Here is a 55691-nt window from a genome sequence, read left to right as displayed (position 1 = left end):
CTGCCGCGTGTCCTCGACCTGTTGGGCGTACTCCGAGCAAATCGAGGCGAGGCTGCTGTCGCTGCCGCCTGCATGATCGGCGAGCGACCTGAGGCTGTCCTCCAGGTCCTGGAGCGAGTCGACCAAGAGGGCCCGGTCGGGCGCAACCACGCCCGCTAGCAGGCTCGCGACCGCACCGATCTCGCGTGCCTCCACGCGGAGGTCGTCCGCGAGGGTGCCCCACGCGGAGGCGGCGGTGCGCAGACGGTCCACGTCGGCGTCGGGCCAGAACAGCGACCCAAGGAAGTCGATGACCAGCTCGAGGCCGGGCACCGGCATCGGGTTGCCCCCCGAGGACGTAGGAGGCATCGGGGGGCAAAGGGCCGGCGGGGCTCCGGGGTCCTCGAAGCCGGGCCCGGTCTCGTCCTTCCCGTACGCAGCACGGTCGGCTGCCGCGTGTAGCCCACCGATCTCCACGAGTCTCCTGGCCACGGCACGCTTCGCATCTGCCACGTCGAACAGCACCGTGAAGACCGAGGCGGCCGCAGAGTCGTATGCCTGTGCGAAGCGCTCGCCGCCGTCATCCGACCCGGCCATGTTGTACCCACCCGCAAGCCCGGAGGATGCCGACGCGATGACTCGGCGGAGCGACGCCTCACGCCTCAGCGCGGCGTCGGACGCGGCGACGTAGTCGCGCGGATCGAGATCGAGGCGTGTCATGGCGGTGGGGCGTCAGCCCGCCACCTCCTTCGCCTGATCGATGGCTGCTTCGTAGGCCTGGCGCGCCGCGTGGACCCATGCGGCGAGCGCGTCGGTGCGGTCACGAAGCGCGAGTGCACCCACCGCCCACACGCCGACCTCGTCGATGAACTCGCGCGAGGCCTGGCCGGACCAAGAGGCGAGGAGGGCGCTGCCATGGTTGGTCGCGGAGCGCTCGAAGGCCGTAAGGAAGTCGGTGAGGTCGTCGAGGGTCCGCTTGAGCGTGTGAAGGTCTGCGGTGTCGACCGTGTGGCGGGTCATGAGGCTTCCCGCCTGCCGTCCGGCTCGCCGTCCGGGCTCGCGCCGGGCTGACCCGTCGAGGTCCCTATCGCGCTCGCGGCGGTCTGGGCGACGGCGGTGCGCGCGACCTCGACCTGCTCGTACCCGCCTTCTGCGGCACGCATGCGTGCCACCAGCGACGTCAGCGCCACCTGGACCGCCGCGGCATCCGTGAGCAGTCCCTGCCACGCGGACGCGAACTCGTCGGCGGCGTCACCGGTCCACGAGGCTCCCACCACGCCGGACACCGACGCGTTGGCGACATCGAGACGTGCGCCGAGATCATGCAGCAGGCCCTGCAGCAGGTCCGCCGTCGTCGCGACCTGGCCTGTCGAGACGGAGAATCGAGACATGCGCGCTCCTCAGCACCATGGCTCCGGGAGCAGTCGCCCCCCGACGCCGATCTAGCCGCGGAACGAGTTCGCGATGTTGCCCTCGGACTCCTCGTACGCGAGCGCAGTCTTTGCGAGTTGGTCGGCGATGCCCACCAGGGACTCCTTCAGCTGCAGACCGGCCGTGTCCCACTGCTCGTAGAGGTCCATGAAGCTCTGCGAGGCCGCACCGCCCCAGTCGCCAGCAACGAGCCCGCTCACCATCGACTTGAGGTTTGCGAGGTGCGACTCGATCTGCGTCGCTCCCGACGACAGCTGGTTCGCGACGCTCGACAGCGACTCCGACGTGACCTTGATGTCAGCCATGAACATTCCCCCGGTGATGACCGCGTATTGATGCGTGCGGCCAACCTAGCGGACCGCGGCCTCCCCAGCCAACCACCGAAACTGGTGATCTACCTCACAATTCGCGCATCGGCCCGCTACTGCGCACTCGGTGCGAAGCCCAGGGCATCGGCCATCCACGGGCGTCCGGGGTTGAGCAGCTCGACCGGCCTGCCATGACGCTGCGCGGCCTCCTTCACGTGGCGCGCGATCGCCACGTACTCCTGTTCGCCACCCCGCAAGTCGCACTGGAACGCGGTCGCAGACGCCTTGACGAAGAAGGGGCGCTCCTGCGACCACTCCCCCGTCCGAGTCACCACGATGCAGTTCTCGGTGATCTTGATCGCCCGCTCGAGCGCGGCGGACTGAGCAGGCGCCGTGTTCATGCACCGGAACGTCACCTTCTCCACCTCGCCCCAAGGGATGAGGCCGGAGCCGGGGACGCGCAGACCCGCCTCGGACACGCCGATGGCGACCTTCCCCTCGGCCGTGAACTGACCGATGCCGCCGGCCAGGCCGCCGAGCGCCTTGACGAACGGGATCAGCGCGAGCCCGCAGACGATCAGCCGCACCACGAGGTTGACGTCGGTCGCCATGAGGATGACGGCCGCCGCGGCACCCGCGATGAGCAGCACCGCTCCCGACTTCAGCATGGTCGCGATCCCCGCGAGGGGCTTGTTCTCGTACAGCGTCTCCAGCGTGCCGGCTTCAGCCATCGCTCGTACCTCTCGTGTGGTTGTCCTCGGGCAGCGGTCGCACCACCCCGTACGGCGCGACGGATCCGCGGTCCCCGCTCGCAGCCCGCACGGCCGTCGCGATCACCCGTGCGAGCGCGAGCGCCGCGCCCACGGCGGCGAGCAGGAACGCATAGCTCAGCGGACGCGAGCGGTCGTCCGGGTCGTCGCGCGCGACGAGCCACAAGAGCAACGCGGCGGACGCGAGCGAGGCACCCAGCCACGCGAGGCTCGTCCTCACGACGTCACCAACCAGGCTGCCCTTCGCAGGTGCGTGCCACGGTTCCGTCGCGAGTGGTGATCTCGCGGGCTTCGCGCTTCCATCGCCACCTCTCTTGCGGGCCGTCCAACGGCCGGGCCCCTCGGCGGCGCCCGCCTCGGACGATAGCGGACTTGCCGCGGCCTTCCGACGCGCGCCTCCGCCAGGCCGGCCTAGAGAGCAGGCAAAGCTCCGCCCACGGCAGGCAACGCCACCTCGATGTCGGCGGGGTCGGGCGGGGCGATCGCATCGATGCCGGACGGCAGGCCCGAGCCCGCCGTCGGACCTGCCTGCGCAGGTGCCGCCTCCTTCACCAGAGGCGCCTCTCCCTGCGGCACGGCGACCGAGCCGCTCGCCTCGGGCATCGCGGTGGCGATATCGCCGCTCACGCGCGGCGCCTCGACATCCGCGCGGTGCGCGAGCGGTTCGATCGTCGCTGCCGCGGCGTCGGCCCCTGCCCTCGCGACGCCATCGACGTCGACTCGCGGTGTGCTCGATCCGGCACCGGCCATGGGTCCACCGGCATCAGCCGTCGCCCGCGCCGCCGTGATCGCCGAGGCGCGGCCGACGGCGCCGCCAGCCGTCCCCAGGTCGGACTCGCTCGGCACGTCGGGCTTGCCGTTCTTGTTTCGAGAGCGGCCAGCCCCAGCCGTGACACCCGCGCTGAGCGCAGAGGTGACCGTGGTCGTGGCCAAGTCCTTGGCGCTGAACTCGTGGTCCGTGAATGCGGCGTCCGCGCTGTAGATGGTCATTGCACTGATCTGCGCCGCGAAGATGTCACCCGGCAGCCGGTCGAAGAGCTCCAACGACGTCAGGCCCGCGCCGAAAGCAGCACCGGCGCCGCCGTAGAGGGCGGAGAGCGGGATGTTGGGGTCGTCGCTCGTCGAGGGCGCCGCGACCGCGCTTCCCGTCGCGCCCTTGATCGCCGCGAAGGCGACCTTGGAACGGATGTTCTTCTCGTTGCCCAGGACTCGTCGCCAAGCTGGAATCGACTGCGCCTTCACGAGCTGCTTGTCCAGAGACGCGACGGACTTCAACGCCCACGTCTTCAGCTTCAGCGCGCGCTGCCCGATCCTGTAAACGCACACCGCGGCCCGTGCCTCGGCGGCGGCAGCACCCACCGCGGCAGACCCGCCGAACGTGATAACGCCCAACGCGACGCTGACGACTCCGGTCACGACGAGTTCGGCCAGGAGGCTCTTCAGCTCGTCCTCGGTCGCCCGACGGGTCTCTTCGACCTCCTGCGCGTAGGCCCAGCAGATCCCTCCGAGGCCGTCGTCGCCGGCGCCCGTGCGGTCTGCGAGATCGTCGACGTGCGACTCGAGGGCCCGAAGCGCATCGACGAGCGCTGCGCGCTCGGGGGAGACGATCCCGGACAACCGATCGGCGACAGCACCGAGCGCCTTCGCCTCGTTCCGCATGGCACCGGCGAGGCCGTTCCACGCGACCGATGCCGCGCGAAGCCGGTCGATGTCAGCGTCCGGCCACGTCACCGAGCCCACGAAGTCGACCACGGATTGAAGCTCGGGCACCGAGATGGAGGTGCCCCCTGCAGACGAGGGCGGCATGACCGGGCATGCCGGCATCGGCGCACCGGGATCATCGAACCCTGGTCCCGGACCGGCGAGGCCCTGGTTCGCGCGCTCCGCGGACGCGTGCAGCGCACCGATGCGCACGCATACGCGCGCCGCCGTGCGCACTCCGTCTGCGACATCGAGGACTTCCTGAAACACCGCCCGCGCGACCCGGTCATAGGACTCCGAGAAGCGGTCCCCACCGCTGTCCGTGCCCGCCATCTCGTATCCGCCCGCCAAGCCGGCGGACGCCATGGCGATCGCGGCGTGGAGCGACTTCTCCCTCGCAAGGGCGATGTCCGCGGCGTCAGCGTAGTCAAGCGGCTCAAGATCGATATACGTCATGGCGCCCGGACCTCAGCCCGTCACCTCCTCGGCCTGTGCGATCGCCCACTCGTAGTTGGTTGCGGACTTGCTCACGCGCTCCGTCAGGGCTGTGGTCCACGCCTGAAGCGCACCCACATAGCTCGCCCACTCGTCCAGGACCTCGATGAACTCGCGGGACGCCTCTCCAGACCACGTCGCCAGGAGGGCATGGGAGTGGCGCTTCGTGGCGCCTTCCACCATCGCGAGGTGGTCCGCCAGCTCGTGGAGCGTTTGCGAGAGCGCGCGAAGGTCCTGGGTGTCGACGGTGTGCCTGCTCACGTTGCGCCGCCCTTCGCGGACGATCCCCGCGCGTCGCGCTCATGCACCGGAGAGGCCGGCACGACCATCGTCTCGGCCGCCGCGTCCGCGATCGCGGTCCGCACCAGCTCCACCTGTTCGTACGTGTCCTCGGCGGCACGCAGGCGGGCGATCAGGACGGTCAGAACGGCCTGACCGACAGCGGTGTCTGCAAGCAGCGCCTGCCACTCCGCCGCAAAGTCATCGGCCGCCGCACCCGTCCAGGACGCGCCGACCACGCCGGCGACCGACGCGTTGGCAACATCGATCCGCACACGAAGCTCGCTCAACAGGCCCTGAAGAAGGTCCGAGGTCGTCGCGACCTGATCCGTCGAGACGGTGAATTGAGACATGCGCGCTCCTCAGCACCATGGCCCTCGGGGACATCAGTCCCCGAAGCCGATCAGCCGCGGAACGAGTTCGCGATGTTGCCCTCGGACTCCTCGTACGCGAGCGCCGTCTTCGCCAGCTGGTCCGCAATCCCCGAGAGCGACTCCTTGAGCTGGATGCCCGCGGTGTCCCACTGCTCGTACAGGTCCATGAAGCTCTGCGAAGCGGCACCGCTCCAGTCACCCGCGACAAGGCCGCTCACCATCGACTTGAGCTGCGCCAGGTGCGACTCGATCTGCGTCGCACCGCCCGACAGCTGGTTCGCGACGCTCGACAGCGACTCCGAGGTGACCTTGATATCTGCCATGACGATTCCCCCAACGGTGATGTGCGCACTGTTGCGCGCCGCAAAGTTAGCGGACCCGGCGGCCTCCGTCCAACCCGACGTGACGAGCGACACTCCTGATAAACCGCTAAATTCCCAATCGGGACGGAGCGGACTCGATGCCCAGGATCACCTCCGGCAACCCCCGGCCGCGCATGAGCATCTCGACGTCGGCACGCGTGCCACCACGCAGGTCGCATCGAGTGGCCGTAGCCGAGACCCCGGAGAGCGGGATCGAGGCGATCGCGGCGGCGCGCAGGCGCGCCACCGAGCGGACGAAGGACGACGGGATGACGACGACGGCCGCGCCGATGATGGCGCGCACCGCTCAAGCCTTGGTGATCGTCGCGATCCCGGCGAGCGGTCTGTTCTCGAACCGCGTCGCTGTCGGGGCGACGCCGTGCTCCCGGCTCACCACCCAGGCTGTCCCTGGCAGGCCTTGCCCAGCAGGTGCAGACCGCTCCCCTGGGCGGAGAACGCAACCCACGCACGGACACCGTCGCCCGCCTGTGCGGCGTCACGGATCTCACCGAGAGTGGCACGCGCGTGGCGGTCCCACGCGAGCTGCGCGGCACCCTCGGCGCTCGGCCGGATCGCCTCGGCGCGCAGCAGCGTGTCCACGAGCTCGACCACCCGCTGCCCCTGCGATGCGTCCGTCTGGAGGTCGAACAGGGCGCCGAGCAGCTCGACGGTGGGTCCCTTGACCTCGGCGCAGTACTCCCTCACGCGTCCTCCTCAGGCTTCACTCGTGGGCGGCGTAGACTTGGGCGCGCACCTCGCCGAACCAGAGCACGTCGCCGTGCCCCACCGGCACGGGCGTGCCCTCGGGGCAGGCGAACACGGTTCCAGAACGCTCGATGCGGGTGCCGTTGGCGGACCCCAGGTCCTCGAGCACCAGGCCCTCGCGCACGGGTCGGAGCACCGCATGGGTGCGTGACAGCGTGCGCGCGCGGTCCTCGAGCACGAGCGCCACCGCGCCGGCATCCGCACCGGGCCGCCGCCCGACGAAGTGGTCACGGTCGATGCGATGCGTGCCGTCGTCCGATGCGAGGAACCACGTGTACGTGGCCTCCACGGCCACGGGTGCCGCGGCCTGAACGACAGGGGCGGCGGGCGGCACGACCGGCGGCGCCACGGGCGCATGCGGCGAGGGCCCACCCGGCTGCGTGCTCTCGCTACGGCCGCGCGATCCGGTGCGCGAGGGCTGCGGACGGCGGGACACCAACTGGCCGCAATCGAGGCAGAACATGCTGTGGGGACGCAGGTCGCTTCCGCAGTACGCGCATCCAGCCGCCACGTCGTCTCCGTCCCCCAGGATCCCTGCCGTTGGTCGCCGAGTGTAGACCTTGCCTGCTACGACGCTGAGCCATCCGCAGGGCAGCCGCGTGCCCCAGGCACACCCGCGGACCAGCCGCCGAAGGAGAGGTCCGCCGATCCCGACGGGTCCTCGACCTCGAGGCGCAGCGGGACGGGATCTCCCACGGCCGACACCGCGAGCGTGCCGACCACCGGTCCACCCGCGGCCACCAGGAAGGTCGCGACCTCGTCCTCGACCTCCACACCACCGACCTGCGCCGTTCCGAGCAGGGTCGCGAGGATCGCGTCGGGCCCGTCGAGCCACTCCCATTGCTCGCGCAGAGCGTCGCCGGGGCCCAGGCACTGCCCTTCGACCAGCGCGGGCCTCCCCACCTGGCGTGCGTACCGCGCATCAGCCTCGACCCACAGGTCGTCACCCGCGCGCGACAGCGTCACCGTCGCGCCGTCCCATGACACGCTCGCCTCGTAGTCGCGGTCGGTGCCCGTCCACGCGAGCGCGACCGCGGACCGCGCCACGGCCCCGTCCTCCCCGGTGGTGCGACGCTCGAGCTCGCCGGTCACGGTCGCCGAGGTCTGCCGCCGTACCGCGGCGAGGATCGCCTCGGGCGCATCGGCGGCGTCGACGGCCTCGATCGCGTTGCGGTCGGCCGGAAGCGGCGTCGCCGGCAGGGAGTCGAGCCCCGCCGGCACCTCCGGCGACGCTCCCGGCGACGATGCGGCGGCCGAGCAGCCCGCGAGCGACAGGAGTGCGACCCCCGTGAGCACCGTGGCCCGGGCGCGCCAGGTCACCTCACGCTCCGGCGTCGGAGACGCACACGGTCGCGGCACCGGTCGCCTCACGCTCGACGGCGGTCGCGGGAACGGAGGTCGGCACGAGCACCTCGCCCGACTCGCCGAGCGTCGCCGGCACCACCACGAAGCACGTCCGAGGCGTGTAGAGGTCCGCGCTGAGCGGGAGCCACGCCGTCGCGCCGCGCACCAGCTGGCTGAGATCAGCGGGCGCCTCGGCGCCCGGGTCGATGGAGTAGAGGAAGGCGCCGTCTGTCGCTCCGGACCATGCAAGCGTCACGCTCCCCTCGCCCTCCTCGATGGTGAGCCCTGTCACCACGGGGACCTCGTCGCCTCCCCGGGCATCGAGGACCAGCAGCACGACCATCGCCGCGAGCGCGACCATCGTGAGCCCGAGCGAGACCAGGAACGCGGGGTGGCGGTACCAGCGACGCGGGGCGATCTGGATCTCGACCACCTCGGGCAGCACGCTGCGAGGCGACTCGAGCCGAACGCGGGAGGCCTGCGCATCGGCGAGGGCCAGGTCCCGCCCGGCCAGGTCGTCATGCCCGATGCGGCGCTGCGACGGCGACACGCCGCCCCCGGTGGAGTGGGTCGACGCGGTCATCGATGCCTCATTACCTGCGGGATAGACTCGCGGCCGAGGTGGCCGTCTCACGGACATCCGCATCATAGACGGACGGGAGGGACGCCCCTGATGGAGGCTCGCGGCGTGCCGTACGCCCTCGCGCTCGGCGCCCTCGTCTGCCTCACGGTCGCCGTCCCAGGCGCACACGCGGAGACGCCGAGCGCGGACCCCGCCACGGTGACCGTCCCCTACCTCGACGCCGCGACCCTCCCCGTCAACGGCGCATGGTCGCTCGAGGACTGCCCGGCCGCGCCCGCCGGGTCCCCGCTCACGGTCGAGTGCGACGAATCCGGCATCACGATCGTCGCGAACGGCTACGCGCCCTCCGCAGGGCCCTGGGATCTGCCCGTGACGGTGTCCACCGGCTCTGGCTCGCGCACCCTCGCATACTCCGTGGCGCTCGGCGCGCCGGACCCGGCGGAGCCCGTCTCAGGACCGCTCGAGGTGCCAGGCGTGGCAGGCGGTCGCACGCTCATCCCGCTCGCCTCCCTGGTCGGCTCGTGCGTCTACTGCGGCGCGAGGATCGACGTCCGCGTCGAGGCGATCGCGCCCGAGGACGGCAGCCCCGCCGTGCGGGCGTGGGTCGCGGACCACCACGTGGTGATCGATGCCCCCGCGGATGCGACCCTCGCGACGCTCGCGCTGAGCGTCGCGGATGGCACCGGAGCCTGGTCGGCGCCCACCGAGGCGACCGTCACGCTCGGCGCGGGCGGCTCCGCCGCAGGGCTGCACGTGTTGGTGCCGCGCGACGCGACGGTGACCGTCACACCCGCGGACCTCGTCGCCGCGACCGACCCGTCGCGGTGGCGCATCCTCACGTGCGCCCCGCCCGTGCGGGGCTCCGTCGCGTGCGACCCCGATGCCCTCGTGTACTCGCCCGACGGGGACGATGCGCTCGAGGACCAGCTCGACGTGACGCTCGTGGCCCCCGACGGCGTCACGCTCGCAGCCTCGGTCACGGTGACCGCCGCAGTCGGATCGCCGATGCTCGCGCCCGCCGTCCCGACGACCGGGGGCGCGCACGCCATCGCGGTCGCCGCGCCCGATGAGGCGGCCGCTCCCGACGGCGGCGCGGACGCCGGGGTGCTCTCCGACCTCTGGGCGCTGCTCCCCTCCCTGACCTGACACCGACCAGCATCGACGCAAGCGAGGAACCTTGACACGGCTGCGACTGACCACCCCGAGCACCGAGGGCACGCGTGAGGACTGGCTCGTGGCCGTCGACGAGGGCACCACGGTCGAGGACCTCGCGGCGACCCTCGGGCTCAGTTCCGCTGCCGTCGCCCCGGGGACGGACGCGAGGGCCACGCTCGCGAGCGTGGCCCTCGCGTCGGGCACCGACCTCACGCGCGCCGTCGTGCGCGAGGTGCCGGGCACGCCCCGCCTCGAGATCATCGGCGGGCCGCTCGCGGGCCACACCGCGCCGCTCGCGCGCGACGCGGCTGTCACGGTGGGCCGGGGCACCGGGGCCGACCTCATGCTCGAGGACCCGTACCTCGAGCCCGTCCATGCGCGGCTCACGCTTCGCCTCGGCGACGGCGCGGGCGGCCCGCTGACCCTCGAGGTCGCCCCGGAGACCGGCGCCTCGATCGTGGTTAACGGCACCGTCACGCACGAGCCCACAACCGTGGTGCCCGCCGATGTGATTCAGCTGGGATCCCACATCGTCCGACTCGGCGTCGCGCCCGCCTCGGACGCGGACCTCACCGACGACGAGCCGGGGACACGCGGCTTCAACCGCCCGTCGCGCATCGTGCCGCGCGGCGAGGAGCCCGTGGTCACGCTTCCGGGCGAACGCCCCGAGGAGCAGGAGCAGAGCCCGTTGCCGTGGCTCTCCGCGATCGTGCCGGTGGTGCTCGGCATCACCATGGCGGTGATCTTCGGGAGGGCGGTGATGCTGCTCATGGCGGCCGCCTCTCCGATCATGGTGGTCGGCTCCTTCCTCACCAACCGCCGCCTCGCGCGCAAGCGTGGCGAACGCACCGAGGCCACATGGCGCGACGAGGTGCGCGCGACGGAGAGCCGCATCGACACGCTCGTCCGCGAGCAGCGCCTCCAAGGCTGGTACGACCACCCCGACCAGGTGGTGGTGCGGGACACCGCGTGCCTGCCGACCGCGCGCCTGTGGGAGCGCCGCTACGACGATGCGGACGCGCTGCGTATCCGCATCGGCGTCGCGCAGCGCGACCTCCGCGTGCGGTTCGAGGGCGGCAGCCAGCGTTTCCGCGAGCAGCCGCGCAGCGCGGGCGTCTCGCCGGAGCCCGTCGCGGTGGACGCGACGGCCGGCCCGCTCGGTATCGCGGGCACCCCTCATGCGACGCGGCTCACCGCCCGTGCGGCGTTGCTGTCGCTCGCGACCATGCGGTCGCCCCGCGACTGCCAGATCGTCACGATCTGCGACAGCGAGGACCGCGACCAGTGGGGCTGGGTCGCGTGGCTGCCCCACGCGCAGGACGATGCGCGGGTGGGCGCGACGGTGGGCAACACCGAGGACTCGCGGCGCGAACGCCTGCGTGAGCTCGCCGCGACGCTCCAGACACGTCGCCTCGCGCACGCGCAGGGCATCGACGCCGGATCTCACATCATCGTCCTGGTCGACGGCGCGCGCCGGTACCGCATGCTGCCCGGCATGGTCGACCTGCTCAAGCACGGCCACCGTCACGGCATCTTCGTGATCGCGCTCGACGACGACGTCACGCGGCTGCCCGAGGAGGTGGCGACCGTCCTCGAGATCGATCCCACGGACCCGGCGATGGCGCGCCTGCAGGCCCGCGGCGAGTTCCATGCGCGCGTGCTGCTCGACGGCGCCTCGCTCGGGCACGCCGAGACGATCGCGCGCGCGATGTGCGGCTACCGCCATATCAGCGGACTCGGCGACGACGGCGTGATGCCGCGCAGCGTCCGCTACGTGGACCTCATGGACGTCGACCTCGAGGACCCGACCCCGATCCTCGATCGTTGGGCACGGACCCCGCGGCAGACCTATGTGGTAGTCGGCGCGGACGCCGAGGGAGAGGTCGCGGTGGACCTCGCGACCGCCGGACCCCACGCGCTCGTCGCGGGCACCACCGGCTCGGGCAAGTCCGAGTTCCTCCAGACGCTCATCATCGCGCTCGCCATGGCGAACCGCCCCGACGCCCTCACGTTCGTGCTGGTCGACTACAAGGGCGGCTCGGCCTTCGCGGACTGCGAGCGCCTCCCCCACACGGTCGGCATGGTGACCAACCTCGACGCGCGCGAGACCGAGCGCGCCCTCGCCTCCCTCGAGGCCGAGCTCAAGCGGCGCGAACGCGTCCTCAAGGACGAGCTGCGCGCCAAGGACGCGGACACCGCATGGGCGAAGGACCCGGAGGCCGCGGCTGCCGCGGGCCTCGCGCGGCTCGTGCTCGTCATCGACGAGTTCGCGGAGCTCAAGACCGAGCTGCCCGACTTCATCAACGGCCTGGTGCGGATCGCGCGCGTAGGCCGCTCGCTCGGCGTGCATCTGGTGCTCGCGACCCAGCGCCCCGCCGGCGCGGTCACGCCCGAGATGCAGTCGAACATCAACCTGCGCGTCGCGCTCCGCGTGACCGACCAGGCGGACTCCTCCGACGTCCTCGGCTCGGGAGAGGCCGCTCTCATCAGCACGTCGACGCCCGGACGAGGCTTCCTCAAGGCGGGCTCGAACCAGAGCCCCGCCGCGTTCCAGGCGGCCCGTGTCGCGGGGGTGCGGCCCGGAGCCGTCGCTCAGCGCCGGCAGCCCGCGCAGGCCGCGTCGATCGACTGGGACGTGGTCGCCTACCGCCCGCAGTTCCCGCCGACGCTCATCGCGCAGCACGAGGTCGACCATGACGACACCGACCTGCGCGCGCTCGTGGACGTGGTCCTCGCAGCCGCGGACGTCGCGGGGATCCCGCGGGGCGCCTCACCCTGGCTCACGCCGTTGCCGCAGGTCCTGACCGTCGACCACTTCGTGGGAATGCGCCTGCCGGCAGGATCGGTGATCGTCGGGCTCGAGGACCTCCCCGAGGAGCAGCGCCAGGCGCCGCGCCTGTGGCACGTCACGGACGACTCCCACCTGCTCATCTCGGGCGGCGCGCGGTCCGGCCGCACCACCATGCTGCGCTCGCTGGTGCTGCAGCTGATCCAGCGCTTCTCCCCGGCCGACCTCCACCTCTACGGCATCGACTACGGCAACGGCGCGCTCCTGCCCTTCGCGGACGCGCCTCACACGGGCGCCATGGTCGCCGGACTCGACTCTCCCCGCGTCGCGCGGCTCCTGGACCGGCTGCTCCACGAGCTCACGCGGCGACAGGCGCTGCTGTCGGCAGCCGGCGTCGGCTCGATCGGCGAGCAGCGCGCCCGCGCCACGAGCCCCGAGGACCGCCCGCCGACCATCGCCGTGGTGGTCGACGGCTGGGAGCGCGCCTCCGCGACCATGTCCCCGGACGAGATGACGGCGATGCGCGACCGCATGATGCGCATCGTCCGCGAGGGTCCGGCCGCGGGCATGGCGCTGCTCATGACAGGCGACCGCACCCTTCCCGCGGACCGCGTCGCGGGCGCGATCACCACGATGTACGTGCTCCCCCTCCGCGACATCGCGGACTACCGTTCCGCGGGGGTGATGATCCGCGAGCTGCCCGCGAGCCTGCCGCCCGGCCGTGCGCTGCATGGTCCCGACGGCCGCGAGATGCAGGTGGTGGTGCCCAGCCGCGACGTCTCCGGCGAGGCGCAGCACCGCCAGGTCCAGGCCATCGTCGCGGAGGTCGCCGAGCACTGGGCGGAGCGCCCGGCCCAGCGACCCATGCGGGTCGACACCCTTCCGGCGCGCATCACCCTTGCGGACACGGCCGCGCTTCCTGCCGCGCCCGGATGCACCGACGGCGCTCCGGCCCTCGCCATCGGCGGCGACGAGCTCTCGCGGTTCACCATCGGCCTGGGACCCGGCGAGCACCTCATGGTCGTGGGGGAGCGAGGCACGGGCCGCTCGACGGCGCTCGCGGCGCTGTGCCTGCAGCTCGCGGCGTCCGGCACGCAGGCGCTCGCGGTGGCCCGGCCCGACACGCCGCTGCACCGAGCCGCGACCAGCGCAGGTGTCCCGCTCGTCTCGGACCCGCAACTCGACGCCGTGGGGCTCGGCACACCTCCCGTCGGCCACCTGGTGGTGCTCATCGACGATGCCGATGCGATCAAGGACAGCCCGCTCGAGGGCGCGCTCATGATGGACAAGGCCAACCGGACCTACGCCATCGCGGCGCGGCCCGGCTCCGTGGCCACTGCCTTCGGCGGCCCGATCGCCGAGGCGAAGAAGGCCGCACGGGGGCTCCTGCTCCAGCCGACCTCGAGCCTGATCGGCACGCAGTCGCTCGGGGTGTCGGTACCGAAGGCGCTCGTGGGTCGCGGGACGCCCGGCGAGGGGGCCCTGCTTGTCGACGGCGCCTTCGTCGGCGTGCGCGTGCCGATCCCAGGCTGACACCAGCGGCGCGCGCCTCCCCGCGGATCGTCCCCCCTGGTGGGTACGGTGAGCGTATGAGCGACGCGGGCGTCACCTGGGCGGGCACTCATGCATTCACGGCGGAGCGGCTGGTCGAGGCCACCTCCGTCGACGACGTGGTGCGCGCCGTCAGGACCGCCCCTGGTCGCATCAAGGCGCTGGGCACGCGGCACAGCTTCAACGACATCGCGGACACGGACGGCACCCTCATCACCGTCACCGGGATCGACGCCGCCCCGCTCATCGACCTCACGAGCCCGGCGTGGCCCACCGTCAACGCGCCCGCGGGGATGCGCTACGGCGTGCTGGGACGGTGGCTGCAGCAGCGCGGATGGGCGCTCCACAACACGGGTTCGCTCCCCCACATCTCGGTCGCCGGCGCCACCGCGACCGGCACGCACGGGTCGGGCGCCCGCAACGGCTGCCAGTCGACCGCCCTGTGCCGCATCGAGTACGTGGGCGCCGACGGGAACGAGCACACCGCGCGCGCGGGCCAGCCGGGCTTCGAGGGCCTCGCGGTCGGGCTCGGCGCGTACGGGATCATCACCGAGGTCACGCTCGCCATCCAGCCGACCTACGACATCCGCCAGGACGTCTACACCGGCATGCCGTGGGAGCACCTGCTCGACGAGACGCCCGCGATCCTCGCGGACGCGTACTCGGTCTCGATCTTCACCACGTGGACCGAGCCGACCGTCCAGCAGATCTGGCGCAAGAGCGGGATCGGCCTCGACGTGGCGCCTCCCGACGAGTGGCACGGCGCGACGCGCAGCCCCGAGTCCGACGCGAGGCTGGTCGACGGCGACCCCGACGCGCTCACGCCGCAGGGCGGCCGGCCGGGCCCGTGGAACGAGCGCCTGCCGCACTTCCGCCTCACGCACGTGCCGTCCAACGGCAGGGAGATCCAGACCGAGTACTTCGTACCGATGGAGGTCGCAGGCGAGGCGCTCGCGGCGGTGCGCGAGCTCGGCGACCTCATCACCCCTCACCTGATGGTCTCGGAGCTGCGAGCGGTCGCGGCCGACGACCTGTGGCTGTCGGGCGCCTACGGCCGCGACACGTTGGCGATCCACTTCACGTGGGCACGCTCCCCCGAGGAGGTGCGCGCGCTGCTTCCCGAGATCGAGCGCGCGCTGGCGCCCTTCGATGCGCGGCCCCACTGGGGCAAGTGGCACGCGTTCGACGCGGCGGCGATCGCGCGCGTGCACCCCCGGGTCGCGGACGCGCGCGAGCTGTTCGAGTCGCTCGATCCCGAGGGACGGTTCGTGAACGACTACCTGCTGCGCGTCGGCGTCCGCGAGGCCCGGTGACGCGACACGAGGTGCCGGCCGCGCATCGTCCACGGCCCGTGCGGCTCTACCCTGGCGGGGTGACCGTCCACGCCGCCTCTCCGGGCCCCCTGCACATCCGCACCGTCGCGATCGAGGACCCGGGCGACCTGATCGCCGCGCTGCCCCAGCCCGGGATCTCGTGGGTGAGGCGCGGCGAGGGCATGGTCGCGTGGGGCGAGACGGCGCGGCTCGACACGGCGGGCGCGGAACGCATCGACGACGCGCAGCACTGGTGGCGCCTCCTGTGCCGGCACGCCGTGACCCAGGACGAGGTCCGCGCGCGCGGCACCGGGCTCGTGGCCTTCGGATCGTTCGCGTTCGCGGACGCCTCGAGCGCCGGCGGCGCGCTGGTGGTGCCGCGCTACGTCATCGGCCGGCGCGACGGGCGCGCATGGTTCACGACCATCCTCACGGCGGACGATGCGCCGGTGAGCCTCGACGAGGCGCTCGCCGGGGGCGCGGAGCCGGTGCACGCCGGTGAGGTCACGCTCGCGCGCGGGGACGAGCCCGCGTGGACCGATGCCGTCGACGCGGCCGTGTCCCGCATCCGGTCCGGCGATCTCGAGAAGGTGGTGCTCGCGCGCGCCGTCGAGGCCCGCGCCGAGGAGCCGATCGACGTCCGCGCGGTGCTCGCAAGGCTCGCCGACGAGTACCCGATGTGCTGGGCCTTCCACATCGACGGGCTCGTGGGGGCGACCCCCGAGCTGCTCGCGCGGGTCGACCACGGCCTGGTGACGTCGCGCGTGCTCGCCGGCACCATCCGGATGACGGGCGACGACATGCGCGACCTCGCGCGTGCGGGCGCCCTCGCGCGCTCGTCGAAGGACCGCGAGGAGCACGAGTACGCGGCCCGGTCCGTCACGCAGGTGCTCGAGCGCCATTGCGGCTCGGTGAACGTGCCCGACGAGCCTTTCGTGCTGCACCTGCCGAACGTCATGCACCTCGCGACGGACGTGACCGGCGTGCTCTCGCACAACGTCGATGCCCTGGAGCTGGTCGCGGAGCTCCACCCGAGCGCGGCCGTGTGCGGCACGCCCACCATCGCAGCCGCTCGCGCGATCGACGAGCTCGAGGGCCTCGACCGCGGTCGCTACGCCGGCCCCGTCGGCTGGATCGACGCCGGCGGCGACGGCGAGTGGTGCATCGGCCTGCGCTCCGCCGAGATCTCCCGAGAGGACCCCGCGCGCCTGCGTCTGTTCGCCGGCTGCGGGATCGTCGCGGCGAGCGAGGCCGAGGCCGAGTGGGCCGAGTCCGAGGCGAAGCTCGAGCCGATGCGGCGGGCGCTCGACGCGGTGCTCGAGCCGGAGCCCGAGCCCGAGCCGGAGCCGGAGCCGGAGCCGGAGCCGGAGCCGGAGCCCGAAGCGGAGCCCGAGCCCGAGCCCGAACCCGGACCGGAGCCTGAGCCGGAACCGGAACCGGAACCCGAGCCGGAACCCGAGCCCGAGCCCGAACCCGAGCCCGCACCGGTCCGCTCGCGGCGCAGCAAGCTCGCCCCCGAGGTCGAGTTCGACGTGCCCGCGCCTGCGATCTCCTCGTCCGCGCGCTACGACGTGGGCGACGACCCTGCCTTCCCCACGCTCCACCTCGACGACGCCGCGCTGGGCGCGATCCCGACGCTCGCGGGCGGCAACCCCGTCCGGAGGCACCACCACGGCGAGCCCGACCTGAAGGGCTGGGACTCGGCGGCCTGGGAGGAGCGCTACTCGTCCCGCGAGGCGGTCTGGAGCGCACAGCCCAACGCGCAGCTCGTCGCGGAGGTCGCGGGCACGCCCGCGGGTCGCGCGCTGGATGTCGGATGCGGCGAGGGCGCCGATGCGGTCTACCTCGCGACGCTGGGCTGGGAGGTCACGGCGCTCGACATCTCGCCGACCGCGATCTCGCGCGGCCGCGAGCGCGCCGACCGGGCGGGCGCGGAGATCGCCGCGCGTCTCGACTGGCGCGTCGCGGACGCGAGGACGGCGGACGTGCGAGAGCAGTCGTTCGACCTGGTCGCGAGCCACTACGCGCACCCCGAGGACGGCATCGCGAGCCTGGTGGACCGCCTCGCGGAGCTGGTGGCGCCCGGCGGGATCCTGCTCGTCGTGGGCCACGATCCCTCCGATCCCCACACGCAGGACCACCCGCGCCTCAGCGAGACCGCGTTCCGCGCGGACCAGGCCGCGGCGGCCCTGGACGCCGCTGCTTGGGAGGTCGAGGTCGCGCAGGTGAGGGCACGTCCCGCGATGGATGCGGACGGTCAGCCCGCGATCCGCCGCGACGCGGTGCTGCGCGCGCGACGGATCGCCTGACCCCTAGCGCGCGACGATGTCCTCGGGGAGCAGCCGCTCCATGTAGGGCGCGAGCGTGCGCACGTAGCTCTGCGTGAGGTGCGAGCTGGTGTCGCGGTAGACGACCACCGAGCCGATGACCGCCGGGCAGCGCTTCTCGCCGCACAGCATCGGCGTGAGGTCGATCGTCCCGACGCCGGCGACGCGCTCGGCGGCGGGAGTGAGGACGTCCTTGCGGTTCGTCGCTCGCCGGCGCGGCGTGACGCACTCCTCCGCGGCCGCGTCGCTGGTCGCGACGCAGTCGAGCGTCTCCCCCCACACGTGCGGATTGTCCACGATCGCGTCGACACGGAGGCCGGCGTCCACGAGCTTCTGGAACTTGCGCGCGTACCCGTCGATCGCGATGTCCGGCGCGAGGTCGTCCCCGCCGCCGAACTTGTACGTGCTCACGGACGAGGTGAGGACCAGGTCCGGCTGCCGCGCGATCAGGTAGTCGTCGACCTTCACGTTCCAGTCCGCGCAGGCCTCCCGCTGCGAGTCCCCGGTCCACGCCTCCGCGGCCGCGTTGTAAGGGCATGACCCCTTGTAGATCACGCTGAGGTTCCAGCCATGATCCTCGGCGAGCGGCTTGAGCGCGGGGAACCACTGCGCGGCGTGCGAGTCTCCCACGAGCACGATGTCGACGTCGCCCTCGGGGTCGCCGAACGTGCACGGGCGCACGGTCGAGTCAGCACCGTCGCTGCGGCACGCATCGTCGTAGATCTCCGAGGTGTCGTCCACGGCGACTGCGGGCGGCGGCACGAGCGGGGCGCCCAGGTCCGTGGTGCAGTCGAGCTCGGGGTCCATCGCCTCGGCGCCGAAGCACACGTCGGCAGCGTGGTCGGGGACGACTGCCTCGTCAGAGATCTGGCTCGCCTGACGATCGATCACCTCGATGCCCCCCGCCGCGATCCCGACCACGACGGCCATGCCCGCGACGGATGCGGCGTAGGTGGACGCGAGGACCCGGCTACGGCTCACGTCGGCGCCACGGAAGGGGTCCTCGACGAGCACCTTCGTGAGGTGCGCAAGCCCCAGCATCGCCGCCAGCATGACGAGCTTGGCAGGCCAGCCGACCTCGTGGCCGACGATAATAGGCACGAGCACGATGAGCGGCCAGTGCCACAGGTAGACCGAGTACGAGACGTTGCCGAGCCACTGCACGGGGAGCAGGGACAGGAGCCGCGAGGTGCCCGTCGCCCCGCGGACGTCGCCGGCCGCGATCACCAGCACGGTGCCGAGCACCGGCACCGCGGCAGTCCACCCGGGGAAAGGCGTGAGGCCGTCGTACGCTACAGCAGAGAACAGGACGAGTGCCAGGCCCGCCCACGAGACTGCCAGGGCCCAGCCGCGTCGTCGCCACGCGATGGCCCCGAACAGGCCCAGCAGCCCGCCCGCCGCGAACTCCCACGCGCGGACGAAGGTCGAGAAGTAGGCGATGTCGGGGTCCGTGGGGGTCTGGACGATGCTCCACACGAGCGATGCGACAAGAACGAGCGCGAGCGCCGCGCGCATGCGGGCCGCCGCGCTGAGGCGGCGACCGAGCGGCACCGCGAGCGCCACGAGGATCAGCAGCGGCCACACGAAGTAGAACTGCTCCTCGACGGACAGGGACCAGAAGTGCCGTGCGGGCGAGGCGGCGTTGTCCGCCGCCAGGTAGTCCACCGAGTCCGCGGCCAGCGCCCAGTTCTGCATGTACAGCGCGGATGCGGCGATCTCGCGAAGGAACGTCCGCCAATAGTGCTGGGGGACGGCGATCAGGATCGTCACCGCGCTCGCGGCGAGCACCAGCAGCGATGCGGGCAGCAGCCGGCGCATACGGCGCGCCCAGAAGCGTCCCAGGCGGACCGTCCCCGATCGCGTGACCTCCCGCGCTAGGTGCGACGTGATGAGGAAGCCCGAGATGACGAAGAACACGTCGACGCCCACGTAGCCGCCCGTGAGGCGGTGCGGCCACAGGTGATAGAGGACCACCAGGGTCACCGCGAGCGCGCGCAGGCCCTGGATCTCCGGCCGCACGCCGGACCGCGGGGTCGCGCCCGCTCCGGCGGCGCGCGCCTGGTCGGCGCGCGCGCGATCCACGGCGGCATCGGTCACTGGGGTCTCCTTCGTGCGCCGCTCATCGAGGCGGGGATGGCTGGGGGCGAGCCGCGCAGGCTGATCAACATTATGAGGGACGTGCCGTGCGCGCCCCTGCGCCGCAGGACCCGGGTCATCCCTCCGCAAGGAACCGCTCCGGCACCTCTCGTGCGAGGTACGGCGTCAGCGTGCTCACGTAGGTGCTCGTGAGGTGCGACTGCGCGTCTCGGTAGGCCAGCGTGCGTCCGACCACCGCGGGGCACCAGGAGTCGTCGCAGAGGAACCCGTTGAGGTCGACCGCCTCCGCGCCGTCGACGTGCGCGGCCGCCGGGGTGAGGACGTCGGCGCGTCCGAGCGCCTGGTGACGCGGCACCCCGCACTCGGCTGCGTCCGGGTCGACTGACGCGGCGCGGGCCACGCAGTCGAGCTGATCCTGGGGCATGTGTGGGTCGTCGACGAGCGCGATGACGTGCGCTCCCGCGTCGGTCAGCCGTCGCCAGGACTCCGCGTAGCCCTCGATCGCGACCTCCGGCGCGAGCACGCCGTCGCCGAACTCGTGCGTCGCGAGCGCCGAGGTGAAGACGAGGTCCGGCGGCTCGGTCGCGAGCGTGGCCTCGGTGTCGATATTCCAGCGCGCGCAGCTCTCGCGCTGGCTGTCGCCCGTCCAGTCCTGCGCGGTCGCCGCGTACGGGCACGTGGCCTTGAAGTAGACCGTCAGGCGCCAGCCGTGGTCACGCGCGAGGGTCTCCACCGCGGGGAACCACTGTGCGGCGTGGGAGTCCCCCACGAGCACGACATCGACGGCGCCCTCCGGGTCCCCGAACTCGCACGGCTTGACGCGCACCTCGGTGATGCCGGTGCGGCACTCGCGGCCGTACAGCTCAACGGGATAGTCGTCCGCCGCGACGGCCGGCGGCGGGAACAGCGGCAGGTTCGCGACAGGCGCGCACGACCCGTCGGGGGCGACGGCGGCCGCGCCACGGCAGTCCCCCGCGGCGATGCGCGCCGAGTCTTCGAGCATCGTCGTCTGCCGCTCGACGGTCCACATGCCGGTCCAGGCCACCGCGAGGACCACCAGCATCCCGAGGGCCGCCGTCCCGAACGTCCGCGGGAGGCGGGCACGCACGCCCGCGCCGGGGCTCCGGAACGGGTCTTCGATGAGCTTCTTGGTCGACCACGCGAGCCCCAGCACCACCACGAGCATCGCGACTCTCTCGGGCCACACCAGGGTCCGGCCCAGGATGAGCGGGACCAGCACGACGAACGGCCAGTGCCACAGGTAGACGCTGTACGACACGTCGCCGAGCCACTGGATGCTCCGCCGGTCGTACAGCACGTGGGTGCCGCCCGGTCCCCGCGCGTCGCCTGCGGCCAGGATCGCCAGGGTCCCCACCACGGGCACGAGCGCCGCGGCACCGGGGAACGGCGTGGCCGAGGTGTAGACGAACGCGCTCCACACGATCGCCGCCAGCCCGAGCCACGACACGAGTCGCCGCGCAACCTCGTGGCGCCATGCGGTAGCGCCGGCCACGGCGAGCAGCCCGCCCGCCGCGAACTCCCACGCGCGGACGAACGTGGAGAAGTACGCGACGGACGGCGCGTTCGCGGTCTGCAAGATGCCCCAGATCAGCGACGAGACCACGATCGCCCCGAGCAGCAGCCGCATGCGCCAGGCCGCGCCGAGCCGACGGCCGAGCGGGATCGCAAGCACTGCCGTGATGAGGAGCGGCCACGCCAAATAGAACTGCTCCTCGACCGACAGGGACCAGAAGTGCTGAACAGGCGAGGCGACGTTCTCCGCCGTGAGGTAGTCGACCGAAGCGGAGGCGAGCGCCCAGTTCTGGACGTAGAGCGTGCCTGCGCCGATCTCGCGCATGAACTGGTTCCAGTAGGCCTGCGGGACCGCAAGGAGGACCGTGACCGCGGTCGCCAGCAGTACGGTTAACGATGCAGGCAGGAGCCGCCTCACCCGCCTCGCCCAAAAGGTCCCGAGCCGGACCCGGCCCGTCCTGGCGACCTCCCGAGCGATATGGGCCGTGATGAGATAGCCAGAGATCACGAAGAAGACGTCGACGCCGACGTATCCGCCCGTCAACCTGTCCGGCCACACGTGGTACAGCACCACGAGGCTCACCGCGAGCGCACGGAGCCCCTGGATCTCAGGGCGCATCCCGGTCGCGGTGGCCGCACGCGCGCGTCGGGATGTCACCGCCCCCGAGGCATGGCGGGGCACGGTGGCGACATGAAGGGGCATCGTGAAGGACTCTCGTGGCGTGGCTCGCGGCCGCCGACATCACGGGGCCAGAATGACCATCCATTATGGCCCTATGTGACGGTATGTGCGTTCACCCCCGGGGCCCGGAACGATGCGACGGGTCAGACGACCGCCTCGATCACCTCGAGCGACGTCACGGGCTCGGCGAGCGCCTCCGCCAGCTCGCCCGCCGAGCGGACGGCACGATGCGGGACGCGGTAGCCCTCGCAGAGCGGCCCTAGCGCGGCGCCGTGGGGCGTGGTGAACACGCGCTCGAGGTTCTCCGGAGGCGCGGCCGAGTGCTCGAGGCCCGAAAAGATGGTCCCGCCGCCGTCGTTCACCACCACGATGCGCAGGCGCGGCCGCCGCTCGCGCGGCCCCACGAGCAGCCCGCCCGCCTCGTGGAGGAACGTCACGTCCCCCATGAGCGCGTGCACCGCGCGACCGGAGCCGAAGGCGACGCCCGCGGCCGTGGAGAGGGTCCCGTCGATGCCGGCCAGCCCCCGGTTGGCGATCAGCACTGGCGAGGCGCCCGCGGGCGCGGCCGGCATGAACCGATCGAGGGCTCGTACCGGCCCGGATGAGCCCACCACGCCCCACACGTCCGGGCCGAGCGACTGCGCGAACGTGACCGCGGCGACCCGAGGGCCCCACCCCTCGGGCGCGTGGACCCGCGCACCGGCGGACCTCCACTCGGCGAGCCAGGCGGGGTCGGCATCGTCCGGCGCGACCGACCACAGCCACGACGAGGGCACGTCCCTGTCGACCCGCTGAGCATGCGGCGGCGCCTCGCGCCAGCGGGCACCGAACCGCGCCACGATGAGCGCGGGGGCACGCGCGATGAGCGCCTGCACGGGGCGGGTGAGCGTGGGCCTGCCGATCACCACCACCTGATGCACCCGTGCCGCGAGCGCGGCGCCCTGCGGCGACTCGAGCAGGCGCACGTAGTCGGGGATGCAGTGGGAGCCGGAGCGCGCGAGCGAGGTCGGCTCGGCGAGCAGCGGCCAGCCGTGGGCCTCGGCCACCTGGCGAGCGAGATCGCCCGCGCCGTCGCCCGCGATCACCACGCCGCGCGCGACCACTGGCAGCGGCGCGGGCTCGCTCCGATCGGCGACCACAGGGATGCCGCCGGTGGGCGTGGGCAGGCGCGGCGGATCGTGCCACACGCCGCCATCGGCGCCGAGCGGCTCCCGGAACGCGACGTTGAGATGCACCGGTCCCGGCGCGGCCGCCATGTCCTCGCGCGCGCGGTCGCCCAGCGCGGCGCGCACTGCCCTCTCCGCGAGCGCGGTCACCCGGTCGGGTCGCGCGCCGAGGTCGGTGGCGGGGACATCCGCCTCCCAGCGCACGAAGCCGCCGAAGATGCCCACCTGGTCCGTGGTCTGGTTCGCCCCGACCCCACGCAGCTCCGCCGGCCTGTCCGCCGTGAGCAGCAGCAGCGGCACACCCGAGTGGTGCGCCTCCATGACGGCCGGCAGCAGATTGCCCACGGCGGTCCCGGACGTGGTGACGATCGCGACGGGGCGCGGGTCACCCGCGGCGGCACGTCCGCGCGCGATACCGAGGGCGAGGAAGGCCGCGGACCGCTCGTCGATGCGGACATGGAGCTCGACGCGCGGCGCCCCGAGCGGCGGGTTCTCCGCGCCGGCCTCCGCGAGCGCATGCGCGAGCGGTCCCGAGCGCGAACCCGGGCTCAGCACATAGTCCTCGACGCCGCGCTCGACGAGCGCCGCGACCATCGCTCGCGCGAAGGCCCCGGACGGATGCTCGCTCATGCGATCACGTCCAGCGTGACCGGCCCGATGTACCCGCCGCGGGGAACGATGGTCTCGCGCACGGTGTCCTCCGCGAGCAGCTCGCCCGTGCCCAGCCCGCACGCATAGGGCAGCTCGGGTACCGCGCGCGCGAGCGCGACGCCCGCCGCGAGCCCGACCGAGGACTCCATCGCGCTCGAGACGACGATCGGCACCGCGTAGCGGTCCACCACGTCGAGGCAGTGGCGGACACCGCCCATCGGAGCGACCTTGAGGACCAGGATGTCGGCGGCGCCGGCGCGCATCACCTCGTCGGCATCGCCCGGGATCCGGACGGACTCGTCGGCGGCGACCAGCACGTCCGTGCGGCGCCGGACCTCGGCGAGCTCCGCGACCGTGCGGCACGGCTGCTCGACGTACTCGAGGCCCGGGCCTCCGCCCGCGCGTGCGGCGGCGTCCAGCTCCTTGAGCACCGTCACCGCGGTGTCGACGTCCCACGCGCCGTTCGCGTCGACGCGCACGCGTCCCCCCGGGCCCAGGGCGACGGCGACGGCCTCGACGCGCCGCACATCGTCCCGCCAGCCGCCGGTGCCCGCGACCTTGACCTTGGCGGTGGTGCAGCCGCCCGCCTTCGCGAGCTGCGCGGCACGCCCGGCCGGGAGCTCGGGGACGATGCTGTTGACCGGCACCAGGTCCCGCACCGGCGCGGCCCACTCGCCGCGGGCCGCCTCCATCGCCGCCTCCCACCAGCGGGACGCGCGCTCGGGGGTGTAGTCGTCGAACGGGGAGTACTCGCCCCAGGCGTCCCGCCCATCGGGGCCGGTGCCGCGGATCAGGACGCCGTGGCGCTCGGTGACGCCACGGAAGCGCGTCGACAGCGCGACGCGGAACGGGCGGAACTCCATGGGCTCAGCCTAGGGCGAGCGTCACGCCACCCCCGTGCCGCTCACCCGACGGGGTGGGCGTACGCGCCGTGGGCACGGCTGCCGTCGTCGAGCGGGAGGTCGACGCCGCGGTACACACCGTCCGTGCCGATCACCCCCACTGCGTCCTGATCGAGCCAGACGTGCTCCCCCAGGCCGCCGTAGCCGACGGACGCGTCCGCGTCGATCGTGATCTCCGTGTCGCCGTCGGGACGATGCCAGACGGCGGTGCTCCCGCCCGACTCGACGGCGGGGCCCTCCAAGTACCCGTCCCCGAGCGCGGCGAGACCAGACCCGCCCGAGGGCTCGGGCAGGTCGTCCGGCGCGGACACCTCGCCCGTCGGCACATCCACGCAGCCGATGCCGTCCGCCAGGTCCACCAGGTAGCAGTCGCCCGAGCGGCCGATCACGCCCCACAGTCGGTCCACGAGGTAGGCCTCATCGCGACCGTCGTCGGAGCGGGCGACCAGCAGCGAGGAGTCGCCGAGGTACGCGGTGACAAGCCCCGAGCCAGTGACGAGCCCGCCGAAGTCCCGGGTGTCCGCGGCCCACGGCACCCACGCGTGGTTCACCGTCCAGGTCAGCCCGTCGACCTGGGCGCCCAGCACCATGGCCAGAGGCGTGCCATCCGCGTAGCCCCAGACCATCCAGTCGCTGCCCCCCCGCCACGAGATCGCGCTCGCCCGCACCGAGTCGCCGAGCGTCATCACCCAAGTGGTCCCCGAGGCGAGATCCATCCACACGAGGAAGGCGCCCCCCTCTCCCTCGAGGCTGACCAGCACCTCCGGCGCGTCCGCGGACCCTGCGATGTCCGCGACGAAGAGCCCGCCGCCGATGCCCAGCCCGTCGGCTATCGCGGCGAGGTCGGCCACCGGGACCGCGGTCCCATCCGGAGCCGCGAGGAGCAGCACCGACTCCGTCGCGGCGCCCTGATCGTCGGTGAGCTCGTCCTCGACGAAGGCCCACCCCTCGCCGTAGCCCGCCAGGTCCTCGGCGGCGACCGGGTCGAGCACGGGCCGGTCCGCGTAGTCGTAGCCTTCGACCCCCAGCTGCTCGAACTGCTCGGTGCTCCACGTCGTGAGCTCGAGGACGCCGTCGCCGCCGGCGAGCGGCATGAGCACCGGGTCCCCGGTGAGACCGATGTCGCCCAGGTGCCACGTCTCGGTGCCGACCGACGCATCGGCTCTCGACGTCGCCGAGCTCGAGGGGGTCGTCGACGCCGGTGGTACGTCGCGGGAGCCGCCGGACGCGATCGCCATCGTGGTCGCTCCGACCGCCAGCACCCCCGCGAGCGCTGCCGCCACCGATCCCATGGTCGAGCGCCGCCGCGCAGCGCCGACGCGGCGTCGAAGCTCGGCGCGATCCCCAGCGTCCGCCGACGCGCCCCGGCCTGCGGCCTCGCTCGCGCCGCGCAGCATGTCGTGGAGCTCGTTCATCGCGCGCCTCCGATCTTCAGGTCGACCTTCTCCGTATCCGAGGCCCCGGCGGCCTCTTGCGTCACCAGGCCCGACCTCACGAGCGCCGCCAGCCCGTCCGAGGTGTAGCGCTTCACCGCTCCTGCGCTGATCCCGAGAGCGTGCGCGGTCTCGGCGACTGACTGGTCCGCCAGGTGCCGCATCACCACGCACGCCCTCTCGCGCGGGGCCAGCATCGCGAGCGCAGCGACCACCGCATCGTCGCCCGCCACCCCGTCCTCGGGACCGGCGACGGAGGCCGGCTGCCGCGATGCCACCCACGTCTCGCGGCCGAGCCTCCGCGAGCGCTTCCGCACCGCGTCGACGTGCCGCGATGCGATCGCACGCAGCACATACGCGTGCGCGTGCTCGACCGAGTCGAAGCGCCGACGCTTGGAGAACACCGCCACGATCGCGTCGTGCACCAGGTCCTCCGCGTCCTGGCGCGCGCCGGACACGAGCGTCGCGTAGCCCACGAGCGCCGCGTACCGAAGCTCGAGAAGAGCATCGAGCACTGGGTCGTCCTTCATCCATCCCCCTCTTGGCGGCCTTTCTACTCCACCCACGTCACGATGGGGCGGAATGGTTGGGGTGGGTGCCGCATCGTCCCCTCCCGCCGGCGCGCCAGGCCCCTACTACCCTGGCGCCATGAGCGACATCCCGGCGCAGGTCTCCGACCTCATGGACCCCACGCAGTGGCGAGCCGTGGACGGCTTCCCCGACTCGGACATCACGTACCACCGCTGGGTGGCCCGGTCCGAGGACGGTGAGCGCGACCTCCCCGCCGTGCGCATCGCCTTCAACCGGCCCGAGGTGCGCAACGCGTTCCGCCCCCAGACGGTCGACGAGCTCTACCGCGCACTCGACCACGCGCGCCAGACGGTGGATGTCGCGGCGATCGTCCTCACGGGCAACGGACCCGCCGCGGACGGAGTCCACGCCTTCTGCTCGGGCGGCGACCAGCGCATCCGTGGCCGCGACGGCTACCTCTACGAGGGCACCGCCGCGGACGCGCCCGCGTACGGCGGACGCCTCCACATCCTCGAGGTGCAGCGCCTCATGCGGCACTCCCCCAAGGTGGTCATCGCCGCGGTCAACGGCTGGGCCGCGGGCGGCGGGCACTCGCTGCACGTGGTGAGCGACCTGTCGATCGCGAGCCGCGAGCACGCGCGCTTCAAGCAGACCGACGCCAACGTGGGGTCCTTCGACGCGGGCTACGGCAGCGCGCTGCTCGCCCGCCAGGTCGGGGACAAGCGCGCGCGGGAGATCTTCTTCCTGGCACGCGAGTACTCGGCGGACGATGCGGAGCGCTGGGGCGGCGTCAACGAGTCCGTGCCGCACGCCGAGCTCGAGGCGCGCGCGCTCGAGTACGCGCGCATCGTCGCCACCAAGTCGCCGCAGGCCATCCGCATGCTGAAGTTCGCCTTCAACCTCGCGGACGACGGGCTCGCGGGCCAGCAGGTCTTCGCCGGCGAGGCGACCCGCATGGCGTACATGACGGAGGAGGCGCAGGAGGGTCGCGACGCGTTCCTCGAGCGCCGCGACCCGGACTGGACCAGGTTCCCGTACGCGTACTGAGCGCCTGTCACAGCCCCAGGTAGAGCCGGATCGCCGCGTCCACCCGCGCGGACACCTCGGACGGCACCGCTCCGACCCGCGCCAGGAGCCGGGAGACGCTCAGCGTCCGGATCTGCTCGGCCTGCGCCTTCGAGTCGACCTCGAGCCCGCCCGTTCCCGCGGGCAGCAGCACCTGGAAGTCGAACACCTTGGCGACGCTCGACGTGAGCGGCACCACCGTCACCGTCCCGCCCATCCGCATGGCGGCGGCGACCAGCGTCGGCCGCCCCACGATCAGCACCGGTCGCACCTTCGCAGACTCGAACCCGCGCGCCGGGTCCAGGTCGGCGCGCCAGATCTCTCCCCTCACACGCCGTCTCCGGCGACAGCGTCCCACACGTCCCGCTCGCCCGAGGAGCTCCACTCGCTCATCGCCTCGACGAGCTGGTCCGCGAGCGCACGCTCCCGCTCGGCCTCGACCAGATGCTCGATCGCGGAGTGCACCGCGGCGGAGCGGTTGGGAGCCGCGCCCGACGCGATCAGCGCGTCGATCACGCGAACGTCCTCGTCGGGGAGGCTGATGCTCAGCTTGACGGCCATACGGCGATCCTACCGGGGTACGACCACGGTAGGAAGGAGCGTCGCGGCCGGCCCGCCCCATGCCACACTGGGCGGACCGACGCCTGAGGAGGCAGCCGACCCATGACCCGCTGTGCCCACCACGCAGGCCGTGCGGCGGCGGTCGCTCTCGGCGCGACGCTGGTGACGTCTGCGCTCGCGGCCTGCACCGCGAGCGTCAACCTCACCGTCGATGCCGACAGCCTCGCCGACAAGGTCGCCACGGCGCTCCAGGAGGAGGTCGGCTCCGACGCCCCGCCGCACATGGACTGCGGCGACGAGCCGGTCGACATCGTGGTCAACGAGACCGTGGTCTGCGCGCTCAGCGTCGACGGCGAGGATGCGGTGTACGACACGATCGTCACCATCACCGCGGTCGACGGCACCAGCTACGACTTCAGCGTCGACGTGGCGGACACGCCCCGCTGACGCCGCCCGCACGGGGCGTCAGGCCAGCCACTCCTCCACGAGGGCCGGCACAGCGTCCTCGATCGGCTCGCGCACCACGAGCGATGCGTCGCGATCCCAGGAGGTCGGGGACGCGTTCACGATGACCAGCGCGGCGCCGGCCGCGAGCGCCTCCCCCGCGAGCGCCGCCACCGGGTACACCTGCAGCGTGGTGCCGATCGCGACGAACGTGTCGCACGTCCGCGCCGCGCGCGAGGCGCGCCGCAGGTCGGCGTCGCGCAGCGCCTCACCGAAGTACACGACGTCGGGCTTGAGGATCCCCTCGCAGCGCGCGCAGCGGGGATCGGGCTCGTCCGCAAGCGTCGCGAGCACCTCGTGCGTGGGCACGGAGGCACCGCACCCCAGGCACGAGGTCGTGGCGAGGCTCCCGTGCATCTCCACCACCGCATCGTCCGGCGTGCCCGCCGCCTGGTGCAGGCCGTCGATGTTCTGGGTGAGCACGTCGCGGCACCGCCCCTCGGCCACCAGCCGCGCGAGGGCACGATGCGCGGCTGACGGCCGTGCCGACCATGCCGCGTGCGCGGCCCAGTCGCGCCACCCCTCCTCGCGCGCGTCGCGGTCCCCCACGAAGACGTCGATCTCTAGCAGCCGCGCCCGCGCAGGATCCCGCGTCCACACGCCCTGGGGGCCGCGGAAGTCGGGGATGCCCGCGGCGGTGGACAGCCCCGCGCCGGTGAGGACGGTGATCACCCGTCCATCATGGCCCGCTACTGGAAGTCGATGTCCGTCGCGTGGCCCACGCCGGCGTTGGGCACCAGCTCGAACCAGGTCTGACCCGGGGCGAGCTCGACGGGGTCGCCGTCCTCGGTGGTGAGCACGAACGGCTCGTACTGGCCCTTCTTGCTCCACGTGATCGGGATGTACTTGTCGCCGGTCGCGACGTAGCCCTCACCCGACTTGCCGGCCACCAGCGTCTCCGGCACCGAGGAGGTCGAGGAGCCGGACGTGTACTTGACCGTGACCCACAGCATCACCACGTTGGTCGCGGACAGCTGCGTGCCGTCCGCGGTCACGTGCGCGGTGCCGTCCTCGTAGCGCTCCCACAGGCCGGCCTTCTTGTCCCAGCGCCACTCGGGCAGCGCGCGAGGCGACATCGTGATGTCGATGAACGAGACCTTGGTGCCCTCGAGCTGCGCGGTCGCCTCCTCCGCCGGGTACGCGATGTCCCACTGCTGGTCGGGGGCCTCGGCATCGGTCTGCTCGAGGAACTTCGCGAGGTAGCCGTGAAGGTTGTGCGGAGCCGCCTTGTCGCGGGTCCGGTAGAAGCCGTAGTCGCCGCGATCCTGCGTGATCATCTCCTGGCCGGAGGCGCCCGTGTCGGAGATGAAGCGCGACTGAGCCCCCGAGAAGATGAGCGGGCCGTCGAAGGAGCCCATGATGTTGCGGTCCATCGGGCGCATCGAGCGGATCGGGCCGACCGACTCCGGGTCCTGCGACTGGAAGATCGCGACGAACCGGGAGATGCCGTACTCGACGTACTCCTCGAACACCACGTCGGCCTTGTCCAGGTTCTCCTGCGGGCGCGCCTGTGCGGTGTTCTCGATCTTGATCGACAGCGCGGGGCGCGCCAGCTCCTTCTTCGTCGCGTCCGTGGCGTCCAGACCCGTGAGCGGCCAGGTCACCTCGGGACGCGGGTCCTCGGGTGCCGGCGGCAGCGCGACGGCGGACACGGACGGTCCGGACGTCGCGGCGGTCAGGGTGCTGGTGGAGGAGCTCTCGGTGGCGGGCGAGCACGCGGCGAGCCCGACGGTTGCGAGCGCGGTCAGCGTCGTCGCTGCGGCAAGGCGGATCTTCATGCGGATGAGTCTAGGTGTGCTCGTAGGCTGGCCCGTGTGACGTACGCGCGCCTCGCCCCCGATCCCGACCAGGCGGTCTCCGCGGCGCTCACGGGCCGCGCCGCCGGGATCGCGGTCGCTACCTCGGGGTCCACCGGGACGCCGCGCCTCGTGCTGCTCCCCGACGACGCGATCCGGGCAGCGGTGTCGCTTTCGTCACGTCGCCTCGGCGGAGAGGGTCATCAGCTCCTCGCGATCCCCGCGGACCGCATCGGCGGAGCCCTGGTCCTGGCCCGCGCGACGCTCGCCGGCGCGACCGTGACGCGCATGGCTCCCGGGCCGTTCACCGCCACGGCCTTCGCGGAGGCCGTGGCGCGCATGCCCGCGGGCCCGCGCTACGCGTCGCTCGTGCCCACCCAGGTCCGCAGGCTCGCGCAGGACCCGGCCGGACGCGACGCGCTCGCCAGCCTCGACGCGGTGCTCGTGGGAGGCGCGGCCCTGCCCGAGCACGATGCGCCGGGGACCCTGGTCCGCACCTACGGCATGAGCGAGACGTGCGGCGGGTGCGTCTACGACGGCCTTGCGTTCGACGGGGTCCAGCTGCGCATCGACGACGACGGCCGGGTCCTGATCGCGGGCCCCACGCTCGCGGCCGGGTACGCGGACGGCGACGACTCGGCGTTCCGCACCGTCGACGGCGAGCGGTGGTTCGTCACGAGCGACCTGGGCGAGCTGCGCGACGGGCGCCTGCGGGTGCTCGGCCGCGCGGACCACGTCATCAACACCGGGGGCTTCAAGGTGCACCCGCAGCGCATCGAGCTCGCGCTCGAGCGGGCCGGGGCGACGGCCGCGGCGGTGGTCGGGGTGCCCGATCCCGAGTGGGGCGAACGCGTGGTCGCCGTCGTGGAGGGCGGGGCGGACGATGCGGCGCTTGCCGACGCGATCGCGGGGCTCGCTCCGTACGAGAGGCCCCGGCGCATCGTGCGCACGGACGCCGTGCCCCGCACCGCGGGTGGCAAGATTGACCGGCCGGCCGCGCGTGCGCTGGCGAGCGAGGAGGACCGATGACCACGACCGCCGACTGGGTGGCAGGCGCCCGCCCCCGCACGCTGTGGACCGGCGCGGTCCCCGTGATCGTGGGCTCCGCCTGCGCGATCGCCGAGGACGCGTTCGCGCTGCTCCCGGCAGTGCTCGCGCTCGGCGTCGCGCTCGCGCTGCAGGTGGGCTCGAACTACGCGAACGACTACTCGGACGGCATCCGCGGCACGGACGTGGACCGCATCGGCCCCGAGCGGCTGGTCGCCTCCGGCAAGGCGCTGCCGCGCTCGGTGAAGCTCGCCGCGTACGCCTCGTTCGCGGTGGGCGCGGCGCTGGGGCTCGCGCTCGTGGTGGTCTCCGGGATCTGGTGGCTGCTCGCGGTGGGCGCGGTCGCGATCGTGGCCGCGTGGACCTACACCGGCTCGTCGCGGCCCTACGGGTACGCCGGTTACGGAGAGATCAGCGTCTTCATCTTCTTCGGCCCCGTCGCGATGCTCGGGACCCTGCTCACGCAGCTGGGGTCCGTGACGCTCTACTCGGTGTGGGCCTCGGCCGGCGTGGGCCTGTACGCCGTGGCGCTGCTGCTGGTCAACAACATCCGCGACCTCGAGACGGATGCCCTCGCGGGCAAGCGCACGCTCGCCGTCAAGGTGGGCGAGCTGCGCGCGCGGCAGTACTTCGCCGCCGCGGTGACGCTGCCGATCGGCTTCGCGATCCTGGTCGCGTTCGCGCACCCGTGGGCGCTCGTCGCGACCCTGGTGGCGCTGCCGTCCGTGGTGATCGCGTTCGGGATGCGCATGGGCGCCTCCGGCCGCAACTTCGGCGTGATGTTCCAGGGCATCAGCGGCGTGGGGCTCGCCTACGGGCTGCTCCTCGCCACCGGCATCGCCCTGTAGCGGAGGGCAGCGCCGCACAGGGCGTCAGCGGCCGGCGGGCGCCCCGTGGTCGTTGTCGGCGCCGATCTCGGCATCCTCCTCGGCATCGGCCTCGCGGAGCCCCCGCTCGCTGCGGGAGATCCAGGCGTCCATCTGCGCCTGCGCCTTGGCCCGCATGCCGGGAAGCACCAGGTAGGACACGAGCCACGCGACGATGAACGCGGCGAGGAACGCCATCACGTCCCGCCAACGGACGATCCAGAGCACACCGAGGACGGCGAGGAAGATGCCCGTGCGGGCGCTCCAGTAGGTGAGGACGGCCATGCGACAAGCGTACGCGGCGTACGCTTGATGGATGAGAGCGCTGCCCCTTCTGGTCTATCTGGGCCTGGTCGTCTACACGCTCAGCGACGTGTGGCAGCGGCCCGAGCGCGAGCCCTACGGCGTCACCAAGGCGCTGTGGACCGCGATGATCCTGTTCCTGCCGTTCGTGGGCGCGCTCGCGTGGATCGTCGTCAAGCTCCTGCGCCCGGGCGGCGGCAACCCCGACCCGCGCAAGGGCCCCGTCGCCCCCGACGACGACCCGGAGTACCTCGCCTGGCTCCGCGAGCAGTCGCGCCGGAAGCGCAAGAGCGGCTGAGCTACACCCCCTCGATCGTCACCCGCACCCTCCGCGCGCTCGCCCGGTCCACCGGGCATCGTCCGCCCGTGAGCGACACCACGCCGTCCGCCTCGCGGTGGCGCGGCGTCCCCACCCAGAGCTCGACCTCGCCGGGCTCGACGGCGCGCACCAGGTCCCGCCCGCTGAAGGCGAGGCGCGCCGCGGGGATCTCGAACGTCACGCGCCGGGCCTCGCCGGGCGCGAGCGTCACCCGCGCGAAGCCGACGAGCTGCGCGACCGGTCGCGTCACCGAGCCGCGGCGCTGGTGGGCGTAGACCTGCACCACCTCGTCCCCGGCGCGCTCGCCGATGTTCGCGACCGTCGCGGCCACGCTGAGCGCGCCGTCCGTCGGGGCGTCCGCCACCGACAGCCCTGAGTACGCGAAGGACGTGTAGGACAGGCCCTCGCCGAAGGTCAGCGGCGCCACCGAGGACAGGTTGGTGACGTCCGAGTCGTCGCCCAGGCGCGGGTGCAGGTACCCGGCGGGCTGGGCGCCGGTGGATCGCGGCAGCGACACCGGCAGCCGACCCGAGGGGTTGACCCGCCCCGACAGCACACCCGCGATCGCGCGCGCCCCCTCCTCGCCCGGGAAGAACGCCTGCACCACCGCGGCGCACCGCTCGAGCGCCCAGCCGATCGCGTACGGACGGCCCGTGACCAGCACCAGCACCACCGGGGTGCCGGTCTCGATCACCGCCTCGACCAGCTCGCGCTGCACGCCCGGAAGCTCGAGCGAGTCGGTGTCGCAGCCCTCGCCCGACGTCCCGCGCCCGAACAGGCCCGCCTGGTCCCCCACCACCACGATCGCGACGTCCGAGGCGCGCGCCGCCGAGACCGCCTCGGCGAAGCCCTCGCGCGAGGAGCCCTGGATGTCGCAGCCCTGCGCGCTGATGACGGGTCCGAGCTCGTCGCGCACCGCGTCGAGGACGGTCGGCACGTCGAGCGCGAGCTCCGTGCCGGGGCGCTTGTCGAGCACGTGGTTGGCGAACGAGTAGCACCCGAACATCGCCTGGTAGCGGTCCGCGTTGGGGCCGATCACCGCGATCCTCGGCGCTCCGGCGCCGTCCGTGCCGGACGATGCGGCGGTGGGGTCCACCGCATCGTCCGGCCGACCGAGAGGCAGCGTGCCGTCGTTCGCAAGCAGGACGATGCCCCGCTCGGCGAGCAGCCGCGCCACCTCCCGGTGCTCGGGTCCGTCGAGCACCACACCCGAGGGCGACGGACCCTCGAACGTCTGATCGAGCAGCCCCAGCTGCTCCTTCTGGGTGAGGATCCGCGTGACGGCGCGGTCCACGAGCGACTCGTCCACCGCCCCGGAGCGCACCGCCGCGGCGAGCGGCTCGAGGTACGCGTCGCCCGTGGGCAGCTCGACGTCCACGCCGGCCGCGAGCGCGAGCGCCGCCGCCTCCTCGAGGTCACCGGCGATCCCGTGCAGGAGGTGGAGGAACGCGACGCCGAAGTAGTCCGCGACCACCACGCCGTCGAAGCCCCACTCGTCCCGCAGGACGCCGGTCAGCAGCGTGGGGTCGGCGGCCGTAGGGACGCCGTCGATCTCCGTGTAGGCGTGCATGACGGAGCGCACCCCGCCGTCGACCACGGCCATCTCGAACGGCACCAGCATGATGTCGCGCAGCTCGCGCGGACCCATCGCGACGGGGCCGAAGTTCCGCCCCGCGGTGGACGCGGAGTACCCGACGAAGTGCTTGAGCGTCGCGTGGACGCCCTCGGACTGCACGCCCTCGACGTACGAGGTCCCGATCTCGCCCACCAGGTAGGGGTCCTCGCCGATGCACTCCTCGACGCGGCCCCAACGGGGGTCGCGCACCACGTCGAGCACCGGAGCGAGCCCCTGATGGATGCCCAGCGCGCGGCAGTCGCGGCCGATGAGCGCGCCCATGCGGGCCACCAGCGCCGGGTCGAACGTCGCGCCCCACGTGAGGGGGCCGGGGTAGGTCGCGGCCTTCCACGCGGACAGGCCCGTGAGGATCTCCTCGTGGACGATCGCGGGGATGCCCAGGCGCGTCCCCGTCACCAGCGCGCGCTGGCGCTCCCAGAGCACCCGGGCCCGCGCGTCGGCGTCCACGGGGGTGGTGCCGTAGATGCGCGTGAAGTGGCCGAGGCCGTGCCGCGTGGCCTCGTCGAGGCCGCCGGTGACGGAGACCTCACCCTGCAGCGGGGCGACCACGTCGCCCTTCTCGTCCTCCCAGAAGCCCGTGATCTGCGCGAGCTTCTCCTCGAGCGTCATGTCCGCCACCAGGGCGGCGACGCGTGAGCTCAGTGCGGCGTCCACGGCGGTCATCCCTTCACCGCGCCCGTCAGGCCGTCGACGATGCGCCGCTCCATGAGCAGGAAGAACGCGAGCGCGGGCAGCATCGCGAGCGACGTGTACGCCATGATCATCGTGGTCGCGGCGGAGTGCTGGCCCTGGAAGGTCGTGACGCCGAGGGGCAGGGTCATCCCGCTCGGGTCCCCTGTCAGCAGCAGGAGCGGGAGCAAGTAGGCGTTCCACGAGCCGATGAACGCGAGCACGCCCACCGTGACCATCGCGGGCCGCGCGAGCGGCAGCAGCATCCGCCAGAAGAAGCCGATGCGGGAGATGCCGTCCATGAAGGAGGCCTCCTCGAGCTCCTTGGGCAGGGCCGCGAGGAACGGCCGCAGGATGATGATGGTCACCGGCAGCGCGAACGCGATCTGTGGGATCACCAGGCCCCACAGGCCGCTGATGTGGAGGTCGCGCAGCAGCAGGTACAGCGGCAGCACCGCGACCGTGAGCGGGAACATGAGGCCCGTGGTGAAGACCACGAAGATGAGCTCGCGGCCCTTGAACGAGTAGCGCGCGAGCGGGTAGGCCGCCATCGTCCCGAACAGCACCACCGCGGCGGTGGTCGCCACCGCGACCAGCGTCGAGTTGAGCAGCTGATGCCAGAACAGGGAGCCGGACAGGATGTCCCAGTAGTTCTGCCACTGGATCGGGTCGGGCAGCCCGGTCGGGTTCGACGCGAGGTCGCCCTGCGTGCGGAAGCCGCCCAGGATCAGGTAGAGGATCGGGCCCAGCGTGAGCGCGATGCCCACCAGCGCGATGCCGATCGCCAGGTACGTCGACCCCTCGGGGACGAGCCCCTTGCGGCGGTGCGACTCGACGTTGCCGGGCTCCCTGGCCGGGGCATCGTGCGTCTGTGTGGTGGCCATGGCCCTACCTGGCCTTTCCGGGATGCGCGTTGTCGCGTCGCAGGATGGTCGCCATGTAGGCGAGCGCGATGACGAACGAGAGGAAGAACATGATCACGGCGATCGCGGAGCCGTAGCCCCAGTCGGACCGGAAGAAGCCGATCTCCATCATGTAGCTCGCGATGGTCGAGTACTGCCCCGCGGTGCCGCCGCGGTTGAGCACCCACACCATGTCGAACAGCTGGATGGATCCGATGATCGACAGGAACGCCCAGATGCGGATGGTGGGGCCGATGAGCGGGATGTTGATCCGCCACTGGATCTGCCACCAGCTCGCGCCGTCGATGGACGCGGCCTCCTGGAGGTCCTCGCTCACGCCGGACAGGCCGGCGAGGAACAGGATGATCGCGAGCCCCACGTACTTCCACGTGATGATGAAGAACACGGTCCAGAACCCCCAAGTGGGGTCCTCGAACCAGCCCCCGGCGGGCATATCGAGCCCGATCGCGCGCATCCACTGCGTCGCGACGCCGTTGGGGTCGAAGATGATGAGCCACATGGTGCCGGCGATGACCTCGCTCAGCACGTAGGGCGCGAAGATCACCACGCGCGTGAAGGCGCGTCCGCGGAACTTGCGGTTGAGGGTGAGCGCGACGATCAGCGCGAGGGGCAGCTGGATCGCGAGCGACAGGAAGATGATCGCGAAGTTGTGGCTGAGCGCCTCCCAGAACGGCTGCGTGTACGCCGTGGTGAAGGCCTGCTTGGTGTCGGGGCTGGTGCCGCCGAACAGCGCGCGGGCGTAGTTCTCGAAGCCGATGAACTCCGCGTCGGAGAACTGCGAGACGCCGTTCCACTTGTACATCGAGTACCGCGCGGCGGAGATCACCGGGTACACCACGAAGGTGAGGAACAGGGCCAGCGCGGGGCCCACGAAGAGGGCGATCTCGGCCCACTTGCGGACGTTCGCGCGGCGGGGGTGGTCGGTTGCGGGGGTCGGGGGGCGGGACCCCGCCGTCGATTGCTCGACGACGGGGTCCGCGTTCCGACCCGAGGCCTCCAGTGCGGTCACCAGGGCGCCTCGCTTTCTACTCGGATCGGGCAGGTCAGGACGTCGCGGCGGCGGCCACCATCGCATCGACCACGCCCTGGGCGTCGCCCGTGCCGTTGAAGATGTTGACGATGCCGTCGTTCATGGCGCCTCCGACGTTGGGTCCGAGGAGGGTGTCCATCCACAGCTGGACGTAGGCCGCGCTCGACGTGGTCTGCGCGATCTTCTGCAGGACCGGGTCGGTGACCGCGTCGGACGCCGCGGGGGCGACCGGCAGGCCTCCGACGGCCTCGGCGTAGCCGCGCTGGACGTCGTCGCTCACGATGTACGCGAGGAAGTCCGCGCACTCCGGCGGGGCGTCGACGTAGCAGGAGAAGCCGTCACCGCCACCCATCGCGGCGGACGGGTCGCCCGAGCCGCCGTCGGTCGCGGGCATCGGGAACCAGTCGAGGTCCTCGTGGAGCGCCGCGATCGCCTCGTCCGAGCCGTCCGTGAAGCCCTCGTAGACGAAGTAGTTCCACTGGCCCATGAGCTCCATCGCCGCGTCGCCGTTGGCGACCATGCCGGCCGAGGACGTCGCGCCGGTCTGCGCGACCGTCGACGTGAACTGCGGCTGGAAGGGATCCGTGTCGATGAACGCCTGCAGCTGGTCGCCCGCGTCCACCCAGCACGGGTCGGAGAAGTCGAGCGAGGTGCCGGCGCTCGCGACCACGTCCTGTGCGCAGGACCGCAGCGCGAAGTTGTACCACCAGTGCGCGGCGGGCCAGCCGTCGGCCGCACCGACCGCGATGGGCACGATGCCGGCGTCCTTCAGCTTCTGGACCGCGTCGCCGAGCTCGTCCATGGTGGTCGGGACGTCGGTGATCCCGGCCTCCTCGAAGAGGCTCGGGCGGTACCAGATGCCCTCGACCGCGAACTGGAACGGCAGGCCGTACGTGACGCCGTCGACCTGCCACGGTGCCACGCCGCCGCCGAGGCGGTTGATGTCATCGCTCAGGACGTCCGAGAGGTCCATGAGGTAGCCGGCCTCGGCCTGCGCCGCCATCTCGCCGCCGCCCCACTGCTGGAACAGGTCGGGCGCGTCGCCCGACTGCAGCGCGGTGGGGATGCGGGTCCGCTGGAGGTCCTCGTTCTGGATCTGCTCGATCTCGATAGTGACGTTCGGGTTGTCCGCCATGTAGTCGGCGGCCACCTGGTCCCAGTAGTCGCCGAGCGAGTTCTCGCCGGTGTCACCGGCCACTCCGTTGTGCCACCACGTGAGGGTGACCGGCTCGTCCCCGCCGCCTCCGCCGGAGGTCGCGCCCGACGTCGGTCCGTCGTCGCCCCCATCCGAGCTGCAGGCCGCAAGCAGTGCCATGGATGCCGCGATCGCCGCTCCCGCAGCGGCACGTCGCATGTTCGCCATGATGTCCCCTTTCGTCTCCATTGACTCAGGTCGAACAGCGTGAGTCTCACACGGGCATCGTTGCGACGTCAATCGTTATCGATAACGTTTTCGCATCGGGCATGATGTGAACGTGCGACATGCGCGCCCGACTCGCTCGCGCCTTCCTCCCCGCGTCCCCCTGACACAGGGGCGCCAGCACAGTTCGCTGTGCTCGCACCCATGCGTCAGCGGGGCGCAGGCTCGGCGCGGCGCACCCGCCGGACGCGGATACGATGCGGACATGGAACCGGTCGCTCGGGTCAAGCTCGCCGATGTCGCGCGCATCGCCGGGGTCTCGGTCGCCACGGTCTCCAAGGTGGTGAACGGCCGCTACGGCGTCTCGAAGGAGACGGTCGCGCGGGTCCAGGAGGTCATCGACCAGGTCGGCTACGCGGGCAACCTCTCCGCCGCGGGCCTGCGGGGCCAGCGCACCAACGTGCTCGGGATCCTGGTCGGAGGCTTCGAGCCGTTCTCGGCGGAGCTGATGAAGGGCGCCTGGGCTGCGGCCGAGGGCTCCGGCTACGAGCTGCTCGCCCACTCCGGCGGCCACGGCCACGGCTGGGAGCGCCGATCGCTCGCCCGCCTGGGCGGCACGCTCATCGACGGCGCGATCCTGGTGACCCCCACCGTCCTCAACACCGCGACGGGCGTGCCCGTGGTGGCGATCGACCCCCACTACGGCCCCTCGTCGCTGCCGACCGTCGACTCGCACAACGTCGCCGGCGCGCGGCTCGCGACCGAGCACCTGCTGGGGCTCGGGCATCGCCGGATCGCGTTCCTGGGCGGGCGCCGCGACCTCGACTCGGGCCGCCGCCGCGAGGAGGGCTTCCGCGCCGCGATGGAGGCCGCAGGCGTGGAGATCGACGAGGACCTGGTGGTCGAGACCAACTACGAGCCAGAGCTCGCCGCGCTCGCCGCCGAGTCGATGCTGAGCCTGCCCGAGCCGCCCACCGCGATCTTCGCGGCGAACGACACGACGGCCCTCGCCGCGATGGACGTCGCGCTCGACACCGGGCTCGCGGTGCCGTACGACCTCTCGATCGTCGGCTTCGACGACATCCCCGAGGCGGCCGCGGCGCCCGTGCCCCTCACCACCGTGCGCCAGCCGCTCCAGGAGATGGGGGCGGAGGCGATGCACATGCTGCTCGCGCTGGTGCGCGGCGAGGAGTGCGAGCAGCACGTCCGCATGGACACCGCCCTGGTGGTGAGGACCTCGACGGCCCCGCCGCGCTGACCGCCCCTCCGCGGAATTGGTGCCTCATGGTCGGTTCTCGACGATGCTCGCGCCACAGTGGTAGGTGAGTGTCGCCCCACGATGCGGGCGCCGGGCCGCCGACGCCAAACCGGCACTGAGGTACCACTGCGAGGCGAGAAACCGCGGAAACCGACCACGATCTACCACTTCCGGGGGGTGGCGCGGCGGAGTGCGGGGGGTGGCGCGGCGGGGTGGACCGGCTGTCAGACCCCGTAGACCTCGAGCACCTGCGCGCCCACGCGCTCGACGTCGAAGCGCTGCACGCGCTCGGCCTGCTCGGCGTGGAGCTCCTCCCGCACCGCCGAGTCCTCGATGAGAAGCCGCAGCGCCGCCGCGAAGGCGTTCGAGTCGCGCGCATCCACGCTCACCCGCGGATCGTCGCCGATCACCGAGAGGTACCCCGGATTCGCACCCGCGAGCACCACACCGGCACCCGACGCCATGGCCTCGACGAGCACGATCCCGAAGCTCTCGCCGCCCGTCGCGGGGAACACCGCGATGTCGGCATCGGCGAAGTACGCGGCCTTGTCCTCCTCGGCCACGAACCCCGGCAGGGACACGCGCGACAGCGCGCTCACCTCGATGGCGGCCTCGAGGTCGCCCATGAGCGGGCCCCGCCCGCCGATGCGCACCTCGAGCCTCTCCTGCAGCTCGACCGGCAGCGCGTCGAGCGCATGGACCAGCTCGAGCACGCCCTTGCGCTCGACCAGCCGACCGAGGAACGCGACCACCAGCCGGCCGTCCTCCCCCGGCTCGGGGTCCCGCGCGGCGGCCTCCGCGGCGAAGCGCGTCACCTCGACCGGGCACGGCACCACGGTCGCGGAGATCCCGAAGGTCCGGGCGGCGAACTCGGCCGCGGGCTCGGACACCGCCATGAAGGCGTCGAAGCGGCGCAGGTTGCGCGCGAGCACTCGGCCCAGCGCATGCGTGCCCAGCTCCGACAGACGGGAGTCCGGCAGGATGTGGAACGTCCCGACGATGCGCACCGAGCGCGCCTGCAGTTTGCGGGCCTCGTCGACCACGCGCGCGGCGAACAGCGGCGAGTGCGGGGTCTGGACGTGGATCACGTCGTAGCGCTCCTGGTCGAGCAGCTCCCGGATCGCGCGCCGTGACGTGGGCAGGGGGATCCGCAGCCCGTTGCCGTTGAAGGTCACCCCGACGTTGCGCGCGAGCGAGTGCACCGTGACGTCGGATCGCGCGGAGGTCGAGCACAGGTAGTGCACCTCGTGCCCCGAACGCGACAGGAAGGCGCCGAGCGTGAGGACGTACTGCTGCACGCCGTCGGGACGGTCGATGCTGTCGTCGAGCACCAGCGCGATCTTCATACCGTCAGGATCCCGCGTAGGTGTGGAGCCCCTGGAAGAACAGGTTGACCACGGTGAAGTTCATGATGAGCGCGGTGAAGCCGGCGATCGCGAGCCACGCGCTGCGGCGGCCGGCCCAGCCCTGGGTGGTGCGCGCGTGCAGGTACGCCGCGTAGAGCACCCAGATCACGAACGACCAGACCTCCTTGGGGTCCCAGCCCCAGTAGCGGCCCCACGCGTGCTCGGCCCAGATCGCTCCGGCCATCACCGTGAAGGTCCACAAGACGAAGCCCACGGCGTTGAGCCGGAAGGACAGCGCCTCGAGCTGCGCCGCGGGCGGCACGGCCTCGAGCCAGCGGGTGCGGCGGTAGCGACGCACGAGCGTGTTGTGCCAGCGGCGCCACGCCACCTGGACGGCGCCGCCCTCGACCGGCAGCTCCCCCTGCTCGCGGTAGTCGCGCATGAGCTGCAGCGAGGTCGCGATGAAGGACACCGCGAAGATGCCCGTGACGAGCGTCGCGATCGAGACGTGGATCACCAGCCAGTAGCTCTGAAGCGCGGGCGGCAGGGTGTCGACATCCTTGTAGAGCACCGTGAGCGCGAGCCCGAGCGAGACGGCGGCGAAGCCGGTGACGCCCGCGCCGAGGTACGCGATGTCGCGCTTGCGCTGGACGATGAGGTACACCAGCACCGCGAAGAACGAGCCCGAGATGGTGTACTCGTACATGTTCGACCACGGCACGTGACCCGCGTCGATCCCGCGCGCCGCGAGGCCCACGGCGTGGAGCAGCGCGCCCACCAGGGTGGTCGATCGCGCGATGCCCGCAGCCTTGGCGGCCCGGGCACCGCGCGACGATGCGGAGGCGGCGGGCGCCGACGGCGCCGCCGGGGTGCCGCCACCGACCGCGACGGCCTCGCGTGCCATGGCCTTCGCCGCGACCTTGTCGTCGGCGACCCGCGCGAGCCGGATCGCGTACGTGACCATCGCGATCGCGTACAGGACCGTCGCACCGCTCAGGGCGGCGACGCTGAGGTCGGTCGGATTCATGACTGCTCCCTCTCCTCCGCGCCCGGGGACGGCTCACGACCGGAGGCCGCGGCCATGGCGCGCTCGAGGACGCCGGCGACGCCCGCATCGTGCGCGGGCGCGTACGCGGCGCCGGTGACCACTGTAGTTCCGCCCTCCGCCCGGGCGACCACCCAGACCTTGCGACGGGACGCGAACAGCGACGTCGCGAGGCCCGCGAGAGTGAGCATCGCGGCCACCAGCAGGAAGGGCAGCGACGGGTCGGCGCGCAGGTCGAACGCGCCGTAGCGCGGCAGCTCCTCGAAGGTCACCGACCCGAGCCCGTCGGGCAGCTCGACCGTCTCGCCCAGCGCGAGGCGCAGCGTGACCGGCTGGCCGTCCTCGTCCTGCACGGGGCTGAGCTGCGACTCGTCGAGGCGGTAGACGTTCTGCGGGACGCCCGTGTCGAGTCCCAGGTCGCCGGTGTAGGCGAGCATCTCGATCACGGGGTTCGCGGGATCGGGGTGCACCGACGCGACGGCGAACGGCCCCTCGACGAAGCTCGGATAGAGCGTCGCCTTGAAGCCCAGCTGCTCGCCGGAGCTCACGTCCGGCACCTTGATGACACCCGTGGAGGTGTACGCGGCATCCTGCGCGAGGAACACCACAGGCCCCGAGAACGCGACCTCGCCCGCGGCGTCGCGCACCGTGATGACCGGCGCGTAGCCGTTGCCCTGGAGGTAGATCTTGGCGTCGCCGGACTCGAGCGGGTGGTTGACCGAGATGTCGGTCTGCACCGGGTCCTCGCCGGGCTCGGTGAAGGTCACGTTCGCCTGGAAGTGCAGCGGGCGGCCGGTGTCGGAGAACGATGCGTCGAGCGAGTCGAGCCGCAGCGTGAACGGGTCGAGGTCGGACGGATCGAAGAGCGCGCCCGAGGAGAAGGTGTCGTACGCGACCACCGCGTTGGTGAAGGATCGGCCCTCGACCACGATCGCCTGGCCGCGGTAGGTGAAGAGCGTCCCGTAGGCGACGGCGAGCAGCACCAGCACCAGCGCCGTGTGGAACACCAGGTTGCCCAGCTCGCGGACCGCGCCGGTCTCCGCGGCGAGCGCCAGTGCGCCGTCCTCGCGGCGGTCGAGCCGCACGCGGTAGCCCGTGAGCGCGCCCAGGCGACCGGGCCGGGGCCGAAGCGCCGCGCGCACCGCGGCGACGGCATCGTCCACCGCCAGCGGGGAGTCCTCCGAGACCGGGGCGTAGCGCGCGAGGGACCGCGGCGTCGCGGCGATGGGACGGCGGAGCTCCCGGTAGTGGTGGACCGCGCGCGGCGCGATGCAGCCGATGAGCGACGCGAACAGCAGCACGTAGATCGCGGTGAACCACGCCGAGCCGAACACGTCGAGGAAGCCCGTCGCGTCGAGGAACGGTCCCCAGAACGGGTTCGCGTCGATGAACGCGCGCGTCGCGGCCGCGTCCTGCGGCCACTGCGGCAGCACCGAGCCCGGGATCGAGGCGAGGGCCAGCAGCAGGAGCAGGATCAGCGCGACCCGCATCGACGTGACCTGACGCCAGATCCACCGCAGCCAGCCGCGCGGACCCAGGCGGGGGGCGTCGGCGATGACGTAGTTGTCGAGCTTGACGCGCGCCATCAGACCGCCGTCCAGTAGCCGTCGATCCAGCCCTGCAGCTCGAGCGCGAGGCGGTCCCACAGGCCCGTCACCAGGAGCACGCCGAGCACGATGAGCAGCGCGCCGCCGATGCGCATGAGCGCGAGGCGGTGGCGCTTGAGCCAGCCCAGCACCTTGCCGGAGCGCTCGAACAGCGCGGCGAGCAGCACGAACGGCAGGCCGAGCCCCACGCAGTACGCGATCGCGAGCGCGACGCCGCGCCCCTGGGTCGCCTCGGACAGGCTCAGGGCGTACACGGCGCCGAGCGTGGGGCCGATGCACGGGGTCCAGCCCAGGCCGAACGCCACGCCGAGCACGGGCGCGCCCGCCAGCCCGGCGGTGGGGCTCACGTGCATGCGCTTCTCCGCCTGGAGGAACGGCACGGCACCCATGAAGGCGAAGCCGAGCAGGATGATCACCACGCCCAGCAGGCGCGTGATGAGCGTGAGGTAGGGCGCGAGCGTCGCGCCGAGAGACGAGGCGAGGAAGCCGAACGTCACGAACACCGCGGAGAAGCCGAGCACGAACAGCAGCGCACCGAGGATCAGCTTGGGCTTCGAGGCCTTGCCCGTCCCGCCCGTGCCGGCCATGCCGGAGACGTATCCCAGGTAGCCCGGCACCAGCGGCACCACGCACGGGGACGCGAAGCTCACCAGGCCCGCGAGAACCGCCACGGGGATCGCGAGCGCCATCGAGCCCGAGAGGGCGATGCCGGCGAAGGATCCGTCGGCGACCAGCGGCGTCACCACTCGGCCCCGGCGGTCGAGTCCGCGCCGGACGATGCGGCGCCGCCGGCTTCCTCGATGAGCGAGCGGAGCGTGGACGGATCCGCGGTGCCGATGACCCGCGCGTGGAGGTTGCCCTCCGTGTCGATCACGAGCGTGGTGGGGACGGCGTTCATGGCGACGACGCCCTGGAGCGCGGCGGTCGCGGCGCCGTCCGCGTCGTCGATGCTCGGGTAGCTGATCCCGAAGGTGCGCTCGAAGGCCTCGGCGGTGGGCGCATCGTCCCTGCCGTTGACCCCGATGATCTGGACGTCGTCGCGCGCGTCGAGCTCCGCGAGGTCGGAGGCCTCGGCGCGGCACGGCGGGCACGAGGCGTACCAGGTGTTGATGAGCACCACCTGGCCGCGGTAGTCCGCGACGTCCACGGCATCACCCGCGAAGGACGTGCCCGCGAGCGCGACCGGGTCGCCTGCGTCGAAGACCGTCACCGTGCCGTCGCCGGACACGTAGCCGGGCGACTCGGCGGCGTCGCCCGGCGCGCACGCGGCGAGCGTGAGCACGATCGCGGCGACCACGGCGATGAGGATGGCGATACGCGCGGCGGGCTTCACCGCGGCACCTCGATATGCCCGGCGGGGGTCTCGTAGCCGGCGAAGACGATGCTGTCGCCGTCCACGTCGAAGGACGTCAGCGAGGCGAGCGCGCACTCGCGCGAGCGCGGGTCGTGGACGTACGAGCGTCCCTCGGCCGAGCATCGTGCGACCCAGATCGGGAGCTGGTGGCTCACGATCACGGTGGGCGCATCAGGGCTGGCCGCGGCAGCGTCGATGATCGCGGCGCGCATGCGCGCGGCCTGCTCGACGTAGGGCTCGCCCCACGAGGGCGTCCAGGGGTTGCGGACGCGCCACAGGTTCTTGGGCTTGAGGAAGTCGACCGGGCGCGGGGTGCGCTCACCCGCGAAGATGTTGTCGGCCTCGATCACGCGCTCGTCGGTCGCGATGTCGAGACCGAACGCCGCCGCGATGGGCGCGGCGGTCTGCTGCGCGCGCAGGAGCGGCGAGGCGACCACGCGGCCGATCCCGGCGTCCACCGCGACCAGATGGTCCGCGACGGCCTGGGCCATCGCCTGTCCGGTCTCGGACAGGCGGAACTCCGGAAGGCGGCCGTACAGGATCCCCTCGGGATTGTGGACATGGCCGTGGCGAAGGACGTGCACGCGGGACATGGGTCCTATTGTCACCCGTCTACGCGAGGGCCTTGCGCACGCGCTCGGGGTCGATGCGCCAGAAGCCCACGATCGCATCGTCCACCGTCACCACGGGGATCTCGTCGCCGTAGCGCGCCCGGAGGTCCGGGTCGCCGTCGATGTCGATCTCCTCGAAGTCGATGCCGGCCTCCCCGCAGACGCCGGTGAGCACGTCGCGGGCGTCGTCGCACAGGTGACAGCCGACGCGGCTGTAGAGGACTGCTCGGGAGCGCATCGCCCAAGGATAGGCGCCGAGTGACGTCGGCCACCCCGGCGCCTGGTCCCGCGGGGCCCTCGGTACAGTTGAGCGGTGACCTCCGATGCCGCTCGACCCGGGACGCGCGTGGCCGCGTTCTTCGACGTCGACAACACGGTGATCAAGGGCGCGAGCTCGTTCCACATCGCGCGCGGCCTCTGGCAGCGTGACTACTTCACGCTGCGGGACATCGTGAAGTTCGCGTACGAGCAGGCCGCCTACGTCCTCTTCGGCGAGTCCCACGAGCAGATGGACCGCCTCCGCCAGCACGGGCTGACCATCGTCAAGGGCTGGTCCGTCGCCGAGATGACCGCGGTGGCGGAGGAGGTCTACGACGAGCTCCTCGCGAGCCGCGTCTACCCCGGCACCAAGGCGATCATCGACGAGCACCTCGACGCCGGCCATGAGGTCTGGTTCGTCACCGCCTCCCCTGTCGAGGTCGGCCGCATGGTCGCGCGGCGCATCGGCGCCACCGGCGCGCTGGGCACCGTGCCCGAGCACGAGGGCGGCCACTACACCGGCCGCCTGGTGGGCGAGTTCCTGCACGGCCCCCACAAGGCGGAGGCCGTGCGCGCCCTGGCGGCGGAACGCGGGCTCGACCTGGAGTCCAGCTACGCGTACGGCGACTCGGTCAACGACGCCTCGATGCTCGAGACCGTGGGCCACCCGTGCGCGATCAACCCGGACCCGAAGATGCGCAGGCTCGCCACCAAGCGCGGCTGGGCGATGCGCGAGTTCCGCAAGCGCCGCAAGAGCGGCCGCCGCGGCATCGTGAAGTCCTCCATCACCGGCGCCGCCTGGATCACCATCCAGGTCTCGCGCGGCATCAAGGGCGCGGTGCGCGGGCTGTTCCGGCTGCCGCGCCGCGCCGCGAAGCCTGAGACGCCGCACCCGGACGAGGCGCGCGAGCTGTAGCCGCGCCGCCGACGGCCGCCGCCGCCGGCCCCCGGCCCCCGGCCCCCGGCCCCCGGCCCCACCGAAAGTGGTAGCCCTTGGTCGGTTCTGGGAGGTTCTCGCCTCACAGTGGTCGCTGACTGTCGCGGCCAGGCGCTCCGCGACAGTCCGCCCGGATCGAATCCCGGCACGGCGAGCCGCCTCGCAAGACACCCTCGTCTGCGGCACATCGCCAAGATTCCCGGGCGCGCTGTCTGTCTGGTGACCGTGGACCCCGGGGACGTCGACCGCGCATCGACCTTCCGTTGACCGCAACGTTGCACGCTTGCTGCCGCCGCCCCAGTCGGGAGGGGGCCAAGTCGAGAGAGGGATGTGACGATGACCATCAGCACCTGGCAGGACGACGCCGGCTCTCACCTCGATATGGAGGTGTCCGAGCCGGACAACCGAGCAGCGATACGACACACTCAGTGGCTGGCCCCCGACGGCAGCTGTAGTGCGGACACCATCCTCACCATCGGGTCCGAGCAGATCGTCATGCACGTCGAAACGAAGCCCGACGACGAAGCCGCCGTCGGAACGGTCGAGTTCTCGCCCGGATTCAGGGGACCTCACCGGCTCCGTCTTGTGGTGGAGCCGACCATCGGCTGGAGCGCAGCGGTGGTACGCGGCACCGCGGACGACGAAGTCCTCGCGCCCTATGCCCTCGTGGACAGCTGCTGCAACTGCACGACCGATCGCCCGAGGCCCCCGCTCAGGGTCCTCGGCACCGGCGAAGAGGTCGCATGGGAGGGCTCGACCCTCAGCTCGGACGATCCTGCCGTCGTGGCACTCGTGAGAAACGTCGCGCCCCAGCTCTCCCTCGAGGCGGGCGACCTCCTCGCAGGCGGCGGAATCCTCGGCACGCCGGAGTGCGTCACGGAGTGCGTCAGCCAGAAGATCACGTGCCTGTTCGGCTGCTTGGCGACAAGCGGCCTCGGTGGGGCGCTGTCGATCCAAGGCTGCATCAGCCTCTGCCTCGCCGCATTCACCTTCTGCGTCTTCAGGTGTGTCCGCGGCCTCGGCTGATCGCGTTCCGCGGACCTCGCCTCCGATGTGCACGCGGGCTTCAGCACGACAACCAGCAACCACTGCGAGGTGGCGATGTCCGGAAGCCGACACTGAGCTACCACTTCCGTGGATGGGTCGGGACAGCAGAACGCCCGCCCCGCCGGGTGGCGGGACGGGCGTGCGAAGCGCGGTGCGCTTACTTCTTGTTGCGGCGCTGGTGGCGCGTCTTGCGAAGCAGCTTGCGGTGCTTCTTCTTCGACATACGCTTGCGGCGCTTCTTGATGATGGAACCCACGGGACCTACCTCATTCGATAAAAAACGTGCGGAGCGTGCTCACGCACGCCGGCGTCCAGGCCGCGCTGGACGCGACAGACGATCCCCTAGCCTACCGTGCCGGTAGCCCTGCCGTCATCTTCGGTGAGGTACCCTCCCGCGAGCGCGGCCTGCTCCATGAACTGCTCGACCGCCTGCTGCGGGACGCGGAAGGAGCGTCCGAAGCGCACCGCGGGCAGCTCGCCGTTGTGGATCCACCGGTACACCGTCATGCGCGAGACCCGGACCATCTCCGCGACCTCCGCAACGGTGAGGAAGGTGGTGCGCGAATTCTCAGCCATGTCGTCTCGTCCCTCTCGAAGCATCCAGCGCATCTATCGGCCGGACGCACTCATAACTGTAGGGGCTGATGTGACAGTTGTGAAGTGTGGGAGACGCGCCGATGATGGGGGTGGGGCTAGGCTCACGCGCGGGGCCGCAAGCAGGGCGGACGCGCCCCGAGGTGAGGAGACCGATGGCAAGCCTGCGCGAGGCGCGCAATGCGTTCGGCGAATGGGTCGACCGCGTCGCGCTCGAGTCGCCGGCCCGCCTCACCCTCGGCGCCTTCGCGCTCACCATCCTCATCTTCACGGGGCTGCTGTCGCTGCCGTGGGCCACCACCGACGGGCACCGCGCCCCGTTCATCGACGCGCTCTTCACGGCCACCTCGGCCGTGTGCGTCACGGGCCTCACCACGGTGGACACGGGCACGTTCTGGTCGCCCGTCGGCCTCGCGATCATCGGCCTCGGGATCAAGGCCGGCGGCCTCGGGATCATGACCCTCGCCTCGCTGGCCGGCCTCGCCGTGTCGCGTCGACTGGGCCTCACGCAGCGCATCCTCGCGGCCGGCGAGTCCCGCGCCTCGGGCCTGGGCGACCTCGCGTCGCTGCTGCGCACGGTCATCATCGTCTCGACCACGGTCGAGCTGGTGATCGCCGCGATCCTCATCCCGCGCTTCCTCACGCTCGACTACGGCTGGCCCAAGTCGCTCGGCTACTCGCTGTTCTACGGCGTCTCCGCGTTCAACAACGCGGGCTTCACGCCCGACCCCCTGGGCCTCTACCCGTACGCGGGCGACCTGTGGATGCTGGTCCCTATCGGCCTCGGCGTGTTCATCGGCGGGCTCGGCTACCCCGTCTACCTCAACCTCATCCGCCAGTGGCGCACCCCGCGACGCTGGTCGCTCCACACCAAGCTCACGCTCGTCACGGTGACGGCGCTCGCCTTCATCTCGGCCTCGTTCCTCGCGGTGTTCGAGTGGACCAACCCCGACACGCTCGGCGACCACTCGTCGGGCAAGACCATCGGCAACATCTTCTTCCAGTCGATCAACCAACGCTCGGGCGGCTTCGCGTCCTTCGACATCGGCCTCGCGCGCGAGCAGACGTGGCTGCTCGAGGACGTCCTCATGTTCGTCGGCGGCGGCTCGGGCTCGACCGCGGGCGGCATCCGCGTCACCACGCTCGCGGTGCTGGTGCTCGCGGCGTGGGCCGAGGCGCGCGGTCGCCGCGACATCGAGGCGTTCGGCAAGCGCATCGGCACCGAGGTGCTGCGCGTCGCGGTGTCCATCACGCTCATGGGCCTCATGGTCGTCATCGTCACCACCGGGATCTTCATGTGGCAGACCGACATCGCGCTCGACCGCGCGCTGTACGAGGTGGTCTCCGCCTACGCGACGTGCGGCCTCTCGACCGGCATCACCGGCTCGATCGACAGCGATGCGAAGATGACCTTGATCATCACGATGTACCTGGGACGCGTGGGCTCGCTCACGCTCGCCTCGGCGCTCATGCTCAACCGGCAGCGGCGCGTGATCCGCTACCCGTCAGAAAGGCCGATCATTGGCTAGCAACGACTCGACCGCGGCCGGCGTCATCGTCTTCGGCCTGGGCCGCTTCGGCTCCGCGATCGCGGACACGCTCGACAACATGGACGTCGAGGTCCTCGGCGTCGAGCGCGATCCCGCCGTGGTCGAGCGCTGGTCCAAGCGGATCCCCTGCGTCGAGGCGGACGGGACCGACCCGCGCGCGATGGAGCAGATCGGCGCGCAGGACTTCTCCGCCGCAGTCGTGGGCGTCGGCACGTCGCTCGAGGCCTCGGTGCTCATCACGGGCAACCTGGTCGACATCGGCGTCAAGGAGATCTGGGCGAAGGCGACCTCGGTCGAGCACAAGCGCATCCTGGAGCGCATCGGCGCGCACCACGTGGTGCTGCCCGAGGCCGAGGCCGGCGCGCGCATCGCCCACTCGGTGGGCGGCAACATGCTCGACTACATCGAGATCGAGGACGGCTTCACCATCGTGAAGATGTCCGCCCCCAAGGAGACCCACCACTTCACGCTCGAGAAGCTGGACCTGCAGGGCTCGTACGGCGTCCACGTCATCGGCGTGAAGCGCGCGGGCGAGGAGTTCGAGTACGCCCGCCCCGACACCGTCGTGGGGCCCGAGGACCTGCTGGTGGTCGCGGGCGAGGGCGAGCTGCTCGAGCGGTTCTCCCAGCGTCCGTAGGGACGATGCGCGCCGGACCTTCGCACCCGGCCGTCAGCTCTCGAGGACGCCGCGCGTGATCGAGTCGCCCGAGTGCGTCGGGTCGCCGTCGGCCGGCTCGATCGAGATGTCGACGATGGGGAAGCTCGCGACGTCGTAGCCCGGCGGGATCTCGAACTCCCCGTGGTCGCCCGTGAGGAAGCCGACCGACACCATCCCGACCACATCGGGGTCGATGAGCCACACCTCGAGTGAGCCCGCCGACGTCGCGACGTAGGTCGTGTCGACCACCAGCACCTCGGTGCCGTCGTCGCGCTGCTCCACGCGCGCGGTGCCCGCAGGCGCCTCCGTCGCGAGGTCCGCGAGTGCGGCCTCGGCCACCAGCTCCTCGCCCGGGTCGGCGTCGCGGGTGAACAGCGAGACCCCCACGGCGCCCACCAGGATCCCGGCCGCGGCGGCCGCCCCGATCATCCACGGGCGGGCCGTCCGGCGCGTCATGGAGGCGCGCCGCCGCTCCCCGAGGTCCGCGACCTCCAGATCCCCACCCTGATCGCCGGCGACCTCGGTCTCGATCGCGGACCACAGCGCATCCGGCGGCGCGACGAGGGGCGACGACGCGCCCGCGTCCACGAGCGTCGCCTGGAGGGCTCGGAGCGCGTCGACCTCGTGCGCGCAGGCCTCGCACACCTCGGCGTGTGCCGCATCGGCGGCGTCGACCGGGTCGCCCAGCGCGAGCGCGGCCAAGGTCGCATCGTCACAGTGACGCATCGGCGGCCTCCAATCCTCGTCGCAACGCCACCAGGGAACGCCTCAGGTGACTCTTGACCGTTCCGAGCGGCATCCGCAGCTCGGTCGCGATCTGTTCATGGGTGCGTCCCTCGAAGAACGCGAGCTTCACGATGGTCGAGCGGGGCGGGCCGAGGTTCTCGACCTCGCCCCGCACGACGATGCGGTCGGCCTCGTGCGCGAGCGGGTCCGCCGTGGGCTCCTCGACGGCCTGCCGCGCCGCGTCGAGGCGGCGCCGGTCCCGCGTGCGGGACGCCAGCGCGTCGGCGATCACACGACGGGCGATGCCGACCACCCAGCCGCGCGCCGAGCCTCGGTCCGGGTCGAAGCCCTCCCGCGACCGCCACGCCGCGACGTAGATCTGCTGCGTGACGTCCTCCGCCTCGGCGCGGTCGCCGAGCGCACGCAGAGCCAGCGTGAAGACGAGCGACGACGACTCGCGGTACAGCCTCTCGAGCGAGCCCTCGGCTCCCGCGGCGAACTCGTGGTCGAGCGCACGATCGCCGACGGCACCGTCAGGCTCCGCCGCCTCCGCCACCATCGCCGCCCTCACGTTCACCGCAGTGCGCCCTCGGGGTAGGCCCAGACGAGGACGTTGTCCTCGTAATGTCGCACGTCGGCATCCCACCGTCCACCACAGGTGACCAGCACGAGGGCCCTCTCGGCGGCCCCGAATGCCACCGAGAGGTCGACCTCGCGCTTGGATGTCTGCTCGACGCGGTCGACCAGGTACGCGACCGTCCGGCCGTCGTCGAGGTCCACCCGGACGCGGTCGCCGGGACGCGCGTCGCGCAGGGCGGCGAACGGACCCAGCCCGACCACGCCGTCGTCCACGTGTGCCGCGAGCACGGCGTTCCCGTCTCCTCGCGGTCCGCCGCCGGGGTTTCCCGCCGCGCGGAACCATCCGGCCGTCTCGGCGCTGTCCGGCAGCTCCATGCCGCCGTCCGCGTCGAGACCGACGCCGATCACCGGCATGTCGATGCCGAGCCTGTCGACCACCAGCCGCTCGGGCGCGGGACCCTGGGCGATGGCGGCGGCATCGGCCCGCTGCACCGGCACCGGCCCGACGATCGTGGGCGCGGTCACGGCCGCGATCGTCTCGGGCGACGGGGCGGCGGACGTGTCCGGCACCGTCGACAGCGCGGACCGGCCCTCGGCCGGCGCGCACGCGGCGAGCAGGGCGGCGAGCACCGCCGCGGTCCCGATGCTGGGAACGCGTCCCGTTCGCATGGCGAGCCTCCTCACGGTCGAGGTCGGAGCGGGGCGCGAGGGGGGAGACGCGCCCCGCTCCGGGAGTGGACGTTAGCGCCGGACCAGCACGGCCCGGGTGGTGAGCGCGCCCGCGATCAGCACCAGCCCGGCGACCACCACGACGCCCGCGGGGATCCCCGCATCGTCCGCGGCGAGTCCCTGGGTCCCGGCGCTCACCGCACCGGGCATGTCCGCGTGAGTCGCGACGGTCTGCGCCGCGACGGCGAGGCTGCCGCCTTCGGCCGAGCCCCACGCGTAGACGATGGTGTTGACCGCCTCCTCGATGGCCACGTCCGTGGGCCCGAGCACCGGGTCGGTCTCGCCCGCGAGGGAGACGGCGGCCTCGTAGGTCCCGACCGGGAGGTCGGCCATGACCTCGTCGGGGTTGGCGAGGCTCTCGAAGACCACGTCGCCGTCGGCCCACACGTCGACCGCGGGGGCGGCGGCCACGTGGCGCACGGTCAGCCGGCCCTCTCCCGAGGCGGGCGCGGTGAGGTCGTTGGTGAAGAGCGACGCCGTCGGGTCGCCGGCCTCGTCCAGGTGGGCCACGGCGGTGTAGCTCATGCCCTCCTCGAGGGGAAGGTCGACGGGCCCGAGCACGGGGTCCGAGTCGTCGGCCGCGTCAGCGGCGGTGATCGCGACGGAGTACGTGCCGGGGTCGAGCTCCAGCGGCCCGGCGAGGTCGCCCGGCGCGAAGTCGTCGAGCGTGAGGGCGCCGTCCACGTAGACGTCGACGGTGAGGTCCGGGACGCCGTGGAGGACCGAGAGCTCGGCCTTCCCGTCGTCGACCGCGAGCGCCGGAGCAGCGGTACCCGCTGCGAGCAGGGTGCCGGCGGCGATGCCGGCGAGGATCGAGGTGCGCATGTCCATCTCCTTCCATCCGGGCGGCCGCCGGGGTGCGGCTCGCCTCTGTCCGGTACTTCCGGGGAAGGGCCGTGCTTGGATGCACCCGCCACCGGTTTTCGCTGTGAGCGAACACGTCCGGTGCGTCGCGGACCGCGTCCGGACGCGGCGATGCCTCCCACCCCGAGGAGCGGGAGGCATCGCGCGCGGATCAGCGGCGGTGGGGCCAGCCGATCTTGGCCTTCGTCTTGGACCTCACCTTGTCGAGGCCCAGCGACTCGATGATCGAGACGCCGATGTAGTTCTGCTCCTGGACGCCCTCGAACAGCTGCGCGCGAGCCCCGATCGAGTAGATCGGCACGTCCTCGCCGGAGTGGGTCTCGCCGCCCTCGCCGGTGTTGATGAGGACCTGCTGGCGGTAGTCGGGGGCGGTGGTGTCGTTGTCGGTCGGGTCGAGCCGGACCACCTCGCCGTCGACGATGCCGTAGGCGATCTCCCCGCCGTTGGCGTAGGAGAGCGTCGTGTAGGGCACGCCGTCGAGGTCCTCGCCCGCGGTGCCGAGGATGTCGTTGCCACGCTCGGGGTAGCCCGCGATGGTGAAGACGTGGCTGTGGTCGGCGGTCACCACGATCATCGTGTCGCGCAGGTCGACCATCTCGACGGCCTTCGCGACGGCGTTGGAGAACTCGATGGTCTCGGTGAGGGCGCGGTACGCGTTGCCCTCGTGGTGCGCGTGGTCGATGCGGCCGGACTCGATCATGAGCGCGTACCCGTCCGTGTCGTCCTCGAGCTGGCCGATGGCGACCTCGGTCATCTCGGTGAGCGAAGGCTCGTCCTTGGCCTCCGCGGCGCGGTCGTGCTCGTACGACATGTGGCTCGAGGTGAAGAGCCCCAGCAGGTGGTCGGTCGAGTCGAGGTCGAGCGACTCGAGGTCCGAGGCCGAGTCGACGTACGCCCACCCGTCGCCGTTGTCCGTCCACTCGGCGGTGAGGTCGCGACCGTCCTCACGGTTGCCGCCCTCGGCCTGCGTGAGGAAGTGGCGGCGCCCGCCGCCGAGCGCGACCTCGAAGCCGTCCCCGAAGCGGTCGAAGGACAGCAGCTGCGACGCGATGTCGCCGTACTCGTAGTCCTCGCAGCCGGCCGGCAGGTCGCCGTCGTCCTCCCAGTCACGATGCGGCGAGATCGCGTACGTGCCGCCCGGGGTCGCGTGCGTGATGCGCGCGGTGGAGACCACGCCGGTGGACTTGCCCGCGGCTTCGGCGAGCATCATCCAGCTGGTGAGCTCGTTGCCCGAGACGGTGGTGCAGTCGCCGTAGACCACGTCCTCGTCGACGCCGAGGACGCCGATGTCGGTCTTCACGCCGGTCATCATCGCCGTCATGGTGCCCGCGGAGTCCGGCACCTGCGAGTCGACGTTGTAGACCTTCGAGAGCGCGACGTTGGGGAACTCCTCGAAGCTGAGCATGTTCTCCTCGCCCGGCTCGCCGGCCAGCTGGCCCTCGAGGATGCGCGCGGCGGTGACGGTCGAGACACCCATGCCGTCGCCGACGAAGAGGATGACGTTCTTGGGCGTCGCGTTGGAGGCCTTCGACGCTGCGACGGCGTCGTACGACGCATCGGCCCCCTGGTACCAGGGGTTGGTGGTCTGCGATGAGGCGAGCAGGGTGCCCGCGGTGGCGACTCCGGCGCCGGTGGTGAGGGCGGTGATGGCAATGACTGCAGCAGTGCGCATGGCGCGGCTCCTTCAGGGGTGGGGACCTTCCCCAGGCGCGACGCTAGGAGCGGCAGGTGACCATCGCGGTGACGGGCAGGCGAACGCAAGATGTCCGTTTTGCGACGGTTGTGCGAACTCTCCTCCCGCCCTCGACAGTGCGAACGGAGTTCGCGGCGACACGCCGTCCCGGGGGGACGATGCGCGGCGACACGCCGGCAAACCAGGACAAGGTCCGTTGTGGCTGTCGGAGGAAGGGGCGGGGGACGGGGGCGGGG

At 72.2% G+C, this 55691-nt stretch carries 58 protein-coding genes (1 of these 58 cut by a window edge); 14 read left to right on the top strand and 44 right to left on the bottom strand.

The features are described 5' to 3' along the window. The 15 genes from AOM06_RS03915 to AOM06_RS03845 all read right to left on the bottom strand — a co-directional run. Positions 1-699: the 5' end (the start) of a WXG100-like domain-containing protein gene (locus AOM06_RS03915; RefSeq protein WP_062303093.1), read on the bottom strand. Its footprint begins 2028 nt before the window's first position; only the first 699 of its 2727 coding nucleotides appear in the window; the start codon lies at positions 697-699; its stop codon lies beyond the left edge, outside the window. A 12-nt stretch (positions 700-711) separates the two neighbouring features. Continuing rightward, positions 712-999 (bottom strand): hypothetical protein, encoded by a 288-nt coding sequence (locus AOM06_RS03910; RefSeq protein WP_062303089.1) that lies wholly within the window; start codon positions 997-999, stop codon positions 712-714. Continuing rightward, on the bottom strand, positions 996-1370 hold the full coding sequence (locus AOM06_RS03905; protein ID WP_062303086.1) for a WXG100 family type VII secretion target: 375 nt from the start codon (positions 1368-1370) through the stop codon (positions 996-998). The genes AOM06_RS03910 and AOM06_RS03905 overlap by 4 nt, the downstream gene beginning before the upstream one ends. A 51-nt stretch (positions 1371-1421) precedes the next feature. Then, on the bottom strand, positions 1422-1715 hold the full coding sequence (locus AOM06_RS03900; protein WP_062303083.1) for a WXG100 family type VII secretion target: 294 nt from the start codon (positions 1713-1715) through the stop codon (positions 1422-1424). Positions 1716-1831: 116 nt separating this feature from the next. Further along, positions 1832-2449, bottom strand: a complete 618-nt coding sequence (locus tag AOM06_RS03895) for a hypothetical protein (protein WP_062303080.1) — start codon at positions 2447-2449, stop codon at positions 1832-1834. Next, positions 2442-2708, bottom strand: a complete 267-nt coding sequence (locus tag AOM06_RS03890; RefSeq protein ID WP_062303077.1) for a hypothetical protein — start codon at positions 2706-2708, stop codon at positions 2442-2444. Before AOM06_RS03890 ends, AOM06_RS03895 begins: the two co-directional genes overlap by 8 nt. Positions 2709-2899: 191 nt before the next feature. Continuing rightward, on the bottom strand, positions 2900-4645 hold the full coding sequence (locus AOM06_RS03885; RefSeq protein ID WP_062303073.1) for a WXG100-like domain-containing protein: 1746 nt from the start codon (positions 4643-4645) through the stop codon (positions 2900-2902). A 12-nt stretch (positions 4646-4657) separates the two neighbouring features. Next, positions 4658-4945: a WXG100 family type VII secretion target gene (locus AOM06_RS03880; protein ID WP_062303071.1), complete on the bottom strand. Its 288-nt coding sequence runs from the start codon at positions 4943-4945 to the stop codon at positions 4658-4660. Continuing rightward, positions 4942-5316 (bottom strand): WXG100 family type VII secretion target, encoded by a 375-nt coding sequence (locus tag AOM06_RS03875; RefSeq protein WP_062303068.1) that lies wholly within the window; start codon positions 5314-5316, stop codon positions 4942-4944. The genes AOM06_RS03880 and AOM06_RS03875 overlap by 4 nt, the downstream gene beginning before the upstream one ends. 50 nt (positions 5317-5366) lie before the next feature. After that, positions 5367-5660 (bottom strand): WXG100 family type VII secretion target, encoded by a 294-nt coding sequence (locus AOM06_RS03870; protein WP_062303065.1) that lies wholly within the window; start codon positions 5658-5660, stop codon positions 5367-5369. 106 nt (positions 5661-5766) lie between these two features. Continuing rightward, positions 5767-6003, bottom strand: a complete 237-nt coding sequence (locus AOM06_RS03865; RefSeq protein ID WP_062303062.1) for a hypothetical protein — start codon at positions 6001-6003, stop codon at positions 5767-5769. 86 nt (positions 6004-6089) lie between these two features. Continuing rightward, positions 6090-6404, bottom strand: coding sequence for a hypothetical protein (locus tag AOM06_RS03860; RefSeq protein ID WP_062303059.1), 315 nt, complete (start codon positions 6402-6404; stop codon positions 6090-6092). A 16-nt stretch (positions 6405-6420) separates the two neighbouring features. Next, positions 6421-6813, bottom strand: a complete 393-nt coding sequence (locus AOM06_RS14920; RefSeq protein ID WP_062303056.1) for an FHA domain-containing protein — start codon at positions 6811-6813, stop codon at positions 6421-6423. 218 nt (positions 6814-7031) lie between these two features. After that, on the bottom strand, positions 7032-7784 hold the full coding sequence (locus AOM06_RS14915) for a hypothetical protein (RefSeq protein WP_062303053.1): 753 nt from the start codon (positions 7782-7784) through the stop codon (positions 7032-7034). Between the two features lies 1 nt (position 7785). Continuing rightward, entirely contained in the window at positions 7786-8391 is a 606-nt protein-coding gene (locus tag AOM06_RS03845) for a hypothetical protein (RefSeq protein WP_062303050.1), read from the bottom strand. 90 nt (positions 8392-8481) lie between these two features. Here AOM06_RS03845 and AOM06_RS03840 point away from each other — a divergent pair, with 90 nt between their 5' ends. Genes AOM06_RS03840 through AOM06_RS15195 form a run of 4 tightly spaced genes read left to right on the top strand, consistent with a single transcriptional unit; the run spans position 8482 to position 17507 of the window. Next, entirely contained in the window at positions 8482-9537 is a 1056-nt protein-coding gene (locus AOM06_RS03840; protein WP_062303047.1) for a hypothetical protein, read from the top strand. Between the two features lie 31 nt (positions 9538-9568). Further along, positions 9569-13867 carry a type VII secretion EssC family protein gene (locus AOM06_RS03835; RefSeq protein ID WP_062303045.1) on the top strand — a complete coding sequence of 1433 codons (4299 nt, stop codon included), beginning with the start codon at positions 9569-9571 and terminating at the stop codon, positions 13865-13867. A gap of 56 nt (positions 13868-13923) precedes the next feature. Further along, positions 13924-15198, top strand: a complete 1275-nt coding sequence (locus AOM06_RS03830) for a D-arabinono-1,4-lactone oxidase (protein WP_062303042.1) — start codon at positions 13924-13926, stop codon at positions 15196-15198. Positions 15199-15257: 59 nt separating this feature from the next. Next, positions 15258-17507 (top strand): isochorismate synthase, encoded by a 2250-nt coding sequence (locus AOM06_RS15195; RefSeq protein ID WP_156163574.1) that lies wholly within the window; start codon positions 15258-15260, stop codon positions 17505-17507. Positions 17508-17510: 3 nt separating this feature from the next. Here AOM06_RS15195 and AOM06_RS03820 read toward each other — a convergent pair whose 3' ends face one another. The 6 genes from AOM06_RS03820 to AOM06_RS03795 all read right to left on the bottom strand — a co-directional run bounded on the left by AOM06_RS03820 (position 17511) and on the right by AOM06_RS03795 (position 26519). Beyond that, a complete protein-coding gene (locus tag AOM06_RS03820) occupies positions 17511-19622 on the bottom strand; it encodes an acyltransferase family protein (protein WP_062303040.1) in 2112 nt (703 codons plus the stop codon). A 115-nt stretch (positions 19623-19737) separates the two neighbouring features. Then, positions 19738-21774 (bottom strand): acyltransferase family protein, encoded by a 2037-nt coding sequence (locus tag AOM06_RS03815; protein ID WP_228372846.1) that lies wholly within the window; start codon positions 21772-21774, stop codon positions 19738-19740. Between the two features lie 206 nt (positions 21775-21980). Continuing rightward, complete coding sequence (gene menD, locus AOM06_RS03810; RefSeq protein ID WP_082105290.1) at positions 21981-23633, bottom strand: 2-succinyl-5-enolpyruvyl-6-hydroxy-3-cyclohexene-1-carboxylic-acid synthase; 1653 nt, start codon at positions 23631-23633, stop codon at positions 21981-21983. Further along, on the bottom strand, positions 23630-24517 hold the full coding sequence (locus AOM06_RS03805) for an o-succinylbenzoate synthase (RefSeq protein WP_082105289.1): 888 nt from the start codon (positions 24515-24517) through the stop codon (positions 23630-23632). Before AOM06_RS03805 ends, menD begins: the two co-directional genes overlap by 4 nt. 41 nt (positions 24518-24558) lie before the next feature. Further along, positions 24559-25971 (bottom strand): hypothetical protein, encoded by a 1413-nt coding sequence (locus tag AOM06_RS03800; RefSeq protein ID WP_062303031.1) that lies wholly within the window; start codon positions 25969-25971, stop codon positions 24559-24561. Continuing rightward, entirely contained in the window at positions 25968-26519 is a 552-nt protein-coding gene (locus AOM06_RS03795) for an RNA polymerase sigma factor (RefSeq protein ID WP_082105288.1), read from the bottom strand. The genes AOM06_RS03800 and AOM06_RS03795 overlap by 4 nt, the downstream gene beginning before the upstream one ends. A gap of 118 nt (positions 26520-26637) precedes the next feature. On the opposite strand from AOM06_RS03795, the gene AOM06_RS03790 reads away from it, so the two are divergent. Beyond that, entirely contained in the window at positions 26638-27567 is a 930-nt protein-coding gene (locus AOM06_RS03790; RefSeq protein ID WP_062303025.1) for a 1,4-dihydroxy-2-naphthoyl-CoA synthase, read from the top strand. Between the two features lie 7 nt (positions 27568-27574). On the opposite strand, the gene AOM06_RS03785 is transcribed toward AOM06_RS03790, so the two are convergent. Together AOM06_RS03785 and AOM06_RS03780 are read right to left on the bottom strand one after the other, a co-directional pair. Continuing rightward, the gene (locus tag AOM06_RS03785) at positions 27575-27916 is read right to left on the bottom strand and encodes a type II toxin-antitoxin system PemK/MazF family toxin (RefSeq protein WP_062303022.1); all 342 of its coding nucleotides are present in this window, start codon (positions 27914-27916) and stop codon (positions 27575-27577) included. Continuing rightward, the gene (locus AOM06_RS03780; protein ID WP_062303018.1) at positions 27913-28146 is read right to left on the bottom strand and encodes a ribbon-helix-helix domain-containing protein; all 234 of its coding nucleotides are present in this window, start codon (positions 28144-28146) and stop codon (positions 27913-27915) included. Before AOM06_RS03780 ends, AOM06_RS03785 begins: the two co-directional genes overlap by 4 nt. Before the next feature lie 102 nt (positions 28147-28248). On the opposite strand from AOM06_RS03780, the gene AOM06_RS03775 reads away from it, so the two are divergent. Beyond that, positions 28249-28593, top strand: coding sequence for a DUF4333 domain-containing protein (locus tag AOM06_RS03775; protein ID WP_062303015.1), 345 nt, complete (start codon positions 28249-28251; stop codon positions 28591-28593). 18 nt (positions 28594-28611) lie between these two features. On the opposite strand, the gene AOM06_RS03770 is transcribed toward AOM06_RS03775, so the two are convergent. Both AOM06_RS03770 and AOM06_RS03765 read right to left on the bottom strand, forming a co-directional pair. Further along, the gene (locus AOM06_RS03770) at positions 28612-29322 is read right to left on the bottom strand and encodes an SIR2 family NAD-dependent protein deacylase (protein ID WP_228372845.1); all 711 of its coding nucleotides are present in this window, start codon (positions 29320-29322) and stop codon (positions 28612-28614) included. A gap of 17 nt (positions 29323-29339) precedes the next feature. After that, complete coding sequence (locus AOM06_RS03765; protein WP_062303011.1) at positions 29340-30428, bottom strand: DUF3048 domain-containing protein; 1089 nt, start codon at positions 30426-30428, stop codon at positions 29340-29342. A gap of 36 nt (positions 30429-30464) precedes the next feature. Here AOM06_RS03765 and AOM06_RS14700 point away from each other — a divergent pair, with 36 nt between their 5' ends. Together AOM06_RS14700 and AOM06_RS03755 are read left to right on the top strand one after the other, a co-directional pair. After that, positions 30465-31475, top strand: coding sequence for an AMP-binding protein (locus AOM06_RS14700; protein ID WP_062303007.1), 1011 nt, complete (start codon positions 30465-30467; stop codon positions 31473-31475). After that, on the top strand, positions 31472-32341 hold the full coding sequence (locus tag AOM06_RS03755) for a 1,4-dihydroxy-2-naphthoate polyprenyltransferase (protein WP_062303003.1): 870 nt from the start codon (positions 31472-31474) through the stop codon (positions 32339-32341). Before AOM06_RS14700 ends, AOM06_RS03755 begins: the two co-directional genes overlap by 4 nt. A gap of 24 nt (positions 32342-32365) precedes the next feature. Here the strand turns inward: AOM06_RS03755 and AOM06_RS03750 are convergent, their stop codons facing one another. Next, complete coding sequence (locus AOM06_RS03750) at positions 32366-32644, bottom strand: DUF4229 domain-containing protein (protein WP_062302999.1); 279 nt, start codon at positions 32642-32644, stop codon at positions 32366-32368. 31 nt (positions 32645-32675) lie between these two features. On the opposite strand from AOM06_RS03750, the gene AOM06_RS03745 reads away from it, so the two are divergent. After that, positions 32676-32960 carry a PLD nuclease N-terminal domain-containing protein gene (locus AOM06_RS03745; protein ID WP_062302995.1) on the top strand — a complete coding sequence of 95 codons (285 nt, stop codon included), beginning with the start codon at positions 32676-32678 and terminating at the stop codon, positions 32958-32960. Position 32961: 1 nt separating this feature from the next. Here the strand turns inward: AOM06_RS03745 and AOM06_RS03740 are convergent, their stop codons facing one another. From AOM06_RS03740 to AOM06_RS03725, 4 genes are read right to left on the bottom strand one after another with little or no spacing between them, the layout of a single operon-like run. Further along, on the bottom strand, positions 32962-35280 hold the full coding sequence (locus AOM06_RS03740) for a beta-xylosidase/alpha-l-arabinosidase (RefSeq protein WP_062302991.1): 2319 nt from the start codon (positions 35278-35280) through the stop codon (positions 32962-32964). Further along, positions 35277-36170: a carbohydrate ABC transporter permease gene (locus tag AOM06_RS03735; protein ID WP_082105286.1), complete on the bottom strand. Its 894-nt coding sequence runs from the start codon at positions 36168-36170 to the stop codon at positions 35277-35279. Before AOM06_RS03735 ends, AOM06_RS03740 begins: the two co-directional genes overlap by 4 nt. A gap of 4 nt (positions 36171-36174) precedes the next feature. Next, the gene (locus AOM06_RS03730; RefSeq protein WP_062302988.1) at positions 36175-37218 is read right to left on the bottom strand and encodes a carbohydrate ABC transporter permease; all 1044 of its coding nucleotides are present in this window, start codon (positions 37216-37218) and stop codon (positions 36175-36177) included. 34 nt (positions 37219-37252) lie between these two features. After that, positions 37253-38602 (bottom strand): ABC transporter substrate-binding protein, encoded by a 1350-nt coding sequence (locus AOM06_RS03725; protein ID WP_062302984.1) that lies wholly within the window; start codon positions 38600-38602, stop codon positions 37253-37255. A 262-nt stretch (positions 38603-38864) separates the two neighbouring features. Between AOM06_RS03725 and AOM06_RS03720 the strand changes: the two genes are divergently transcribed. Beyond that, a complete protein-coding gene (locus AOM06_RS03720) occupies positions 38865-39857 on the top strand; it encodes a LacI family DNA-binding transcriptional regulator (protein ID WP_062302980.1) in 993 nt (330 codons plus the stop codon). A 224-nt stretch (positions 39858-40081) separates the two neighbouring features. On the opposite strand, the gene AOM06_RS03715 is transcribed toward AOM06_RS03720, so the two are convergent. From AOM06_RS03715 to AOM06_RS03685, 7 genes are read right to left on the bottom strand one after another with little or no spacing between them, the layout of a single operon-like run. Next, on the bottom strand, positions 40082-41203 hold the full coding sequence (locus AOM06_RS03715; RefSeq protein ID WP_062302977.1) for a glycosyltransferase family 4 protein: 1122 nt from the start codon (positions 41201-41203) through the stop codon (positions 40082-40084). A gap of 4 nt (positions 41204-41207) precedes the next feature. Next, the gene (ccsB, locus tag AOM06_RS03710) at positions 41208-42230 is read right to left on the bottom strand and encodes a c-type cytochrome biogenesis protein CcsB (protein ID WP_062302974.1); all 1023 of its coding nucleotides are present in this window, start codon (positions 42228-42230) and stop codon (positions 41208-41210) included. After that, a complete protein-coding gene (resB, locus tag AOM06_RS03705; protein WP_062302971.1) occupies positions 42227-43834 on the bottom strand; it encodes a cytochrome c biogenesis protein ResB in 1608 nt (535 codons plus the stop codon). The genes ccsB and resB overlap by 4 nt, the downstream gene beginning before the upstream one ends. Further along, entirely contained in the window at positions 43834-44598 is a 765-nt protein-coding gene (locus AOM06_RS03700) for a cytochrome c biogenesis CcdA family protein (protein WP_369401397.1), read from the bottom strand. Before AOM06_RS03700 ends, resB begins: the two co-directional genes overlap by 1 nt. Next, positions 44595-45188, bottom strand: coding sequence for a TlpA family protein disulfide reductase (locus AOM06_RS03695; RefSeq protein ID WP_156163573.1), 594 nt, complete (start codon positions 45186-45188; stop codon positions 44595-44597). Before AOM06_RS03695 ends, AOM06_RS03700 begins: the two co-directional genes overlap by 4 nt. Next, positions 45185-45802, bottom strand: a complete 618-nt coding sequence (locus tag AOM06_RS03690; protein WP_062302967.1) for a histidine phosphatase family protein — start codon at positions 45800-45802, stop codon at positions 45185-45187. Before AOM06_RS03690 ends, AOM06_RS03695 begins: the two co-directional genes overlap by 4 nt. A 19-nt stretch (positions 45803-45821) precedes the next feature. Beyond that, positions 45822-46058, bottom strand: coding sequence for a glutaredoxin family protein (locus AOM06_RS03685; RefSeq protein WP_062302963.1), 237 nt, complete (start codon positions 46056-46058; stop codon positions 45822-45824). 75 nt (positions 46059-46133) lie between these two features. Here AOM06_RS03685 and AOM06_RS03680 point away from each other — a divergent pair, with 75 nt between their 5' ends. Further along, a complete protein-coding gene (locus AOM06_RS03680) occupies positions 46134-46994 on the top strand; it encodes an HAD family hydrolase (protein ID WP_082105282.1) in 861 nt (286 codons plus the stop codon). A 357-nt stretch (positions 46995-47351) separates the two neighbouring features. Continuing rightward, positions 47352-48041: a hypothetical protein gene (locus tag AOM06_RS03675; RefSeq protein ID WP_062302960.1), complete on the top strand. Its 690-nt coding sequence runs from the start codon at positions 47352-47354 to the stop codon at positions 48039-48041. A gap of 178 nt (positions 48042-48219) precedes the next feature. On the opposite strand, the gene AOM06_RS14320 is transcribed toward AOM06_RS03675, so the two are convergent. Together AOM06_RS14320 and AOM06_RS03670 are read right to left on the bottom strand one after the other, a co-directional pair. Then, complete coding sequence (locus AOM06_RS14320; protein WP_074789180.1) at positions 48220-48318, bottom strand: 30S ribosomal protein bS22; 99 nt, start codon at positions 48316-48318, stop codon at positions 48220-48222. 86 nt (positions 48319-48404) lie between these two features. Continuing rightward, positions 48405-48638, bottom strand: a complete 234-nt coding sequence (locus AOM06_RS03670) for a helix-turn-helix domain-containing protein (protein ID WP_062302957.1) — start codon at positions 48636-48638, stop codon at positions 48405-48407. A 173-nt stretch (positions 48639-48811) separates the two neighbouring features. On the opposite strand from AOM06_RS03670, the gene AOM06_RS03665 reads away from it, so the two are divergent. Together AOM06_RS03665 and AOM06_RS03660 are read left to right on the top strand one after the other, a co-directional pair. Continuing rightward, on the top strand, positions 48812-50185 hold the full coding sequence (locus AOM06_RS03665) for a TrkH family potassium uptake protein (protein WP_062302953.1): 1374 nt from the start codon (positions 48812-48814) through the stop codon (positions 50183-50185). Continuing rightward, entirely contained in the window at positions 50178-50843 is a 666-nt protein-coding gene (locus AOM06_RS03660) for a potassium channel family protein (RefSeq protein ID WP_062302949.1), read from the top strand. Before AOM06_RS03665 ends, AOM06_RS03660 begins: the two co-directional genes overlap by 8 nt. A gap of 33 nt (positions 50844-50876) precedes the next feature. Here AOM06_RS03660 and AOM06_RS03655 read toward each other — a convergent pair whose 3' ends face one another. The 5 genes from AOM06_RS03655 to AOM06_RS03635 all read right to left on the bottom strand — a co-directional run bounded on the left by AOM06_RS03655 (position 50877) and on the right by AOM06_RS03635 (position 55434). Further along, positions 50877-51590: an anti-sigma factor domain-containing protein gene (locus tag AOM06_RS03655; RefSeq protein WP_082105281.1), complete on the bottom strand. Its 714-nt coding sequence runs from the start codon at positions 51588-51590 to the stop codon at positions 50877-50879. Beyond that, positions 51577-52167: an RNA polymerase sigma factor gene (locus AOM06_RS03650; RefSeq protein WP_228372844.1), complete on the bottom strand. Its 591-nt coding sequence runs from the start codon at positions 52165-52167 to the stop codon at positions 51577-51579. The genes AOM06_RS03655 and AOM06_RS03650 overlap by 14 nt, the downstream gene beginning before the upstream one ends. Continuing rightward, the gene (locus tag AOM06_RS03645) at positions 52164-52838 is read right to left on the bottom strand and encodes a class F sortase (RefSeq protein WP_062302938.1); all 675 of its coding nucleotides are present in this window, start codon (positions 52836-52838) and stop codon (positions 52164-52166) included. Before AOM06_RS03645 ends, AOM06_RS03650 begins: the two co-directional genes overlap by 4 nt. Before the next feature lie 72 nt (positions 52839-52910). Continuing rightward, positions 52911-53723 carry a DUF4397 domain-containing protein gene (locus AOM06_RS03640; protein WP_062303452.1) on the bottom strand — a complete coding sequence of 271 codons (813 nt, stop codon included), beginning with the start codon at positions 53721-53723 and terminating at the stop codon, positions 52911-52913. A gap of 190 nt (positions 53724-53913) precedes the next feature. Further along, positions 53914-55434, bottom strand: a complete 1521-nt coding sequence (locus tag AOM06_RS03635) for an alkaline phosphatase (protein WP_062302935.1) — start codon at positions 55432-55434, stop codon at positions 53914-53916. Positions 55435-55691: the final 257 nt, after the last annotated feature.

Origin of the sequence: Demequina subtropica (assembly GCF_000971235.1) — a bacterium.
Taxonomy (GTDB): Bacteria; Actinomycetota; Actinomycetes; order Actinomycetales; family Demequinaceae; genus Demequina; species Demequina subtropica.
Note: the sequence above shows the minus strand (reverse complement) of the source record. Positions and strands in the feature narration are given on the sequence as shown.

What these genes read in the sequence shown, in the direction of transcription:
- AOM06_RS03910 (WP_062303089.1), bottom strand. Translation starts at nt 999, where the DNA reads ATGACCCGCCACACGGTCGACACCGCAGACCTTCACACGCTCAAGCGG.
- AOM06_RS03905 (WP_062303086.1), bottom strand. Translation starts at nt 1,370, where the DNA reads ATGTCTCGATTCTCCGTCTCGACAGGCCAGGTCGCGACGACGGCGGAC.
- AOM06_RS03900 (WP_062303083.1), bottom strand. Translation starts at nt 1,715, where the DNA reads ATGGCTGACATCAAGGTCACGTCGGAGTCGCTGTCGAGCGTCGCGAAC.
- AOM06_RS03895 (WP_062303080.1), bottom strand. Translation starts at nt 2,449, where the DNA reads ATGGCTGAAGCCGGCACGCTGGAGACGCTGTACGAGAACAAGCCCCTC.
- AOM06_RS03885 (WP_062303073.1), bottom strand. Translation starts at nt 4,645, where the DNA reads ATGACGTATATCGATCTTGAGCCGCTTGACTACGCTGACGCCGCGGAC.
- AOM06_RS03875 (WP_062303068.1), bottom strand. Translation starts at nt 5,316, where the DNA reads ATGTCTCAATTCACCGTCTCGACGGATCAGGTCGCGACGACCTCGGAC.
- AOM06_RS03870 (WP_062303065.1), bottom strand. Translation starts at nt 5,660, where the DNA reads ATGGCAGATATCAAGGTCACCTCGGAGTCGCTGTCGAGCGTCGCGAAC.
- AOM06_RS03845 (WP_062303050.1), bottom strand. Translation starts at nt 8,391, where the DNA reads ATGACCGCGTCGACCCACTCCACCGGGGGCGGCGTGTCGCCGTCGCAG.
- AOM06_RS03840 (WP_062303047.1), top strand. Translation starts at nt 8,482, where the DNA reads ATGGAGGCTCGCGGCGTGCCGTACGCCCTCGCGCTCGGCGCCCTCGTC.
- AOM06_RS03830 (WP_062303042.1), top strand. Translation starts at nt 13,924, where the DNA reads ATGAGCGACGCGGGCGTCACCTGGGCGGGCACTCATGCATTCACGGCG.
- AOM06_RS03815 (WP_228372846.1), bottom strand. Translation starts at nt 21,774, where the DNA reads ATGCGCCCTGAGATCCAGGGGCTCCGTGCGCTCGCGGTGAGCCTCGTG.
- menD (WP_082105290.1), bottom strand. Translation starts at nt 23,633, where the DNA reads ATGAGCGAGCATCCGTCCGGGGCCTTCGCGCGAGCGATGGTCGCGGCG.
- AOM06_RS03805 (WP_082105289.1), bottom strand. Translation starts at nt 24,517, where the DNA reads ATGGAGTTCCGCCCGTTCCGCGTCGCGCTGTCGACGCGCTTCCGTGGC.
- AOM06_RS03800 (WP_062303031.1), bottom strand. Translation starts at nt 25,971, where the DNA reads ATGAACGAGCTCCACGACATGCTGCGCGGCGCGAGCGAGGCCGCAGGC.
- AOM06_RS03795 (WP_082105288.1), bottom strand. Translation starts at nt 26,519, where the DNA reads ATGAAGGACGACCCAGTGCTCGATGCTCTTCTCGAGCTTCGGTACGCG.
- AOM06_RS03790 (WP_062303025.1), top strand. Translation starts at nt 26,638, where the DNA reads ATGAGCGACATCCCGGCGCAGGTCTCCGACCTCATGGACCCCACGCAG.
- AOM06_RS03780 (WP_062303018.1), bottom strand. Translation starts at nt 28,146, where the DNA reads ATGGCCGTCAAGCTGAGCATCAGCCTCCCCGACGAGGACGTTCGCGTG.
- AOM06_RS03775 (WP_062303015.1), top strand. Translation starts at nt 28,249, where the DNA reads ATGACCCGCTGTGCCCACCACGCAGGCCGTGCGGCGGCGGTCGCTCTC.
- AOM06_RS03765 (WP_062303011.1), bottom strand. Translation starts at nt 30,428, where the DNA reads ATGAAGATCCGCCTTGCCGCAGCGACGACGCTGACCGCGCTCGCAACC.
- AOM06_RS03755 (WP_062303003.1), top strand. Translation starts at nt 31,472, where the DNA reads ATGACCACGACCGCCGACTGGGTGGCAGGCGCCCGCCCCCGCACGCTG.
- AOM06_RS03750 (WP_062302999.1), bottom strand. Translation starts at nt 32,644, where the DNA reads ATGGCCGTCCTCACCTACTGGAGCGCCCGCACGGGCATCTTCCTCGCC.
- AOM06_RS03745 (WP_062302995.1), top strand. Translation starts at nt 32,676, where the DNA reads ATGAGAGCGCTGCCCCTTCTGGTCTATCTGGGCCTGGTCGTCTACACG.
- AOM06_RS03740 (WP_062302991.1), bottom strand. Translation starts at nt 35,280, where the DNA reads ATGACCGCCGTGGACGCCGCACTGAGCTCACGCGTCGCCGCCCTGGTG.
- AOM06_RS03735 (WP_082105286.1), bottom strand. Translation starts at nt 36,170, where the DNA reads ATGGCCACCACACAGACGCACGATGCCCCGGCCAGGGAGCCCGGCAAC.
- AOM06_RS03725 (WP_062302984.1), bottom strand. Translation starts at nt 38,602, where the DNA reads ATGGCGAACATGCGACGTGCCGCTGCGGGAGCGGCGATCGCGGCATCC.
- AOM06_RS03720 (WP_062302980.1), top strand. Translation starts at nt 38,865, where the DNA reads ATGGAACCGGTCGCTCGGGTCAAGCTCGCCGATGTCGCGCGCATCGCC.
- AOM06_RS03715 (WP_062302977.1), bottom strand. Translation starts at nt 41,203, where the DNA reads ATGAAGATCGCGCTGGTGCTCGACGACAGCATCGACCGTCCCGACGGC.
- ccsB (WP_062302974.1), bottom strand. Translation starts at nt 42,230, where the DNA reads ATGAATCCGACCGACCTCAGCGTCGCCGCCCTGAGCGGTGCGACGGTC.
- resB (WP_062302971.1), bottom strand. Translation starts at nt 43,834, where the DNA reads ATGGCGCGCGTCAAGCTCGACAACTACGTCATCGCCGACGCCCCCCGC.
- AOM06_RS03690 (WP_062302967.1), bottom strand. Translation starts at nt 45,802, where the DNA reads ATGTCCCGCGTGCACGTCCTTCGCCACGGCCATGTCCACAATCCCGAG.
- AOM06_RS03685 (WP_062302963.1), bottom strand. Translation starts at nt 46,058, where the DNA reads ATGCGCTCCCGAGCAGTCCTCTACAGCCGCGTCGGCTGTCACCTGTGC.
- AOM06_RS03675 (WP_062302960.1), top strand. Translation starts at nt 47,352, where the DNA reads ATGACCATCAGCACCTGGCAGGACGACGCCGGCTCTCACCTCGATATG.
- AOM06_RS03670 (WP_062302957.1), bottom strand. Translation starts at nt 48,638, where the DNA reads ATGGCTGAGAATTCGCGCACCACCTTCCTCACCGTTGCGGAGGTCGCG.
- AOM06_RS03665 (WP_062302953.1), top strand. Translation starts at nt 48,812, where the DNA reads ATGGCAAGCCTGCGCGAGGCGCGCAATGCGTTCGGCGAATGGGTCGAC.
- AOM06_RS03655 (WP_082105281.1), bottom strand. Translation starts at nt 51,590, where the DNA reads ATGCGTCACTGTGACGATGCGACCTTGGCCGCGCTCGCGCTGGGCGAC.
- AOM06_RS03645 (WP_062302938.1), bottom strand. Translation starts at nt 52,838, where the DNA reads ATGCGAACGGGACGCGTTCCCAGCATCGGGACCGCGGCGGTGCTCGCC.
- AOM06_RS03640 (WP_062303452.1), bottom strand. Translation starts at nt 53,723, where the DNA reads ATGCGCACCTCGATCCTCGCCGGCATCGCCGCCGGCACCCTGCTCGCA.
- AOM06_RS03635 (WP_062302935.1), bottom strand. Translation starts at nt 55,434, where the DNA reads ATGCGCACTGCTGCAGTCATTGCCATCACCGCCCTCACCACCGGCGCC.